Genomic DNA, 47,194 nt, shown 5'->3' on the forward strand with positions numbered 1-47,194 from the left:
CCGCCCCCCGACGCTACGGCCGCCACCCCCCCCCCCCCCCCCCCCCCCCCGCCCCCCCCCCCCCACGGCACCGGCGGCGATGAGGGTGAGGAGCGGAAGGCCGGCGTGGTGGGCGGCGAGCAGCACGGTGGTGGTCTGCAGGGCGCCGGCGGTCGTCGCGAGGTCGCCGTGCCAGGCCGTGCGGTGGAGCGTGTGCTCGACCAGGCGGCGCACACCACTGGCGCAGGCGACCATGGCGGGGCCGCCGAGGACGCTGATGACCAGGGCGGCCGCCCACCGGGAGAAGTCGGTGACGAGGACAGCGAGCGCCGCGCCGCCGGTGAGGAGCAGGAGGGTCATGAGGGCGGCCGTGGTGATCCTCAGCTGGCCGGGGTGCGTTCGCTGGGGCGGGTCGAGCAGGTAGAGGACGGCGAGCAGCAGCCCGGCTAGCGTGCCGAGGCTGGCCATCCAGGGAGTCGGCAGTGTGGTGGTGAGCGAGAGGGCGCCGGTGATGGCGGCCGCGGTCAGGCCGGCCGCGCACACGGTGGTGCCGCGGGCGCCCGGCTCGCGGTGCAGGACGGCGGCGCCGGCGGACGTCGTGGTGGCGACCAGCGTGGGCGGGTGTCGGGGCGCTGTCGCGGTGGGTGCGTCGGCGAAGGCGGCCAGCGCGGTGTACAGCCGGATGAGCCGCGTGCGGGTGTCGGCCGCGGTCGGCCGGCGGTCGGGGTTCTTGTCGAGGAGCTCCAGGACCAGCTGCTCGAGCTCGCGGGGAACACCGGGGCGCAGGGCAGACAACGGGGCCGGCGCCTCGTTGAGGTGCTGGCTGAGGACCTGCCAGCCCGTGCCGGTGAAGGGGACGTGGCCGGTGAGCAGCTCGTGGAGGAGGCAGCCGAGCGAGTAGAGGTCGCTGGGTGCGCTCAGGGTGGTGTCGCCGCGGACCTGCTCGGGCGACATGTAGGCGGGGGTGCCGATGACGACGCCGGTAACGGTCAGGGTGTGGTGAGTGGCCTCGGTCAGGCGCGCGATGCCGAAGTCGCACAGCTTCGCGGCGTTGCCGGCGGCCTGGTCGAGGAGGATGTTGGACGGCTTGAGGTCGCGGTGGACGATGCCGCGGTGGTGGGCGGCCTCCAGGGCCTGGCTGATCTGGATCGCCCAGGTCAGGGCCTGGCTGATGGGGAGCGGGCGGCCGGTGAGCGTATTCAGCGGCCGTCCGTCGACGAGGTCCATGGCCAGGAAGAGGATCCGGCGGCCGTCGAGGTCGGCGGCGCTGTGGTCCCGGACGGCGACGACGTTCGGGTGGGACAGGCGCGCGGCGACCTGTGCCTCGCGGCGGAAGGCCGCTTCCCGTACCGGGTCCCCCTCCCCCACCGGGATGATCTTGAGGGCGACGTCGTGGTTCTCGTGGAGGTCCTCGGTGCGCCAGACGGTGCCCATGCCTCCGCTGCCGATCGGCTCCTTCAGCCGGTACCGGCCGGCGACCGTCGTGCCGCGCATCAGTCCTCCAGCCCTGCTTGTCCGGGCGCTGGGGCCGGCCGGCTCCAGGCGCACCGCGGGCGAGGGCGTGCCCGCGGTGCGGGGGAGCATACGAAAACGCCTTGCCGGAGCTGGGTGGAGCGAGACCGACGCTGCGGCTGCGTCCAACGTTCCAGGGGATGTTTTTGCAGGTCAGCGCCGTGTGATTGTGGTTGTGTGGGCGTATGTGGCGGGTCGCGCCGGTGCTGCCGGACTGCGGTGGCCCCAGGTGCTGTCATCGAGTTCCGGGGGAATCCTTCGGATATGGACGACAGATGCGTGTGGTGTGGCGCCGGGCTGCCTAGTGGGCGGCGTCGCTGTGACTGAGCGTCGTGGTTAGCCACTGCGCACTTCAGTTGGCCGCTCTGGTGCCCAGTGTTCGCGACAGCCACCCGCCAGGGTGCCGCCGATGTCTGGGGCGCCCCGCATGAAACGAGTCGTAGCCGGGAGACACCCACGATGGCCAAGAAACGACCCAGACGAAGGCCGAGTGCAGCGGCCAGCGCTGCAAGGCCTGTCACGGGCGGGCCGCCGCACACGCCGCGACCGAACCGGTGCGCTGCCGTTCAAGAGCCTCGTGAGCGAGTGCGACTGGGTGGCGCTGCGCGACTGGTGCTCTCAGCCGCCGTGGAGCTGACGCTGAAGCGTGGCCTGTCGGAGGGCATCCCATCCGTCACGTCGGCGACGGTGTTGCCGATGGCCTGGCCAGCCCTGCGCCGCGACGACGGCTCGGTGCTGAGTCTGTAGAACGAACGGCGTCCGGCGACATCAGCCGCGACCTCACCGACAACCTGCGCCGCGCGCTGGCCACCGAGCCGGGCACGCCGGTGGAGGGCCTGCGCGCTCCGGCCAGCGGCCCGCGGCTCCGGGATCTACTCGACCCCGAAGGCGGGTTCGAGCCAGTTGTGCACAGCGGCTTCGAGTATTGGAGTACGGATGCGGAGAACGCTACGCCGGGTGACCGCCTCGCTGGAGCGGGCAACGTCGCGGTCACGCGACCGCCAGGCTCACGGGCGTGGACGCCGCGTACTGGTGCGGGACGCCGGGCAAGAACCACCTGCGCTGGTCATGTCACGCCCGGAGGAGCAGCTTTTGGACGCCCTTGCCCGGCGGTCCGCTCAAGCCTCGGTGAAGGCACCAGTCTCGGAATTCCTTCCGCGCTCACCGGCTCGCCGTTCCGGCCCGGGACCTGTTTAGCGGGGGCGGCACGCAGGACGTCGAGAAGCCGGCGGCCGAGTTCGCCGAGTGACTCGCGGCGGCCTCACCAACCGGCAGGCCATACTCAGTTGACAGAACGTGACGAGATCGGGCTCGAACTGACCAGCCAGCCAGATCCAACCTCTCGGAACGGGTGACTCCGTTCACAAGTCCCGCTGAAAGCAGGCAAATCCGTGTCCGAATAGCCGAGATCGAATTTGCGAACCGCGGATCTCTTGTTACGGTCTGTTACGGCCCCTGACTGGGGAAAACCCGTCGGCGCGAGCAGCCTGGACAGCTTCGACTCGCTCCGACGGGCGACGAAGATCACCACAGGAGAGGTGACGCATCGTGATACCTGACAGTACCTCGCGACAGAGGGAACAACACAATTCGAAGCCGCGCTGGGGCGTGGTTCTGGCCGCTGTCTCGGCTGCCGCGAACGTTTTCCGGTTGCTGCGGGAGCTCCTGATCCACCACTGAAAAGGGTGCTTGTTCCGCTGGTCTGTCTGCCGCTCTCCCTCGCCTCAGGGTGGGGGAGAGCTGAGGCCAGATGTGATGCTCAGAGTGGCCAACTAAGGTGCTCAGTCACAGTCGCCGGTACTGCCCTCGTCCGCGTTCCTGCCGGCAGGAGGCGTACCGGGAGCGGCGGCGGGCGGCAGCTGCCCTGCGGGCACGGATCGCTCTGCTGCAGATCTCGCGCGAGATCCGGGCCCGATGCGAGGCCCTGGAACTGCTGGTGGCCGATGCGATCGGCAACGAGCGGGCCGACGCGGGGCTGCACAGCACTGCGGCCGCGGGCTTCCGCCACCTGACCAGCGAGCTGGTGCGGTGCGCGGTGATCGCGGATCGGGAGGTGGGCGCCACCTGGGAGCAGATCGGGCGCGCACGGTCTGAGCGCGGACGCGGCCAGGGCCCGGTACGGCCGGGCCCGGCTCCTGTGGCCTCCGCCGAGGCCGAAGTGACGCCAGCGTGTGGAAAGGGGACCGGTCAGCTGCGCCGGGAGGTGGCGAGGAGGTCGTTGGCGCCCTGGCGCGCGGTGCCCGGATACAACAACGGGCCCGGCTGTATGCCGGGCCCGTCGGTCAGTAGCGGGGACAGGATTTGAACCTGCGACCTCTGGGTTATGAGCCCAGCGAGCTACCGAGCTGCTCCACCCCGCGTCGGTGAGGCCACTCTACACAGTGATCTTCGCGGGCGGGGCGGCGCACGTACGGCCGTCAGCTCCGAACGATGTTCTCGGCCTGGGGGCCCTTCTGTCCCTGGGTCACATCGAAGGTGACCGCGTCGCCCTCCGCCAGCTCGCGGTAGCCGCTGCCGGCGATGTTGGAGTAGTGGGCGAAGACGTCCGGGCCGCCGCCGTCCTGGGCGATGAAGCCGAAGCCCTTCTCCGAGTTGAACCACTTCACGGTGCCGCTGGCCATACTGCGTGTCCTTCGATCTTGCCGAGGAATCCCGGCTGGTCTGGAGTCGGAGCCCTCTGTAAACAGAGGGCACTCGGCGTCCGTTCTACCCCGTCGGCGCCGCAACTATCCGGGCCCCACGCAGTGATCGTCTAACGGAGTGCGACCTGGTGAAGCCAGGTCGCGGTCCTGGAGTGGGTCACGGCACGAGGGGGACGGGGCTACTTGCCCTTCGCGGCTTCCTTGAGCTTGGAGCCCGCCGAGACCTTCACGCTGTATCCAGCTGCGATCTCCAAAGGCTCGCCCGTCTGGGGATTGCGGGCCGTACGGGCGGCACGATGGGTGCGCTCGAAGGTCAGAAAGCCAGGGATGGTGACCTTCTCATCGCCCTTGGCGACGACGTCGCCGACGATCTCGGCGAAGGCGGCCAGAACGGCGTCGGCGTCCTTGCGGGTCACCTCGGCGCGCTCGGCGAGGGCCGCGACCAGCTCACTGCGGTTCATGCGGTACTCCGTGACGTTCGGGTTGCCGCGGCCGCTGCGCGGACGCGACGCTTCTGACGCCATACTGTCACCGGGGTCCGACAATGCTGCACGCTGCACCAGCAGCGGAGCGCTCCGTGTGACTGGTCACGATAGATGACACCTGGTCGGGGTGGATGACAGTGGCGCCTCGTCGACACGGTCTCGGGATGCGCGGGGCTGGCTCTGTACGTGGGAGCTGGCAACGTTTGTCGACGGCTTTGGGCAGCACTTGGCGATCACAGGATCGAAGAATGTCGATGAGAAGCAGCAACGCTGGGAGCACGGCGACGGTTCCGTAGAGCGGCGCGAGGATGAGCAGACCGCCACGTGACGAGTTCGTCCGCCTCACCACGAGGACACGCGGTCCTTCGAAGCCGTTGTCGTATCGAACATGGTCGTTGGGTGGGCATGAAATCCGTCGCGAGTTGCCCTGGTGGGTCGAGCCTCGGTAGCTGCGCCGTACTCCGCACGTCAAGACTCAAGCCAGGGGCTCCGAGTGAGCCGGCAGGGCAGAATGGCGGCATGGAACGCGTGACGGGCATCGGCGGCATCTTCTTCCGTGCTAGCGACCCCGAGGCACTGGCCAGCTGGTATGAGACTCACCTCGGCGTAGGACGCCCACCGGATACCTACGAGGAGCGGTCCTGGGAGACCGAGACTGGGCCAACTGTGTTCGCGCCGCTCCCGAGCGGATCGGAGCATTTCCGCACGCCCGGACAGCAGTGGGCGATCAACTTCCGGGTTCGCGATCTTGATGCCATGGTGGCCCAGCTGCGGAGCGCGGGCATCCAGGCCGATGTCCATGAGCAGGACTACCCCAATGGCCGGTTCGCCGAACTCAGCGACCCGGAGGGCACCCCGATCCAGCTCTGGGAACCCGCCGGTGCGGACGCCGTAGGAGCATCGGACTGAGCAGCCGTTCGTAGCGATCGGCGCGGTCAGCCGGTCGAACGGCGCTCCGGTTCGGGTGACGTTGGGGTGGTCGGGGCATGAGGACAGCACCCCCAGGCTCTCACCGCAAGGCCCCAGGTGTTGCCAGAGCTCGTGTACATCGCCTTCCGGCGAAACCGGGCGTTCCCCGCTCTGAGCGATAAGTGGTGTCAGCTCCCACTTACAAAACCACGGGGCCGTTGACCGGCAGACACCTGGGTTCCGGTGACAGATGGGCCCGACCAACGCGAGCGAGTGCTAACAACGATGCCCAAACGGTGCCATCTATCGCGACCGCCACGGCGCATCGTGCCTGTCCGGCAGGCTCCGCCGGTGCCCACTATGGCGACCAGTCATAGGCGCACGCCGATGGCCCATGCCGCGTTGTTGGTGGTCGTCAGCCGTACAGCCACTGCTCCCAGGCTTTGCGGCCGGTCAAGGCGGTGGCGGGGATGCCCAGTTCGGTCAGCGCGCCGGGGTACACGCGCTCGTAGGCCGTGTTGTAGGCGCTGGCGAGGGCGGCGTCGCCGAGCAGCCATGGCGCGGGGGCGTGGTCGAGGTCGAGCACGGCGAAGGCCCCTTCGTAGCGGATGCGGCCGTGGAGGAGGCCGCGCTCGAGCAGGGTGTGCCAGCCGCGCCCGACGCGCTCGACCTCGGTCATGCCCTTGGCGGTGTCGATGACGGAAGCGACGTCGAACCGGCGTTTTGGGACGCGGGCATAGAGCTTCGCGATCATCCAGGGCAGGCCCAAGATCCGAAAAAGGTGTGTGCGATGGGCGCCGCCCGTGGAGACGTTGTAGAGGGGTCCGGCCGGTCCGTTGATGACGCTGAGGGAGATTGCGGGTTCTTCGGCAAGGTGGTGGCGGAGGAACGCGGCGAGCTGCTCGGGCTTGGTGGTGAGCAGTTCGCGGGTGGCGCGGGGTATCCAGCTGGGGCCGCGAGAGGCTTCGGACCGGTCGAAGTCGCCCCAGACCTTATCGATGGCGTGCACGATGGCGTTGGTACGCACCCAGGCGGCGCTCTCGCTGGCTGCCCATTCGTGCTCTCGCTGGCGGTTGTAGAGGTTGAAGTGCGGCGACTGCGGCGCACTGGTCTGGAGCTGAGTGGTGGCCGCGCGCACCCGGTCGCTGATCTCGTGCTCGGGCCAGGCCCGCTGGAGTTGGGTGATGGCGGCGACGGTGGCGTCGAGCGCGGCGCGGTCGGCGTCGAAGGCGCGCAGGACATCCACCCGATCGATGCCGGGTGCGTCACTGCCCGCGGCGGGGCCTTCTGGCCGTTCGCCGTGCAAGGTCAGGGTGATCTGTGGGCGGTGGCGGCTGGTGGCCTCGAACGACTGCAGGGCTTGCTCGGTGGCGTCGGGGGTGGCGCTCCAGCCGCGCACGCAGAGACCGTCGTCGCGGTGCCCGGTCAGGGTGCCGTCGTTGTGCCACGTCGCTGCCCAGGTGCCGCCCGGCCGGTCGAGGTGCACGGGCCGGCGCGCCAGGTCGGCTTCAAGCCGCTGAAGATCGCCGCGGCGCCGGGCACGGGCGAGCAGGCTCGGCGCGGGGCGCAGCACACCCGCCAGGAACTCTTCGTCGAGCGGATACTCTGCGCGCTCGCCGTGCCATTCGTGCAGGAGCTCTCGTGCCTGGGTGATGCGGTGTGCGGCCTGCTGGGCTGCGTCGCGAAGTTCGTCGCCGTCAAGGTGGCCCTCGACGGCGGCCGCTGCGTGCCGGCCGGCCGCGGCCACCACCTGGTCCCACAGGTACAGCTCGTCCGTTACCTGGTGCCACAGGTAGCCCTCGCGGGCGGACGTGTCCGACTCCTGGACCGTGGTGAGGGACCGTACGATCTGGGCGCGTTCGGCGGGCGGCTGGCCGCGGCCGCGGCGTACGGCGAACTGCAGCAGGATCGAGGTGAAGCGGCGGGCGAAGTGCGTGGGCCGGGGGCGGCCGTCCTTCGTGGTGCACGTCGTCATGCGCGAAGCCGCGCACGTGGGGCATGTCCAGTCCAGTGCATCCCAGTCGGCCGCCACGCATCGGTCCTCTCGTCGGCGATCAGGTCAACCACCCCCGCAATGGGGATGGTTGCAGTGTGGCAGCGGGGACTGACACGGGAGCGCGAAAATGCCGCAGCGTCGGCGCGATCCGCTCGCTCCGGCACGCGCCCTGTCCCGGTTCACCCCGGGCCCGCGCTTCTGCTACGTGGTCGTGGCAGTCTGGCGGCGCTTGGCGCGTTCGACCTGCCGCAGCAACAGGTCGGCGAACTGAATGATCTCGGCTGCCTCGATGGGGTCGTCGAAGTCGACGGTGCGGTGGCTGGCGGGATTCTTGTACGCGCCCATGGCACCGGCGAACAGCGCGGAGGCGGCTTCCTGCTCACCGCCTTCGGCTCCGGCGTCGGCGAGCGGGCCGCCGGCCTTGCCGTTCTGGTGCGGCTGGAACGCCTTGCGCATCAGCGGCACGCCGACCAGGGAGTCGTCGAGACCGGACGCGTCCCGGACGGCGACTTCGACCGCCTTCATCGCGGCGAAGCACGCGGTCTCGTAGTCGCCCAGGTCGAAGTTGGTGCGCACCGTGTCTTCCAGCGCCGGGTGGAGCGGGCCGGTCAGCCGCTGGCGGGCCTCGAACCGCGTGATGCCCTCGGGATCCTTCGGCAGGTTCCTGCCGTCGCGGGACAGCTGGCGGAAGGCTTCCGACTGGCTGGGCACCCGGGACAGCAGCGCGTTTGCCTCCAGCCAGGCCCAGGCATCGGAGAGGCGGTCGACGAGTACCTCGGTGTCCGGCTCGTCCTGGAACGCCTGGCGGGCCGAGCCCATCGTTCCGCCGTACTGCAGGAAGCCGGTTCCGCCGGCGAGGTGCTGCAGGAGAAGGAGCGCAACGTCCCGGGTGGGCAGCTGCCGGATCTGTTCCGCCGGAGCCGGCGGCGTGAACGTGTACCTCATGGGCGCACGCTACGGCGTGGCACCGACAGAGGAGTGCCGTACCTCGGCAGAGGGACACAGATGGGCCGAACCGGTGACGGCGCGCATCGGTGCTCGTCCTGTCGGGTGGAGGGTGAGGCCCGGCAACAGCCAGAGGCCCATCGGCAGGGAGCGGCACGTGGCGTACGAGGTGATCAAGGTGGAGTTCCGTACGGAGCTCCACGCCCGCTGGTCGGTGTTCTTCGACCACCTGCGGGTGCCGTGGGCGTACGAGCCGGTGACCTTCTACGACAGTGAGGGCTCGCCGCGTACGCCGGCGTTCTGGCTGCCGGAGCAGCGGATCTGGTTCATGGCGGAGGTGGAGGCCCCGGTGTGGTGGGGCCGGTTCGCGATGGCGGCCTCGGGCTGCGACGAGTGGTTCGGCGGCCGGGACGAGGAGGCCGACAGCTGCCTGCCGGTGGAGGTTCCGGAGGAGTGGCACGGCAAAGCGTTGCTGGCCGAGGGCCCGTTCTTCCCTGACGACACGGCAGGCGTCGACACGTGGGGCCGCCCCGACCCGTGGAACGGGCCGTGGCGGTTCCACGAGGCGAACGGGATGAGCGTCTACGGCGACGAGCCGTACCAGTGGACGATGTGCCCGCAGTGCGGGGCCTTCGGCGCCGAGTTCTGCGGATACGCCGAGCGGCTGCCCTGCGGCTGCCTCGATGACCGCGAGCACCACAAGGTCGCAGGCGGCAGCGACAAACGCCTGCTGGCCGCCTACCGGGCCGCGCAGCTCGAGCAATGGCATGCCGACGACTTCACCGATCCCCACGCGACCGTGCTGTGGCCTACCGTGCGCGAGGCCCTGGTCCATCAGCCCGGCGCCGCGGCCGCCGACGCGAACTGCGCGGGCGAGTGCAGGTCGCTCGCCGAGCAGCTGCGCCAAGAGCTGTGTCCGCCTGTCGCTGGGGACAGCGAGGGCCTCGAAACGCTGTGCTCGGCATGCCCGGGGTTCGTCTGCGGGCAGTGCGGCGAACGGCCGGCCTCCGCGGCCGGTGTTCCGTGCCGGACGTGCGAGCCGGTCGTCCTTCTCACCGAGAACCAGGCGAGGCAGCGGCTCAACTGGAGGGTGGAGCAGCTCGCCGCCGCGACGGGCATCCACGGACGCAGGGTCAATGGCATCGTCAACGACTCGATCGGGGCGAAGACGAGGTCAGGGATCTCTCTGGCTCAGCTCGGCGTCGCGCTCACCAACGTCGAGCGGTGGCTGGAAGACCCGTCGTCCATGCCGACCGGGCTCCCCGCTCCCTCCTCCGAGGATCTCGACAAGCTGCACGGGGCCGAGCTGCGCAAGCTCCTCGCCACCTACGTGGGGCCGCTGGCGGGAGCGCTGCGCGAGCCGATCCCCTTCGTCCAGACGCAGTTGAACGAATGGATGGGTGCGCCCAGCCGCGCCGAGGCGACCGACGAGCAGCTGCGCGACGCCATCATCCAGGTCCGGGCCTGGATCGAGGACCCCGACTCATACCGCGCATACACCCACCCGGAGCCGCTCGAGCCCGGCGGCCTGACCGCGCCGATGCGCACGAAGACGGCCGTCGCTGACTCCTCCTGCAACCTGTGCGCCGCGCCGGTGATGGCCGGCGAACTCATCGGCCGGATGCCCCACCCGCGCCAGCCGTACGTTCCGATGGCCTGGCTGTGCGCCCACTGCCTGTTCGACCGGCGGGCCAAGCCCCGCCTCACCGACGTGCTTCTGCGGGTCTTCCACCACACCTTCAGCGGCAGCACCGCCACACTGCTGAACACCACCGAGGCCGCGGTGCTCCTCGAAGCGCTGCTGAGGGTTCCCGCACCGGAAGACGACGCGCACCTCCAGGAGGCGATCACCGCGCTCCGGCAGGGAATCGACGCGCCGGAGCCCGTGATGGGGCTGAGCTACCACCCCGCCCATGCCGCTGTGGCCGCTCTGCACGCGGCGAGGCCGCAGGAGGCCGCGGCTGGTGAGGCCGCTGTCCTCGCCGCTGTCGCTCAGCACCTGGCCGAGTGGCAGCACAACCCCCAAGACATCGACCAGGCCCCCTACAGGAACCGCACCCTGTGGCGGCAAGCCGTCCTCGAGAGCACGCTCACCCCCACCGTCCTGTCGCAGCGCGGCGGCCCCTTCTGGGTATGACGCCACCGGCGCCGTGATCCGCCCCGCCTGACCAACCTGGAGGAACACCCGATGCCGTACGACGTCACCCGCGACATCAACGCCGGCCCCCTCGTCCTGCCCGGCGTCCGCGGATCCGTAGGCGCCGTCTACTCCGAGCACCGCACCGACAAGCCGGGCTACGGCGCCGCCGTGGAGCTCCCCGCCGTTCTGGAACTCCTCGCCGCCATCGAGACCGGTCAGATCACCGCGGCCCAGGCCCAGGAGGCGTTCGCCCCCTTCCTCCACCGGCTCGAAGAGTACGACCGCGAGATGGATGACCGGGCCGCTCGCTACGAGTACAGCTGAGGAGCAGCTGTCCTGTCTCATCGAAGTTAGTCGTTCGCGTGCTGCTGACCTGCGTGGACTGGATTGGGTGAGACGCGTGGACTCGGTTCGTTGAGACAGAGCGCAAGTCTCGTGCCTGACGCATCCCGTGCCGAGGTGTCCGGTCTCAGACGACCTGGTCCCGGTCTCAGATGATCTAGTCCGACTCCCTCGTTGTCTCAGGTTGTCCGGTCTGCCGAGGCTTCCTCGTCGCTCAGTGCCGTGTAGATGGTCACGATCGACGCAATGACGTCTACCTCGGTTGGGCCGACGATTCGCAGCCATGCGAGCTCGGGCATCTCGTCGAACCGATGGACGCGCCCGGCAACGTCGTCCGGCCAGGGGTGCGGCATCTTCGGCAGGTGGATCAATGAAATCTCGTCGACGAAGCCCGATAGTTCAGGCGGCTTCCCGATCGAGATGTGGCGGAGGTTGGCGAGCGAGATGACGACGTCGGGCTTGTGCGGTCCCTCGCGGAGGGCGATCTCCAGGGAGTCTTCCTCAGCGAAGGCGTCGAACGCGATGCGGTCGATGAAGTACCCGATGCACGATGCAAGAGTGCGCGCCGCGTTCGCACACCGATTCTTGAAGCGGTCATCCACTTCAGTCGTATCAGTCACACCGAGAGGCTACGAGTCCCTGGCATCTGCGTCGCACCGGTTACCAAAGGAGCGGCCTGGCAGACCGGATCGGTTGAGACGCCGGGCGGCATCCGCACGCACCGGACCGGATCAGCTGAGACTCCGAGACGCCGCTCGTCTCACTCGATCTGGGCGCGGTAGGTCACAGGCATGGTCTCGGACCAGATCATTTGAGACGGGACACGAGGCTAGGACTCGCTCGCTCCTGAGCGGGTCCAGACGGCGAGGTCGCCTCCAGGTAGCGATACGAAGCGCCATCCTGCCGGGCCCGTGACCTGCCACGCTTCGAAGGACGGATCTGACGAGCAGTTCAGGTGGTGTCTGGCCTTGGCTGCGATGCGCCTGCCGCCCGGCGTGATCCTGGACGGCGAGGCGGTGGTGTACGTCGCCGACGACGACGGCACCGCGCGGATCAGCTTCGAGGCGGCGCAGTCCCGTGCGCTCTCCAGGCCGCGCCGGGCCCGGGAGCTCGCCGGCCGGCACCCCGCGACGTACGTGGCGTTCGACGTCCTGGCCCACCCCGCGGCGGGCTTCCCCGACCTTCGCCCGCGTCCGTCCATGGAGCGCCACCAGGTCCTCCTGGACGTGCTCGCCGACGCCGGTCCGCCGATCGTGCCGGTGTGGTCGACCACCGACCTGGACGAGGCCATGCTCTGGTACGAGGCGCTCGAAGGAACGGGTGTCGAGGGGATCGTGGCAAAGCCGCTGCGGGGTGCCTACGAGGCAGGCCGCGTGTGGGCGAAGATCAGGCACGCCGACACCATCGACGCGGCCGTGGTCGGGTTCACCGGCAACGCCCGGCACCCGAAGGCCCTCGCCGTACATCTGCCCGACGGACGCGTAGCGCTGTCCCAGCGGCTGACCACGGCGCTCTCCTCCGTCGTCGCCCCGCGCCTGCTCCCCCAGACCGGGCGGGCGTTCACGAAGGCCGGCGACTCCTACACGCCCGCCGTCGGCGACGTGGTGGTAGAGGTCGTAGCGGGCACGACCCGGCACGCGGTCGTCTTCCCTGTCAAGTTCTTCTGTTCAGTCTCCTGGAGCTCCTGAGTGCGTGCTTTTGATAGACCCAGGTCAGCCCCACCCGCCACTACGAGTTCAACCTGAGTAGTCCTCGAGTTGGCCGTCCGGGACGGGGCTGCCGGTGAGGATGTCCCACTCGTCGCCGCGGCGTACTTGGACGGCGATGTGGATCGGGCCGTCGAGGCGGCTGCGGGTGCCGGGGAGCGGGGATCGGGCTGCGGAGGGTCTCGATGGCGGGCGTGAAGGGCCGGCACCGGGCGGCTCTCCTGCGCTGTCCCTGTGTGTCAGCGGACGAGCCGTCGGGCGTCCCAGACGAGGATGGAGGCGCTGCCCAGGTGCCAGGTGGCCAGGTACCGGCCGTCGGGCGAGGTCCGCACGTGGTGGTCGTCCTTGCCGCGGCGGTCCGGGGTGAACTCGCCGAGCAGTTCGCCGGTGTCGGTCCGGTGGATGCGGACGGTGTCCCCCGGGACGGCGAGCCAGCGGCCGCCATCGCCGAGGGCGAACCGGTGCGAGCCCGGGATGTGCAGGCGCTCCCGGCCGCCGGGCAGACCCAGGATCCGGACCCCGTCCAGGGTGACGGTGGCCAGCCAGCTGCCGTCGGGGGCGAAGGCCAGGCGGTAGACGGACCCCGGTGACGTGGGGAGTTCGGCCCGCAGTTTGCCGGAGACGGGGTCCCACAGCTGGATCCGCCCGCTCTGTTCGCCGACGGCGACGGTCCGGCCGTCCGGGGAGCAGGCCATGGCGGTGACGAGGGTGCGGTCGTCCGACTCCTTCCCGAGCCGTTTGATCGCGTAGGTCGTGCTGTCGATGACCGCGGGGCGGGGCCGGGTGTCGGTGGCGACCCAGGCACCGCCTGGGTCGAGGGCGAGTTGGGTGGTCCAGCCGTCGACCGACCGCAGGCGCCGGCCGGTGGCGGCGTCCCACCAGCGGGCGGCGTCGTAGTCCCCGGTGATGACCCGGCTGCCGTCCGGCGTGATCGCGCACACCTCGTGGATCCCCTCGGTCGGGCCCAGGACGTGCCGCACGCTCCGGTCGGCGACGTCGTGGATCCGGCTGGCCTTGTGGCCCGAGGCCGTCACCAGCCAGCTGCCGTCCGCCGCCAGGGCGACGTCCTTGACATACGACGGGGACGGCAGCACGCCCACCAGGGCTGACGTCAGGTCGGTGGCGACGCGCCCCGGCGTCTCCTCCCGCAGCTCCTGCCGGAAGAGCTCGGCCTCCGTCCGCAGGGCGGCCTCGCCGGCCAGGGCGTCTAGCAGCAGCCCTGCCCGGAGAACCGGGTCCGGGCAGGCGCGGTGCTCCAGGCGGTGGGCGACGCGGTCCACGGCCCGGCGGGCCGCGTCGATCTCGGGAGTGTCGAACATCTCCAGGTCCGCGCGGAGTGCGGCCACGCCGCAGACCCTGACCTTCGCGGCCTGCCAGCGGGGGTTTTGCACCAGTCGTACGGCGGCGGCGCGGTCGTGGGCGGCGATGTGCCAGGGCAGGTGGTGCCAGAGGTAGGTCTCGGCGACCGGCAGCTGCCACCAGTGGCCGCCCTCCGGCGGCAGGGTGACGGCCCGGGCGAGGACGCGGCGGTGCCCGGCGCGGATCTCCTCCGGGGTGCGGTGGGAGGAGATGAGGGCGTGCAGCCGTCCGGGGAACGTGATCCGCCGCAGTCCGTCGCGGCCCCGGGGCAGGGCGACGAGTCCCCGGCTTTCCATCATCGGCAGGACGGTCAGGGCGGGGCGCTCCGGCGTGACGTCCTCCCAGCCGACGGCCAGGTCCGACAGCAGGATTTCGACGTCCGGGGGGAGGGCGGTGAGCGCCAGGACCTCGTCCCGGAAGCTGTGGAGGTCGCCCAGCGCCTCCCCCTCCGGGCCGCCGCCCCACTCCGCCGCCCGGGCGGCCGCTGCGCCAGCTTTGGCCCGTTCGTGCCGTTTCCCGCGCCGGAACCAGTCCATGTGCCGCCCCTCCCTACCCGACTGACGGACAGTCAATCAGAGCCTCTGCCGGCAACCCCGCGGGGGTGAGACCGCGCAAGCCGACGTCCGACCACAGACCCCAGGTCCGCGGCGTCAGCCACGACACCCGCGAGCTGACCGAGTCCGCAGCCCGGTCCCCTCGCCGCGACACATCCACCGGCATCGGACGCACCTGCCCCCACCGGAACAGCTTCGTGAAGGCCGCCGCCTCCCGGTCCCACTTCGCCCCGCTGATCCGCTCCGGGTTCTCCGGCGCCACACATCGCCAGTGCCGATAGTCACGAAGATCCCGTTCGGTGGCCCTTCGCCACGGGACCCCACGCGAGGACAAGAACTCGAGCAGCAACCGCGTATCCGTGGCGTAGTTGCGCTTCGACTCCCGTTCGAGCGTGCTGAATTCCCTCGAGCGGACGTAGTGCAGCAGATCCGCGTCGACCATCCCATCGGGCCTGATGAACACCGGATCGCCTGGCCGCAGCCCGATCCGTGCCACTGCCTCCGGCAGGTCCTGTACCCCCAGGACGCCGTCAGCTGGCAGCGCTCTCCACCGTCCCGAATCCGGTACCCACACCACATGCCACGTGCCCACCAGCCGCCTCCCCCTGACGCTTGAACACAAGCAATCATCAGGGAAGTGGTCAGCGCGTACGGGCGCTCTGCGAGCGGTGCTGCGGGGGCGATGTAGTACGGCCGGTCGTAGCTGATCGGGATCACGCCCTGCGGGTCGATGAACCCCACCACCGTGATCGTGCGCTTGGTCGGCAGCGGCAGGCGGGCGAGGTCGTCCTCGGAGAGCGGCAGCATGCGGCCGTCCGGCAGGGCGACGCCCCGCCCGACCTCGGAATAGCTGATCTCCCGGCCCTCCGCAGCACAGAAGCGGCGGTGCTGGACGCGGCTGCCGTCGGCGGTGTGGATCTCGTGGAGCCGCACGGTGTGCTCTTCGGTAGCCGCGTAGAGCTGGACAGGGATCGCGACCATCCCGAAGGCGATGGTGCCCAACCAGGTAGCGGTGGCCCTCATGCCTCCAGCGTCGGCGGCCGTGGCTCCCCTCGCATCCGGGAGGAGAAGCCACGGCCGCGTGAGGCACCGGGGAGCTCGGTCAGCGGTGGCGGAGTTCCTCAGCCCAGTTCCGGAGCCGGTCTTCGAGGGTGAGGTTGTCGCCGCGGGCCACGGTCTGCAGCAGCTGGGCGCACACGGTCGCTTCGGCGGCGAGGCCGGCCGGACTGCCCAGGACGGGGAATGCGTCGCGGACGCGGGCGGTGACGTCCTCCTGGAGCAGTGAGTAGGCGTAGAGCGTGGCGGCGTCGAACCCCTCCGGAGCCTGACCCCAGCCCTCCCAGTCCAGAAGCCTCAGCGGCGCGGTGACATTAGCCCAGTGCAAGTCGGCGTGGGCAGTGGTCCAGCGGGGCACGGCCGGGGCCGGGATGCCCACGAACTCGAGGATCGCCCGGTCCATGTACTGCTGGCGTACGGCGACACGGTCGGTGTCGACGGCCGCCACCTTCTCCAGCGTCCCGGCGAGGTCGGCCCACCAGGAGTCCGGCAGCTGGAGGCCGCGCTGGAGGACCGGGTCGTCGGACAGGACCGGCTGGTAGACGCGCACCGACAGCTCCGCCCGGTAGGCGGTGCCGTCGTCGACGGCGTCGCGGACGGCCAGGAGCGCGGGCCGGTGCCCGTCGAGGTCGCCGAAGGCGTGCTGGGCATCAAGGGCGCCGTCCCGCAGCTTCCCTGACGCCTTGTTCTCCGGGGCGGACACCAGCCGCAGCCACGCCGGGGCGCCGGCGGCGGTGCGGGCCGGGGCACCCAGGGTGCGCCCGACCCACCCCCAGAACTCGCTGCCCGACTCGGTCCGTGCGTCCAGGGCCAGGGCGGCGCGGGCGTGGTGGTCGCGCATGCGGCGCTCGGTGTCCGGGTCAGGAGGAGTCGCGTACACCAGTGATCTCCCGTAACTGGGCGATGGTCGACGAGGGTTGGGCAACGGCGTCGACAGTGGCACAGAGCGGCAACGAGTGTGAGGACGTGTCAGTGGCGCGGCTTACCGTGCGTGCCCATGACACGTCGCACCCGTTTCCTGGTCACCGAGCACCCGGCCATCGCCGCTCAGTGGCATCCGGACCTGAACGCCGACCTGGATCTGTCGCAGATCGGCCCCGGCTCCCACAGGCGGCGTTCTGGCTGTGTGACGCCGGGCATGTCTGGCAGGCGCAGGTGCACTCCCGGGTTGCAGGCAGCGGCTGCCCGCAGTGTGCCGGTTATGTACCGCGCGGCCGGGCCAAGCTGAGTGACCGCGCCCCGCACCTGGTGACTGAGTGGCACCCCCGCAACGACGTCTCGCCGGACAGCGTCGGGCCTGGCTCCCAGCGCAAGGTCTGGTGGCTCTGCCCGGTCGGCCACGAGTACCAGGCGCGGATATCCAACCGCAGCCGCGGCACCGGTTGTCCCACCTGCGCCCGCGCCGGCCGTGATGTCCCTGCCGGTCTCCTCTCCGACGTGCCGGAGCTGTTCGCGCAGATAGACCCGGATACCGCCCCGGCCGATGTTGTTGAGCTGCTCGTCAATTCGAGCGTCCGGCTGGGGTGGCGCTGTGCCCAGGGCCACCGCTGGGAAGCGAAGGTGAGTCACCGCGCCATCACCGGATCAGGGTGTCCGCGCTGCGCCGGAAAGCGGCGTTCCCCGGCCCTGCGGGAAGCGCGTCCGGATCTGGCGGCGGAGTGGCACCCCGACCGCAACGACGCCCCTGCCGCCGACGCGATCACTGCTGGGTCTCACCGCGTGGTCTGGTGGAAGTGTGCGGTGTGCGCCGGTGAGTTCCGGGCCAAGGTCTTCCACCGAGTCCGCGGCCTGGCCAAGTGCCCCGCCTGTACCGGCCGTGTGCGATACCAGGCGCTGGCGTACGAGAGCCCCGAGATCGCGGCCCTGTGGCACCGGCGGCTGAACGGCGCCCTGACGCCTGCCGAGGTGACTGCCGGCGCCAATGTGCCCGTCTGGTGGCTGTGCCCCGCCGGGCATGAGCCGTGGTCGGCGCAGGTCGCTCAGGTGTTCATGGGCAGGCAGGGCTGCCCGCGCTGCCGGAAGCGGATCAGCATGTCGCGGCAGGAGACGGAGCTGTTCGCGGAACTGCAGCACGTCCTGACGGGCGGGGAGCAGCAGTATCCGCTTCGCACGGCGCAGGCCCGGTTCCGGCTCGACATGGTCTTCCCGTCGCAGGAAGGCGGGGCGGTGGTGGTGGAGTTCGACGGCTCGTACTGGCATCGCGATGCGGAAGAACGTGACCGGCTCAAGGCGGAAGCCATTGAGCGTCACCGGCCTGGCTGGGTGGTGGTGCGGGTACGTGAAGAACCGTTGCAGCTCACCCGGCACAGCGACGTCGTCGTCCCTCTGCTGGCCGACCCGTTCACGGCCGCCAGCATCGTCATCGAACACCTGATGCCGCTCACCTCATGGGCTGACGAGGCACACCAACGTGCTCGCGCCTACGTCAAGGGCGGGCGTCGCATGGGTTCTGCGCTGGCGCAACGGCTGATCGCTGAATACCAGCACGCGACTTCGCCGGGCGAGGAGCAAAGCGTGCCCTTTCCCAGCTCCGGCCGGATAGAGGGCGTGCAGTCTGCCTTGTGGTGAGGCTGGGCGGCCGGAGCGGCAAAAGCGGAGGCCGCCGAGCGCCCGCGTGCCGGATGATGCTCGCCACGCGCAAGGGAAGGGCATCAGGATGAACAGCAGCTTCGGGCCGGATCTGACGAGGATCTTGGCTGCGGCTACCGAGAACATCCGGCGAACCGTCGCAGCAACGGTCATGCCGCCGGTGGAGATCCGCATACCCGCGATGGATCACCTGGCCGAGGCGGTCGCCCCGCTCCAGCCAGCACTGGAACGTCTGGATGCGATGATGCCTGCCAACTGGCAGGGCAGCCACCTCGCCTACTCGGAAATGATCGTTCTGATGCAGGAGGGCGTTCCGCTGGCCTGGGTGCCCCCGGCCGACGTGATCCGCCAGTTGCTCACCGCCGACGACGCAGCCTCCCGTGCGCAGGTCATCGACGACTGCCGCCCGGCCATCCTCACCTCCTGCAAGGCAGCTCTCGCTGCCGTCACGGACACGCGGTTCCATGAGCAGAAGGTACTGATCGAAGAGTGCGTGCACATGGCTGAACACGGCATGTTCAGCGGCGCCCAGGCCTTGGCTGCCAACGTGTGGGACACCCTCATCCGCGGCCTGGCCTTCGCCAACCCCGGCTGGCTCAAGCCCAACGGCCAGTGGCCGGGCTACGCCAAGGTCTTGGAGAACATCCCGGCCGTGGAGGACGACGACCCCACAATCCGCCAGTTCCGCGAGGCTGCGGCCTTCCTGCCGTTCCCGAAGGCGCTGGAGCCGTTCTGGCCGCCGGCCCCGGTCCCTGAGCACTTCAACCGGCACGCCACGGCTCACGCGGCCGCGACCACGCAGTACACCCCGGTCAACGCCGTAACCGGGGTCATGCTCGCCGTCAGCGTGCTCCGAGACATCGACGACATGGGCTACCCCGTCCAACTCCACGCCTGATCTGTCCGCCCTCATGGGCTCCCCCGCTTACCGTGGGGCCGTGACGACGCCTTCCGACGATGCTGCCGACGCTGAGCCGGTACCCGTGGCGGTCCGGGTCGTACTGCCCGCCGACCCGGTGCTGGGGCATCCCGAGCAGGAAGTCGTCGCGCGGCTGTGGAAGCGGCGGCAAACGAAGACGGGCTGGGCCTATCTCGTGGGGCTGCCGTCCTACCGAGATCGCGAGGACGGCGGTGTGGAGGCGGCCGAGTACCGGGTATGGGTGCGCGCCCCCGACCACGTACGGCCGGTCGACGGCGTCGACTACGACCAGGTCGCAACCGAGAGGCTGGAGCGGTCGCCGCAGTCGGTGGTCCGTGAGGTCCTCGGAGAGCGCCGGCCTTCAGGGTGGGTGCTCGCCAAGGTGCGCGACGGGCGCGGCCCCGCCCGGTCCGTCGTGCACGCACCGGACTGCGAGGAAGCACCGGCGAGCGCCCCGCTGCTCGATGCGGACCGCGCCCTGGACGCGGCAGAGCACCCGGACACCCGGCTGTGCACGCTGTGCGGAGCCGCGCAGGAGCTGACGCCTTTGCTCCGTGGCTTCGACCACATCACCGACTCCGCTTCCGACGACTCCTGACCCCTGGCCGCCGCATCGTCGGCGGCCTGGCGCGGCGGCCTCGCCCGGCGCGCAACACCAGGGAGCGCGCCCCGATCCCCGGCTGCGTCCGCGCCGCCCATTCCTGCCCTCCCTCTCCTCTAACTCCAGCCAGGGCATGGGTAAAAGCGGTCGCAACGGGGATGTCAGCGGCCCGACCACGCCCGTACGGTCGGGGTGACCTGCACGGATGCGGGAGCGTCGGCGAGGCTCGCGCAAGAGAAGTCGCAAGAGATGCCTCAGGAGAAGACGCAAGAGTTGCCGCAGGAGATGTCGCCGCGCGGCAGACCGGAGCGCGGTTCGAACAGCAGTACCTTTGCCCCGTGGCAGCTTCGTACGACTTCCCCCAGGACCTGACCGACGCGCAGGACGAACTCCGTCAGGTCCGCGCTGATCTGCAGACGGTCTACCAGCGGGTGCCGTGGTCGGCCGAACCGCTGGACGCGTGGGAGACGCACGAGAGCGCCTGGCGGCCCTCGTCCCGCCCTGCCTCCCCCGTCTGGGATCCCCAGGACGCGGCGGAGATCGCCCGGCTACGGGCGCGGGAAGTCGAACTTGCCACGGCGATCGTCACGCATGCGTACTGGAGCGAGTTCGCCCCGGCCGATGTCCTCGCGGCCCGCGACGCGCTCAAGCACCACCACGAGCAGCAGATGGCTGGCGCCTCCAGCTAGTTAGTGTCCGACGGGTCACGTGACGAAGCCGTGTCTGTGTCGTCGCGGCCCGTGTGAGGCGGGGTGATCTCTCGGACGCATAGTGGGCTCGACTCCGGGCCGGCCGGTGGCGGGCAGCGGCGGCCCTTTCTACGATCATGGCCCGCACACGAAGTAGGCCCTGCTCATCGAACCGGAACTCCCTTTGCTGCAACGCACTACAGCGTTCGGTACACCCGAACGGTAACCGGCGGGTGCTCATAGGACTCTGGGCAGTAGTAGATCTGCAATTCTTCGCCTCCCAGATTGATCTGGGTCGGGTCGCCCGCCGGTGGGTAACCTTTCCGGTCATCGGCGTCGGCGTCCTCCAGCGGGCGCCAACCGCCTTCGTTGTCCTCGTTCCATTCACTGAGGCCAACGGTGAACAGGGGCTCGGTCACCGTGCCGCATCCGCATCGTGGCGGGTCGGCGGCATCGGCAAAGTCCGATGAGACGACACCCCAGCCGCCGGTCTTCCAGCCCGGAGCCACCGCGAACTCGGTGTAGTGATGGCCGGTTTCCTCCTGCCACGCGTCCACGCGTGCGCTCACCGCAGCAGGCAGCTGGGTGGGCGCCGGGTACTCGGTCACCTGTTCCGGATGCAGGACACAGGGCGCGGGCCAGTAGTCGTCCAGTTCGATGACAGGCGGCTCCGGTGGGGGCGAAAGAAGTGCGGTGACCTGGTCGGCACGGCGCCAGCGCACGTGGATGGCCGGGATGTCGTCGTCGTGGTCCATGAACGGGCACCACAGGATCTGCAGCAGGTCGGTGCCGTCCGGGACAGGCAGGCCGGGGACGTCGCGGGCATAGAGCTGAGCCACGGGCAGCAGCGGCACCGGATCTGTATAGGGGCTGTCGGTCTCCTTCGGTGTCCTTCGGTCGAAGATCGACTGTTCCTCGGGCGTGGGCGGTTCATCGTCCGGCCGTGACCACCGGGCGACCGCAATGTGATGCCAGGCGCGCACCGCGTCCAGCTCCACCACCTCGTATACCTCGTGCGACCGTGTGCACGTCGGCCACGGCTCGTCCTGCGGCCACAGCAGCGGGCCACCCACCGAACTGTCCTCAACCGTGGGCAAGCCCGACCGCGGATGGAGCCGAGTGACGTTCCTGGACATCGTGGCCAACTCCGGGAACACCGCGGCCACATCCACAGGCCGCGGCGGGGTCGTACGTGTCACGGGATCTCCATTCCTCTCACATGCACTGGGCAGGCCATCGAAGCACGCGGCACTGACAGGTCCCCTGGCCGCCGAGAGGCGGATCTCCACCGCCAGACCCGTCACGGGACCTGTCGGACACGCCCCTATCCCTCCGACCGCTTCCATGTGCCGCGCCGAAGCGGAGGTACTCGGGCAATGTCCCAGCGGCGGCGGGCCCGACCCAGGCCAGTGCGGCGTGACAGGTGACACGGAACTGCCCAAAGTGCCGACCAAGCCCGAGAAGAGGCGCCCTTCCAGACGGCTTCCTTGAGGAACGCCGGGCGTGGGAGCGGTCGGCGGTGGGGCGCCAACGCGCTGACCTGCCATGGTCGGGCTGGGGGTCGGGTGCGTTCGCGCCACTCGGTGTGCGGACGGACGGGCCGGGTGGAAGGCATGGGGCTGTGACGTGGACGCTGCCGGAACCGATGCTCGCCGCCCCTGTGTCCGATCCTGCTCTGCTGCCGGGGTGGGCGGGTGAGCCGAAGTGGGACGGGTTCAGGGCTCTGCTGTCCGTCGACGCGGGCCAGGTGGTGCTGCGCTCGAGGCGCGGCACCGAGATGGCGGCATCGTTTCCGGAGGTCGTGGCCGGGGTCGTGCAGCTGCCGGACGCGACCGCGCTGGACGGTGAGCTGGTCGTATGGGACGCCGCGGGCCGCCTCGCGTTCGAGCGGTTGCAGAACCGGCTTGCCCTGCGTGGTGCAGGTGCGGCCCGGGCGGCACAGGAGTGGCCGGCCCACTTCGTCGCGTTCGATCTGCTGCGGCTGTCCGGGACGGACACGACCTCCTGGCCGTATCGGCGGCGCAGGTCCGCGCTGGAGTCCGTGTTCGCCGCCCACCAACTGTCGGCGCCGTGGGCGCTGTGCCCGTCGACCACCGAGGCCGACGTCGTGCGCGAGTGGCTGACGTGGGCGTCGGTCGGGATAGAGGGGGTGGTCTTCAAGAGGCTGGACGGCGCCTACAAGCCGTCGGTGAGGGGTTGGCAGAAGTACAAGGTCCGCGAGACGAGCGAGGCGATCGTCGGCGCGGTCACCGGTTCTCTGGCCGCTCCGCGCACGCTGCTGCTCGGCAGGTACGACAACGGAGGACGCTTTCAGTACGTCGGCCGCACCACCACCCTCGTCCAGGCGGCAGGCGCGGCGGTCGCCGGCCTGCTCGCTGCGGGGCGGCGCGGTCATCCGTGGACAGGCTGGTCGTTCTCCGCCGGGTGGGGCAGCCAGGAAAAGCTGAACGTCACGCTGGTGGAACCCGAGCTGGTGGTGGAAGTCGGCGTCGACGTCGCCCGCGACGCCTCCGCCCGGTGGCGGCATCCCGCACGCTGGCACCGCGCCCGCCCCGACCTCTCCGCCGCGGACGTCCCCCGCCTGACGTCACCGCCGCACTGACGCGGCACGGGCGCGGCGGCCCGGCCGACGCGCAACCGGCTGAGCGCGCCCCGATCCCCGGCTGCGCCCGCGCCGCCCATCCCGCCCCTCCCTCATCCTCAACTCCAGCCAGGGCATGGTCGAAGGGGGTCGCAACGGGGATGTCAGCGGCCCGACCACGCTGCACGTCCGTGGTGACCTGGGCGGACTCCGGGACGATGTGACGGCCTGCGCAACCTCTACCGCAACACCCAGCGCAACACTTCGCGCAACCTCTACCGCAACGTCTGGCGCAACCCGGGGCCTTGTGAGGCGGAGTGGTCGGTGGGCGGGCTGGTCACCGCGTCGGCCGGGACCCTACTCGGTCGAGTGAAGACGCCAAGGTCGGAGAACTTCTGCGGGTTGCGGCGCGTAAGGCCAGGCATGAGGGAGATCACTGACGCGCACGTGGCAGAGCGGGCTGGCTGTGGTGGAGGTCGCGGCAGCCGATGATGAAACCGCGCTCGCGGTCCAGGAGCTGCTCGCCGCGCGGTGCGCGATCGCAGCGGCGGACCGTACGACCCGGGAGCCCGGCGAGCCCGGTGTACGGCTGCGCTGCTTCCTGGACCTGCGCCAGGAGCCCGGCTCGTAGCGCTGCGGGCGGGCGGCCACGTCCCGCTGACCAGTCATGGTCGGGGGTGGTGGCAGCGTGGTCGGCGCCGTGGTCGGTCTGGCCATCGGTGGGGGCGGTCGTCCAAGGTGGGGCGATGAGCGAGCTCCGACCCGGTGACATTACTGACGAGATGCGCCAAGCCGTGGACACGGCCCGGCGGCAGGGACTGCAGAAGGACCTGCGCACCCTCGCGGCCAACATCCGCGCCGACGCCGAAGGCCGGTACACCGGCGCGGAGCCCGGGTGGCAGGCCGGAGTCGAGTGGACGCTGCTGTGGATCGAGAACACCGCCAGTCAGCTGACCGAGGGCAGGCCGTCGTAAGCCGGTGGTGCGAGCGGGCAGCGCGCTGACCTGCCGTGGTCGGGCTGGTGGTCGGGGCCGTGCTCAGGGCGTGTCGCCGGAGTAGTAGAAGCGGCAGCTCACACCCGGGCCCGTTGAGCGGGGCTCGCCGGGGCGCGGGTCGTACAGCGACCGCCCGCCGGGGAACTGCCCGAGCTCGGTGGACAGGGCCACTCCGTCGTCGACTTCCACGGTCCGCCATCCGTGGATGTCCACCAGCAGGCCGTCCAGCGGTCCTCCGACCAGTTCGGCGTAGGTCCGGTGCGGGAGCGGGCCGGGGTTGGGGTCGTCGTGGTCGTGGCCGTAGACGCGGCCGTTGCGCAGCTGCTCGTCACCGTTCATCCGACCAGCCTTCCAGCCGCCACCGACAACGCGGGTCCCGCGCCGACCCCAGCGGTGGAAGGGGCCTCTTCCCCACGGCTATCGCGCGGGAAAGAGGTGTCGTTGCAAGAAGGCCCACTCCCCCAGAACACGCAGTTCCGGCAGTACGTGCCGGGTAGCCTCCGGGCAGAGTGCGCTGAACGTGGGGGTGGGCGTTGAGATTCACGACCGACACCGCATCCGATTCGTACGAGGACGCGATGCGTACCGTGCGCGCGGCCTATGGAAAGCCGCAGCCCGAGTTATGGGGGCGGCCGGAGGTGTTGCCAGAGGATGTGGTGTGGAAGCCGCCCAGCCGGTACGACCACCCGGCCTGGACCGAGGAGATGCTGCGGTCCTGGGTGAAGTCGCTACACACCGTGGAGGAACTGGACGTGGTGTGGCGGGTGTGCGCGGAGCCCGGCCCGCCCGGCGTCCGGGGGCAAGTCATCGCGGAGTACCTCTCCCCACATCTGACCGGCAAGCCGGCCCTCACGGCCCTGGGCGTCGTCAGCCGACGGCTGAACACGGCCGCCCGCGAGGTGTGGGCCCGGCAGACGCCCTTCGTGATCGACGAAGTGAAGCGCACCCGCACCGTCGACCGGTCGGTGGCCGCGATCCTGCTCGACGCCCTCGCCGGCCACCCCTTGTGGCTCCGGATGCGCCACCACAGCAACCCTCTCGCACTCCGCTCACCACACTCCTGAGCCCAGCCCTCTCCTGCTGGGCAAGCCGTCCTCAAAGGGCGGCTTGCCCAGACTCCCCGGGACCGCGCGGCGGCGGGCCCGGCCCGAGCCTCCTTCATCCGGGCCGGGCCCGCCGTGCTCACCGCGCCTTCGGCAACCCGTCCAGAGAGCGGCGTTCCTCCCCCACACCGCGGCCGGCCACTCGCCACACCGGCTCATCGGGGCCGTGCTGAGTCAGCTGTCCCAGCGTCGTAGTCGCCACGATGATCCGGTAGTTCACGCCGTGGACGTGCTGAGCACGCTGGTGAAAGGCCGCTTCCCGGGTGGCCGGGGCCGCGCGACGCGGGGCCGGGGCGAAGACGAACAGCACCGGCGGGAAGGGCCGGTCCAGAGACGGCCCGGCGTAGGTCTCCTGCCAGTGACTGCGCGGGGCCCGGGCGGCGTTACCGCGTCCGGACGGCGGCGCGTTGCGGTAGGCGTCGTAGCGCTCCAGCTTGGCGACCAAGCGGGCGTAGGACATGGTGCGGTCGATCTCCACGAACGCGCTGGAGCCGTTGTTCAGGAGCACCACGCCGTCGGGCACCAGGTTCCCGGCCGGGGTGGGGTGGGCGACTTCCACCTGCCAGTCGGCGCAGTCGGCCACCTCCGCCTGGTGGAAGGCGATGACAGCGTCGATCAGGGCGAGGCCGTGCTCACGCAGACCCGTCTTGCTGGAGGCGATGCGCTTCCCGGTGGTTCGGCTGGCAGTCGGCGCGAGCTCACCAAAGGCCGCAGCTTCGGCGAGACCCGCCGGGGTGCAGTACCAGTAGCTCTGCTGGGCGCGGTTGGTCCGGCCGACCAGGGCCGGGGATTCGGCGAGCAGGTCGCGCAGCGCACGACGGACGTGGTCGGTGTCCTGCTGGTGCGGCAGCAGCAGGGCCTTGAGCTGCCGGGGTGTGGCCAGACGCAACTGAGCGAGGGTGAGGAGGACCTCGCCGCGGATCTCCGCTCCGGCTTTCGTCGGGGCGGCTTCGCGGGGCCGGGACGCTTCTCCAGGTACATCAGTACTGGGAGAAGAGGAGTTGCAACCGGCCGGGGCGGGTGAATCGGGGGTCTGATCAGCGACAACCACCAGACGGCGGCTGGGAGCTGCGGGGCTGGGAGCGGGGCTCGCCGTGTGGCTTGCCGCGGGGCCGGCTGTCGCAGCAGTGCCCGCCGGGGTCGGCGGTGTCTGCGGGGTCGGCGGAACGGGGGCGGTGGTCATCGTGGCCTCGGGATTCTCCGGCCGTGCGCGGCCGGATCGGTGACAGGTCCGGCCCGCACGCGCAAGGCGTACGGGCCGGAGCCACCGTGGGAGAGCACCCCTTGTCCGCGACCTGACGGCCACCTCTCCAGGCTGTCCGTTATGACCCTTGACCGCCCCTTGACGAGACGGTTCGTCCGTGGCCGACGTCACGAGCAGTGGCCCGCCCCGGCTCCGGAATCTGTCCACAGGCCAGGGGCTGCACCGTAGGGGTTCGGCCGGGTGCAGCAGGCGCCCGGTGTGCGAACAGTGAGGAAGCGTCATGGAGACGACGACGTCGAAGGTGCCCCAGCTTGCCCGGGAGCAGATCGCGCGGGCCGCCGACTATGTGGAGCTGGTCTGGCGGTACCGGGACAGCGAGCAGGACAAGGCCGCGCTCGCGGAGTTCCACGCCGACGGCCAGGAGCTGGTGGTGCTGGTCGGCGAGTTCGGCGCGCTGCTGCTGGCCGACTACATCAGTGTCGTGCCCGATGAGCACGCCGACTGCGAGTTCGGGTACGTCCTCGGGCAGCTGGTGGCCGTAGCGGGCCGGTACCTCAAGCGCTGGTGCCTGGCCGGTGGCGGCGCGCAGGCCGCCTGGATCGCGGCGGGGTTCCTGATCGAGTGCATGCAGGAGGTCGACCAGGTCTCCCAGTTCCTTGCCGACGTCCGCGGCAACGTCGGCAGCGGATACGGGCTGACCACGGTCTGAGATTCCGGCACAGCGGGCCGGCGACGTCGTCCGCGACGTCGCCGACCGCACCTGAGTGCGCACCGGTGCGGTTCACTCCCGGCCCGGTGCGCACGACGCAGGTCATTCCCGCGCGGCGTGCGCATCGCCGTGCGGAAGTGCGCACCGCACCGCGCACCGGTTCACCCAGCGTGAAGGGCCCAAGAGCGGGTGCGGGAGGGAGAGTTCTCCTCTCGGTGCACAGCATCGCGCACGCAAAAGGGGGCGATGCGGACGGTAGCGAACGTGGTCTAGGGAAAACGTCGGCACCTTCGACGACGACAAGGGTTGATTCTCAACTCGACAAGGGGTGTGCACCCGGTGCGGCCCATTCGGACAAGGGGTGCGCACCGGCCGCACCAGCACCGCGCACCGTCACCCTGCGTGTGCGCATCGCGGTGTGATGGACCGCGCCGGGCGCACCGTGATCCGCACCGGTGCGGCGGCCGGGAGTGCACGACATCGCCGGTGCGCGCACCGGTGCGCAGGATGTCGTTCACCGTGCGCACCTCAGTGCGCACCACCGGAGCGTGCACGCACCGGATGCCTGGATGTCCCGCACTCCCCCACCGGCCAGTGCTCGCCGCAGTGAGCCTCCGTCAACTTGAAGTCGCAGGTCAAAGGGCTGGTGTGACCGGTTCTCGGGGTGCTCACGCTGGTAGTCGGCGGCTGTCTGCGGAGCAGATCGTCTGTCAGCGGTTGACTTCGAGGTTCGTCAGAACGAGCAAGGCGCGCAGGAGGCGGGTCGCATGGGCGGGGTCGGTGCGGAGCTTGGTGAGGGTCCGCCAGTTCTTGAGGTGGGCGAAGCCGTGCTCGACGGGTGCACGTCCGACGGCGAGGACGCGGTTGGCGGTCTTCTGGCCGGGTGTGAGCTTGTGGGTGCGGCTGGCGTGGAAGCCGGTGATGATCACGGGGTCGCGTGCGTCGTTGTCCAGGCCGCGGAAGCCGAGGTCCGCCAGCGCTCCGAGGCCGGCGGCGCGCAGGTGGGCCAGGATGTGGTCGTGGCGGGCGGCGGTGATGTCGTGAGTGCGGCCGGGCCGGGCGGCGGATATCCAGATCAGGCGGCCCTTCTCGTCTGTCAGGGCGAGGAAGTGCAGGCCGTGATGGTGGTTTTTGCCGGAGTAGTTCCGCCTGTTGGCTTTGCCGGTGCGGCGCTGGGTGGGGATGAGGGTGCCGTCGATGAGGACCACCTCTTCGCCTTGCTTGGCGACCTTCCTCAGGGCACGGTCCAGACGCGGTGCCTGGGCGGCGAGCAGCCTGATCAGCTCGTCCCGCCAGCGGCGGACGGTGGACTCGGACACGTCGTTGCCGCCAGCCATGTCGGCCAGGCGCTGGTCGTGTCGCAGTACGGCCAGGACGATCACCGCGATCTTCCCCGGCGGCAGGATCCGCCATCGGGACCGAATCGCCTTCAGATGGCGCCTGAGCAGATCGGCGAGATGGTTGACGGTGCGCGTGGACAGCGGCAGACGGCACTGGTAGACAACCGGGCAGGTGTCCTCGGCGCGCTCTTTGGTATTCGTCACACAATTCCAACGGCCGCCGGGGACGCCGCGGTTACGCTTGCCGCGCTTCCCCAGGGGCACGACAAGCTACTGGATGCTCCAGCGGTGCGGATGCTCGGGCTCGTTGGGACAGGCGAATACGTTGAGCTCACCCCAGCGGCCCACAGTGATCTCCGTGGGCGTGGCGCAGCGGTGAGTGGGCTGGTTCTGGTCCTCCAGCGGTTTCCAGCTGCCGCTGCCGCCGTCCCATTCCGAGCTGTCGATGGTCAGCAGCAGGTGCATCGGTGCCGTGCAGGTCAGACAATCCATGGGATACGGGTCGGTCGAGTGCCAGGAAGCGAAGCCGCCCACGTGCCAGCCGGGTGGGATGGACAGGTCGTACTGGTAGCCGAGCAGGTCTGTCGTGCTTTCGTCCGCCGACTGTTCGGCTTCCTCGTCAAGGGCTTCCTCCCAGGCGTCGATCCGGGCGCACAGTTCTTCCGGCAGAAGGCCGGCAAACGGGTAGGTGACCACCTGCTCCGGGTGCAGCACACAGGGCTCGGGCACGAAGCCGTCGGACCCGACGACCAGCGGCTGCGGCGGCGCGGTCAGCACCTCGCCGACCTCCCACGACCGCCGCCAGCGCAGGTGCAGCTCCAGGTCATACCGGCCCGGGCCGTGCGCGTTGAAGGGACACCAGAACACTTGAAGTAGATCGCAGTCGCCCGGCCCAGCCGGCAGGTCAGGCACATCCCGCCGGTACAGCTGCGCGAGGCCGATCATCGGCAGCGGGTCGATCTCGGATGCCCCGGGGATCCGGTGCTCCTGGTGCAGCTCGCCCAGGAGCTCCCGTTCCTCGTCCGTCGGGCCGGGAGCTTGCTCGCGGGCCCACGCGGAAGCCAGAACCTGCCGATAGCGGCGGATGTCAGCCGGGCGTCGACCACGCCCACGGCCGTGGGCCTCGCCGCACACCGGCCACGGCTCGTCCGCCGGCCACAGCATAGGACCGCCCACGGAACTGGCCGAATGGTCTGGTCTGCCCGGCCGCGGATGGAGCCGAGTTGTCGTCCCCCGGAAGGCCGCCAGTTCCGGGAAGAGCGCCTCGACATCGAGAGGGCGCGGGGGCGTGGTCCTCGTCATGGACGCGACCTTAGACGCCTGGCATCCCCGGTCACCGAACACCCACGGCAGCTACGCCCCCGCACTGGGCTGTCAGAATCCGTTCTCGTGGAGCAGAGCCACCCAGGCGGCTGCGTCACTGCTCATAGGCGGGTGGTGAACCGGCCGTCGGGCAGTTTCCGCAGCCAGCCGCGGTCAGTCAGTCTGACCAGCTTCCCCCGCAGCGGTTCCAGCTTGGACCGCACACTGACGTCCACTCCCGGCATCTCGCCGACCTGCCGAGTCATGACCGGTCCGGCGGCCTGTCGCGCGGCGGCGAGGATGCGCTGGTAGTCCGGCGGAAGCATGGTCTCCTCCACGCCCGGCTCGCGGTGCGGGATCAGCATCACCGCTCGGCCGCCCACCTCCCCAGGAACTGGCGCGGTCGAGGCGCGTTCGTCGGCGATCTGCTCGCTCACCCGCTCAAGGACACGTTCAGCGACGGCGAGTTCGTCCCGCTCCAGCCGTATTTCCGCCAGCTCCTTGGCCAGCTGTTCTTCGAGTTCGTCCAGTTCCGCGCGCCGCGCGGTGATCCGTTCCAGCAGCTCGGGATCCATGCACCGGATCGTAGAAGACTCCCCGGGCACTGCGAGCAGGAATCAGCGGTACGGGGAGTGTCTGGTGCCGCCCCGGCTGAGGTGGATCTTGCGTAAATGCACGTCGGGTTATCGCTCATGAACGGTGATCAGCGGGGCGGGAAGGAAGTCAGAGCGAGGTCCCACTGATCAGCCGCGTGAAGCAGCGCCGCAGCATCCGTCGCGACCTCCACGACGTACTGGTGGATGCCAGCCCGGTCGTCACCCTGCTGCCACGGGGGCGCTGCCTGCAAGGACAGATGAATGCGAATCACCGCGGCTCCACCCTCGCTCCGACCGGCGAGACTGAAGGCCACGAGCGGCTCAATGAACGAAGCGTCCGGTGACAGCTCGCCTTCGGCATCAGGTTCGGTTACGGTCACCGCCCCCGTAGCCACCGCGCGCAGCCACACGGCCACCTCGCGTGCCTCATGGGTGAGCAAACACGGATCGACGAACGACCAGCTGCCCTCCGGAGTCGTCACTGTGCCAGCAATGACCAGCCAGTTGTCGTCGAACGAGTCACCCCGGACCGCGGTGAACTGATAGCGCACGGGGCGGATATCGACACTGCTTGCGGGATCATTCAGGAGCACCGAGTCAGAATGTCATGTGCTGAACAGGGCGAATTCAATTGGTCGTTGCAACACCGGGCTGTTGCAGCGAGCGTAGCTGCTCTTCGAAGACCTCGGCCGGCATCCGCCAACCGAGGGTCTTGCGGGGCCGGTTGTTGATCGCCGTGGCGACGGCTTCGAGGTCTGTGAACGGCCACCGGGAGAGATCGGTGCCCTTCGGGAAGTACTGACGCAGCAGCCCGTTCGTGTTCTCGTTCGTCGGTCGTTGCCAGGGCGAGTGCGGATCGGCGAAGAACACCTTCGTCCCGGTATCGAGGGCGAACTGGGCGTGGCCGGAGAGTTCCTTCCCGCGGTCCCAGGTGAGGGTTTTGCGTAGCTGCTCGGGCAGCTGCGTCATCGAGGCGGTGAGCGCTGTGTTCATCGCGATCGCGCCATAGCCCCCGAGCGAGGTGCCGTTCTTCACGGGCGGAATCTCGCCCCAGCCCTCGAGCCGAGGCAGGTGCACCAGGAGCGTGGAGCGGCTGCTGCGCTCGACGAGCGTGCCGATCGCGGAGCGGCCCGTTCCGATGATCAAATCGCCTTCCCGGTGTCCGGGGACCGCGCGGTCTGCGGCCTCGGCGGGGCGTTCGCTGAGGACGACGTCCGCGGTGACATGCCCCTGCGGCTTGTTCTGTGACCGTGCACGGGGAGTCCGCAGCGCCCGGCCGGTACGCAGACACGTGACCAGCTCCCGCTTGAGCGCGCCACGGCCCTCGATGAACAGCGCCTGGTAGATCGCTTCGTGGCTGATGCGCATGGACTCATCATCGGGGAAGTCGGCATGGAGACGGTGCGAGATCTGCTCCGGGCTCCATGCCGTCGCCCATCGTCTGTCCTGCCGATGCGGCTTGTTCAGCCCCTTCCACGCGGGCGTCCTGGGTCCGGGGACGATCGTGTCGTCGGGGCGGCGGACGCTGCCGGCGAGCCGGTCCTGCACGTACTCACGCAACCTGTCGTTGCCTGGCGAGCTTCGCGGTCTTCGGGCGCTTCGCGGCCTGCTGCGCCTTCCACTGCGCGACCAGAACCCGGTAGACCGGCCTGCCACCGCGGGTCGCCGCGTTGCGGCGCAGCTCGCGTGAGATCGTGCCCGCGTCGCGGCCGATCCTGCGGGCGATCTCGCGCACGCCGAGCTCCTGGGCGCGCAGCAGCGCGATCTCCTCGCGCTCGGCGAACGACAGGTAGCGGCCGGTGGGCTCGTCCAGGCTGATGGGCGGCATGCCGCCAGCGTGACGGAACCACCTGGATCCGACCGGCCATGAAACGCCAACAGCCGCCGCGGCCTCTGCCGTCGTCACTCCCGACGCGATCCGCCGCCAGAAGTCCCGCTGCACCGCACGAGACGGCTCCGGCCGACCCGGTGAACGCATCGGCGGTCGCATCGCCCGATCGGCGGCCCACTGGCGTCGCGCATCCGCAGGCGCCTCCGGCACCTTCTGCTGCTTACCTCGTCCCATCGCGCACCTCCGGAATCTCGAGGTGTTGCGACGACCGGTTGAATCCGCCCTCCGTGCCGCGGTCGCTGTGGAAGATCGTCGCGGCCAAGCTCCACCTCTCGGAGTCCACGGTCCGCAACTACCTCTCCTCCGCGATCGGCAAGACAGGCACCCGCAACCGGATGGAGGCGATGCGGGAGGCGCGGCAGCAGGGGTGGTTGTGACCCTGCTGCCGCGGCGGGGGTTGTGACCCCTGCCGCCGCCCTGCCCGCATCGCTCACCTCACCCCGTGACCTCCGCCTTCTTGTAGTTCACTCCGTCCGGTCCCAGGCACACGAACCAGTCCTTCGGGGAGCCGTCCACCTCGCGGATCAGGTTCTTGAAGTCGCCGGCCCCCGCAGCGGCCCGTTCCACCCGGATCTTCGTGCCGTCGTCCCAGGTGCAGGTGACCTCCTGGACGGTCCGGGCGACCTGGCCGATCACCAGGCGCTGCGGGGCGTCGACCCGGTCGGTGTCCAACGGCCTCGGGTACGCCTCGAGATTCTTGCCCGCGATCACGTCGTCCTTCTTGAATGCTCTCAGGATCACCGTCGACGGCTTGCCCCCCACGGTCAGGTGCACGAAGTGCCAGCTCTCGCCCACCAGGTCCGAGGCCTTCTCCACCTTGACCGGCTCCTCCCCGTACAGGGCCATCTCGGCGAGCTGGGCGCGTGCCTTCGCCGTGGTCTTCGGCGCGGTCCAGACGGCGGCGTCGACCTTCCACTTCCTGCCGTGGTCCGTGCCCCTGGCCAGAGTCGTCACCCGCCGTTCGGGACTCTGCTTCGCCGTCCCCGCCGAGGGCCGCGCGGCCACCTGCCCCGCCCCGTGCCCGCCGCCCGTGCCTCCCGCCAGCGCCAGCGTCGTCCCCGTGGACCCCGCGATCACCGCCGCGGCCGCCGCGGCCACCGCCCAGCGGCGCGTCTTGCGGCGCCTCCCTCCCCGTACCACCGCCTGATAAGGGGCCGCGCCGACCTCCACCTCGTCCGCCGCGTCCGCCAGCAGGAGGGCGATGTCCGTGTGCGCCTCGTCGTACGTCATGTCGTGGTTCGTCTCCCTGTCCCCGCTCATCACTTCCGCCCTCCGTTCGTGAGTGCCTCGGCCAGTCCCGGCAGGGCGCGGAGCTTCGCGATCCCCCTCGCCGTGTTGCTTTTCACCGTGCCGACGCTGCATTCCATGGCCTCCGCCGTCTGCGCCTCGCTCAGGTCCTCCCAGTACCGCAGGACCACCGCCTCCCGCTGGCGCGCGGGCAGTGCGGCGAGCGCCGTCAGCAGCGCGCCGCGGTCGTCCGCCCGCGCCATGCGGTCGTCGGCGTCGGGCAACTCGTGGGTGAGGCCCGAGTCGTCCTTCGGCGCCAGGAACTCCTTGAGGCGTCTGCGGTGCCTGCGGGCGTGCGCGTTGATCATCACGCGCCGTACGTACGCGTCGGGGTCGTCGGCCGCGCCGACCCTGCGCCAGGCCGCATAGGCCCGTTCGAGCGTCGACTGGACCAGGTCCTCCGCGGCATGCTGCTCCCCCGTGAGCAGGAAAGCCGTGCGCAGCAACCGTGGCCAGCGGCCGACGACGAAGCTCTGGAACTCCGCGTCCCGAGCCTCTTTCCGATCCAACATGGGCACCTCCTAGATGGTTGAAGGAGTCCATGAGGATCGGATTTCGTTGCACCGCCGCGCGGAGGATTTTTTCGAGCCTCGGGCCCGGAGATTGTGCGGCAGGCCCGCGCGGCCGTGGCCTCACGCCTGCCGCACCGGCACCTTCCGCAGCAGCCACAGCAGATCTGTCAACCCCCTGGTTCCGTAGAGACTTTGGTTATGCGGTCTGATCTATCTGGCCGTATCGCTCGCACGCTTCGGCGATGATTCTTTCGAACTCCTCGGGCGGTAGGCCGCCGGCCGCGCTGTGCCTTCGTCGCGGGTTGTAGAACCCAGTGATCCATGTGGCGATCTTCAGGCGGGCCTCGGTCCGGGTCGCGAATTGTCGGCGGTGGATGTACTCGACCTTGATCAGCGAGTTGAAACTCTCCGCGGCGGCATTGTCCAGAGCGGACCCCGCCCGTCCCATGGACTGCATCACGCCCAGGCGGTCACAGAGCTTGTTGTACGCCCAATGCCGCGTAGTTAAGCCTCAGTTGGGTTCGTCAATAGTGCCGGCGCTGGTGGTTGGGGCTGGTCGTGGTGGATCCACGAGGTTGTGAGCATGTAGGTGCCGTGATCGGGTTTATGGAGGAGTCCTTCTCGGGCCCATCGGCTCAACTGAGCGCAAAGGCTGTGGAAGTTGGGGTATTGAAGGGCGTGGGCGATCTCGCGCACGCGCCAGGTTCGGTAGGGGTCGGTGCGCAGGAGTTGCAGCGTGCGGTCTTTGGTGCCGGTCCTGGCCAGCGCGGCGCTGGGTGCCCGCGAAGCTGTGTCCGCGCCTCCGGATGCGGTGTGCGTGTCGTGGGGGCGGTGGATGTTGATTGCCAGATGCGTGATGGTCTGGCTGTTCAACGGCCGGTATTCCGTTGGGCTGAGCGGGTAGCGCGACAGCGGGCACTTCACCCTGCGGGCGCTCATGCGTGGGCGGCGTTTGGGGAGCAGGGCGGTCAGGACGGCGTTCACGAGGACGTCGGCCGTGTCAGCAGGTTCGGGGGGCAGGATGCCGCCAGCGGTGATCACCTGATCGCGGGCGGCTTGGAGGGCAACAGTGAAGCTGGCCCGGTCCGGGTCTGTGCCCGGGGCGGATTCCGTGGCGTCCACCATGGCCCTGCGCAATAGCTGGTAGAGCGTGAGGAGTGCCCAGACCTCCTGTTCGAGTCCGGATGGGTCACAAGATCGCAGTACTCGGCCGGTGAGCAGGGTGTGGCGTAGGGCGTAGAAGGCCGATTCGACTTCCCAGCGTTCGTGGTAGAGGCGCGCCAGCGCCTCGGCTGGGTCGGTGCGGTGGTCGAGCAGGGTGGTGGCCAGCCAGTAGTGGTCGCCGATGTGCTGTCCGTCGCTGGTCGTGACGGTGATGTGGGCTTCGATGATGCGGAGCTTGAGTCCGTGGCGGGTGAGGAAGGATCCGTCGGGCAGGGTGGCCAGCACGGCTGGGCGGCGGCGGGGATTGAGGCGGACCAGGAGTTGGGCGCCGGTGTCGGAGACGGAGGCGAGGAATGCGTCGGCATCGAAGCCGCGGTCGGCCAGCAACAGCATCTTGGGCGTGAGCAGGGGCATCAGCCGGGTGGCGTAAGCCATCTCGCCGGTTGCGGCCGGGCCGAAGACCGCGCCGAGCAGGCCACGGGTCCCCGTTTCGCACAGGGCCATCAGGCGCAGGGCCGGGTAACCCGCCGTACCTCGGTGACGGCGGACCTTGTCCAGAAGGCCACGGATCTGGGGCTGGTCGGGGGCCTTGAGGGAGCTGCAGCCGTCGAAGGCGACGGTCCGCCACCGTCGGTAGCACACGCCGGGTGTCGTGGGCTGGGCCAGAGGTCCGGGGCGCAGCCCGGGCCGGAGTCGGTCGTGGCGGTGCACAGCGTGCAGCGGACCGACAGGGCGTGGTCGGTGACGCTGGCTGCGCGGTACGCCGACGGCTCGGTGCGCTACTTCGCGGTACCGGTCCTCGCCGATGCGAGCGGCGCCTCGTTCACCGTCTCCGGTGCCCCTGGTGTGGCGGCCGGACCGGCCCGTACCGAGCAGGCCCGCTCGCCGTACACGGCGGGCGTGCGCAACTCGTCGAGGAACCGGACCACCCGCTCGGGGGTGAGCCGGGTCTGACGGGTGCGGTGGTAGAGGGCGGACGCCTCCCGTACTGCCGTGCAGGCGTGGGCGTATGCCGGGTCGCTTCCCCGCCACGCGCCCACGTGACCGCCGCCCATGATCTACTCTGGCAGGCTCGGGGCGACACCCAGGGCGCGGAGTCGCAGGTACTCGGCGCGGGCGGTTCGCCCCTGCTCTGCGGCCGCGTCCGGGTCACGGCCCGCGAGCGCGATCGCGAGCCGGGTGTCCGTGCGGGCCGTCGCCCACACGGCGGTCAGGTCGAGCCGCGGGTCTGCGGCCGCCTCGTCCAGCGGTCGGCCGTGCCGTAGCGCGGTGATCAGCTGTGCTGACTGTCTGGCGGTGAGTCGCGCGGTTCCGGTCATGCCCGCACCCTACGAGCGGGATGCGGCTTCCAGTCTCTGGCAACGGCCTGGGACGTGGCCGTGCCCCGCCGGGTGTCACGTGAGGGGCCTGGCGGGGCACGGCTGTGTCCGACGAGGAGGGGGTCAGGCGGCGAACGCCACGTAAGAGCCGACTGTGAGGCCGGAGAAGGTGATGAGCTGGCGGGGCTTCAGGCAGGTGAAGGCGGCGTGCATCGCGATGCCGGCGGCGATGGCGTACGGCATCGTCTGCGGGATGAGCAGTGTGGGGGGGCAGGGCGATTTCCGCAGTGATGACGGTGGCGGCCACCGGTCGCCAGAGTCGAACGTCGCGGTCGGTGAGGTTGCCCATGCGGCGGCGGACGACTCCGGGGATGGCGTGCTGGCCCCGGTAGGGCAACTGGTCTTTGGCCTGGGTGTAGGTGTGGACCCATTGGGCCAGGTAGAGGCCGGTGCGGAACTGCCGGGACGTCAGTTTTTGCCAGGCGCTGTTCCAGTAGACATCCGTGGTGATCAGCACGAGCAGACACAAAGCCCAGGTGTTGGCCGTGCTGGAGCCGTGCGCGATGCCGACGCCGTGCCCGAGGTCGCCGGCGACCAGCAGACAGCCGCCCGTGAGCAGCGCGTAACGCACGGCGTTCGGGCTCTTGAGGTAGAGAAGCTCCATCGCGGTGCCGCCCAGGACCACCATGAGCGACGCCCGGGGTGCCAGACCGGCCACCAGGGCGACAGCGGCTGCGGTACGGGCGATCAGCATGAGCCGGTAGGCGCCGGTCAGGAGGCAGGCCCGTTTGGGGCCGAGGCGCTGTTCGGCGGTGTGGGTGCTGAGCGAGCCGGGGGCGAACCCCCGACGACAAACCCGCCTGACCTGCGAAAACGCATCCACCTGCACGTTCACCTCCCCGCATCCCCCCGAATCACCCCGCATCCCCCCAGATGAAAACGCCCTGGTGCGACCGTGGGCGCACGCTTGGGCGCACGTCCACGACGTTGGCCGAATGGCGCCCATAGCCCCACTGCGAACACCACAAAAGGGGGCCCCGGTCATCTGCCACGGGGGTAACAGACGACCGGGGCCCGGTCAGGTGGTGCTGGGTCAGATCACGGTCACCGACCACGCGCCGCGCGAGAGGGCGAGGGTGCCGCCCGGGTCGATGCGGACCCGAGCCCCGTACACCGGCAGCGTGCCCTCACGGTTGAGCCGGTGACGGATCTTCTCCAGGACATCCCACAGTCGGCGCGGGCCGCCCTGATGGACCGTCGGGGAGTCGAGGAACCCGGTAGCGGTGGCGCGGGCCCATGAGCCGTCCGGGTGGAGCATCCACACCGTGCGCTCCTCGCCCTCACCCCCGGTGCGGTACTCGATGCCGGGCGCGAGGAGTTCGAGCATCGACATGACGTCCCACGCGTCCGACGGGTAAAGCAGCGGGTACCGGCTGGTACTCACGTCCTCGCCGTCGGCGTCCCTCACCTTCTCCCACAGCTCGTCCGTGGGCCGCTCATAGTCCTCGCCGTGGCGGGTGCGCATGAACCCGGCAGCGTCCGGCTCGATGCGCCCCACGGCGCCGCCGTCCTCGGTCTTGTCCGCCGTGACGATCAGCCCGGTTCCGGCGAGGGTGGTCACGAGCCGGCCGCCGGGCCGCAGGGCCGCCAGCCAGGAAGCCGGTACGGACCGTACGGACACCGTGGACACGATCCGGTCGTACGTCCCCGGCAGGTCCCCGGTGATGTCGCAGACGGCCGTATGGGGGCGCAGCCCTACGGAGTCGAGCCGTTCCCCTGCGACTTGGACGAGGTGCGGGTCGACGTCCACGCTCGTCACCCGCTCCGCGCCGAGGCGCTGGCAGAGCAGTGCCGTGCCGTAGCCGGTGCCGGTCGTCACCAGGACGCGGGAGTCGTCGGCGATCATCGCGTGCCGGTACATGGTCACGACCAGGCCCGGCAGCGTTGACGAGGACGTGGGCATGGCACCGGGGTTGGTGGCGCCGGGCTCGGCGTGATCCGCGTGCGCCGGCCCGAGCCGGGTGACGAGCGTCCGGTTCGCGTAGACGTCGTGCATCCACGCCTCCGGGTCGGCCGGACCGTCCCGCAGCTCCCACTCCTGCTCGCCGCGCCCCCACCAGCGGGGCACGAACACGTGCCGGGGGGTGGTGGCGAGCGGTTCGTACCAGCGCGACTCAGGCCGGACCACATCGGCCGCCAGGCGCCGCGCGTGCGTCTCCCAATCCATGGGGGTCTCCTAGTCGTACGCCGGGCCGCACGCCTCGGTCTCGGCCGGCGAGCAGTCCTCACTGTCGTTGTCAGGGTTGCAGCCCCGGGTCACGCCCAGGGTCACGCCCGGGGACGGCTGGCACGAGTCCTCCTTCGGGGTGCAGGTGTCCGGGACGCAGTTGCCGCGGTGGCGGGGGATCGAGGCGGCGAGCTGCGCCCACTGCTGCCCGGCGAACACGTCCGTCAACGATCCGCTCTTGACGTCGCCGGCGGTCAGGAACCGGCCGAGGACGCACGGGGCGACCTTCCCGTCGGGGAGGATCGCCGCCTTGCCGTCCGCGCACCGCCCGCACAGCTCCGACGTGGACGGGATCAGGGTCTTCACGGCGTTGCCGACGCCACGCACCCGGTCGACGTGCACCCGGCCCACCCCGAGCGCGGCCATCTCGGCACGGGCCTCCTCGGAGCGCTGCCCGTCGCGCATGTGGATGATGCCGACCTTGACATGAATGCCGCGCCGTACGGCCTCCACGATGTTGGCGTGGGTGGACTCGTGGGAGCCCTTCCGCCCGGTGACCGCGTCGTGCTCCTCCGGGTCGTCGGAGTAGTACGAGGTGCCCAGGGTCACGCGCGGGTGGCCGTACAGCTCCCAGTGCTCCGCGCGCACACGGTAGAGGTTGCTGAACACCTGCACCCCGAGACCGGCGTTCAGGGCGTACCAGACGAGTTCCGTGAACTCCGGGTGCAGGGTGGGCTCGCCGCCGATGAACTGCACGGTCTCCACGCCGAGGTCAGCGGCCTGGTCGATGACGCGCCGCCAGTCCTCGCGGGTCATGGTGCCGTGCCCCTTCGTCGGCCCGGCCTCCGCGTAGCAGTGCGAGGCGCACGTGAGCTGACAGCGGCTGGTGATCTCCAGCTCAAGGAACGCCATCGGTGCGGGTATTGCCGGTGCCACGGTGGGGATCGACATGTGTCCTCTCCTTGGTCAGTTCTGGTCGGCTTGTACGAGGTCGGACGGGTCGGTGTTGGCTCCGCAGAGAACCACGACGACCTTTTCGCCGTTGCCGGGCCGGTAGCTGCGGCTCGGTTGCTCGGGGGGAGTCGGCGTGTCCCCGTTGGCGGTGTGCTGATCCGGGCCGAGCAGGGCGGCCAGCGCGGTGGCGGCCCCGTGCTCGACAGCGATCCGGCGGTGGTCCCACAGAGCTTGGCGGGTGCTGACGATCTGGGCGTCTGTCACCAGCACGGAGTGCGTACGGTCGTGCTGCGCGGCCTGGAGTGCCAGGGCGGAGGTGCGGCGGGCGCCGAGCGAGTCGGCGGCAATCGAGTCCACAGTGACGTCGACCGGCTCGCCGGCCTCGATCGCGGCGTTCAGGGCGCGGCAGTTCTCCGGCTCGACGGCGACGGTGCGGATGCCGTGATGCTGGGCGGCGGTGGCCACCCCGGCGAAGAGTCCGCCGCCGCCGACCGCGACCACGACGGTGTCCACGTCGGGGATCTGGGTGCGGATCTCCTCCATCAGGGTTCCGGCCCCGGCCGCGATCAGATGGTGGTCGTAGGCGTGCGAGGCGAGTGCTCCAGTGGTGGACGCGAACGCCTGGCAGGCGGCGAGTGCCTCGGCGTACTCGGAGCCGACCAGGCGTACATCCGCGCCGTAGCTGCGGAGCTTCGCCACCTTCACCGCCGGGGCGGTCTCGGGCAGGAACACGGTGGCGGGCACGTTCTGCTGCCGGGCGGCCCACGCGCACGCGAGACCGGCGTTACCGCCGGACGCGATGGTCACTCCAGCCCTGGGGAGCATCCCGGCGTCCTGGTGCGTCTGGAGGAAGTTCAGCGCGCCCCGGGCCTTGAACGACCCGGTGTGCTGCATGTACTCCAGCGCCAGCCAGACCTGACACGGCCGCTCGGGGCCCTCGTCCAGGGCGTCACGGTGTGCGGTGCGAATCGCGCCGGTATCCACCCGGGCGAGGGTGACCGGGCGGGTGCGCCCGTCGATCCGGTCGAGGGCGGCTTTCACTTCGCCGTACATGAGGCGCACGGTGCTGCTCCTGTGGTTGTGGGTCATGACCAGGCGATGAGCTGGCCGGTGGTGGTCAGGGCGAGGAAGTACGCGAACGCGATACGCCGTCCGCCCGGGTTCGGCTCGACGGCGTGGAAGTTGGCCGGGTTGAAAAGCAGGGCGTCGCCGAGCTGCGGGGTCACGCTGACCTGCTGGCAGTGCTCGACGGCCTCGGGCCGGTAGCCGTATGCGTGGCGGTGCTGTTCGTCGGCCGGCTCCCACCGGTGGCGCCATACCGTCGTGCGCCCGCCGGTCTCGGGGACGGCGACCCAGACGTTGAACGCGAGCTGGCAGACGGTGTCCTGGTCGAACAGCCGGCGCGGGAACTCGCGGTTGATGTCGTCGTAGTGGATGAGCGCCCCGGCGTTGATCTCGCGCAGGGTGCCGCCGAAGACGGCCCGGCCGCCGATCGTGGCGGGGGCGACGGCCGCGCCCCACGCGGTGCCGATACGGGCGAGCGAGACCGTGATGGGGTCGGGCCGCATCCCGGCCCGCTGCCAGGCCGTCCGAGCGGCCTCCGCGTCGTGCCAGTACCGCCCGGCGTCCAGGTCGCCGGACGGGTCCCGGTAGTCGTTCAGGGCCGGGCCGAACCGCAGGATCGGGGTCGGCACGCGCGCGGGGTCGTAGTCGGCGGTGGGCAGCCGAGCGACGGCTCCCATCGCGGCCTCGCAGGCGGCGGGGTCGAGGAAGTCCGGGACGCGGACCGCCGCGAGGGTGCCGGCCGCCAGGGTGGCTAAGTGCCGGTCGGTGAAGGCCGTGGTGGTCACGTCGGTGAAAAGGGGGTCAAGCCCCGTGGTGGTGCCGGTCATGTCGCCTCCGTGAGGAGATGGGAACCTACCGTGACGATACGCTGTACCGTACGCTGACTCGTATGCCTAGGCAATCCGCTTCCCTGGACCTCGCAACCCCCCAACACATCGCCGAGCAAGCCCTGTTGATCGTGGAAAGAGACGGTCCCGAAGGGCTCAGCTTCCGCACCCTCGCCGCCGCGCTGGACATCTCGGTGGCCTCGCTCCAACGGCGCTGTACGGACCTGGCTGGCTTGCTCGACCTGGTGACCGATCACCTCGCCGCCGAGCTGCCCGAGATCGACCCCGGCACGCCGTGGGCCACGGCCACCGAGACGCGGTTCGCCTCCCTTTACGGGCTGCTGACCGCCCACCCGGGCCTCGTCGTCCTGCGGGGCAGCCGTCCGTGGCTCGGCCCGCAGCTGCTCAAACGCCTGGTGGAACCGCAGCTCGCCGACTCCCTCGCGGCCGGCATGACCGCCGAGGAGGCGATCACCGCCTACCGGCGGATGTACCTGCTCACCCTGGGCAGCGCGAGTTTCGTCGACCACCGCGACCCCAGAGCCGCGCAGACCGCCACCCGGCAGGCACTGGCCGCGCTCGACCCCGAGGAATTCCCGGCCCTGACCGGGAACCTCCCCGAGGTCCTCTCCGCCGTCGTCGACCACGACGTCTACTTCGGCGCGCTCCGACAGCTCATCGCCGCCGCAGACCCCGCCCGGGACGACCTCTGATCCTCTGTGACTGAGCAGGCTAGTTGGCCACTGTGCACTTCAGTTGGCCACTTTGGTGCGCAGCGAGTACCTGCTGGAAGCTGCCCGCACTCGCTAGGCTCGGTGGCTCGTTCTGTGTAGCATCAGCAGGGTGGGGGAAGCATGGCGGCGGCCGATCATGGAGACGCTCCGGTAGTCGCTAACCTGCCGCGATGGCAGGTCTATGGGCTGGTCGCGTTGCTCTTGCTGCTGTCGAACGTGCCGCTGGTGTGCCTCATCATTTTGTGGCCAGAGCAAGCAGACCTGGCCGGCCCAACCCGACTTCACCTGCTGGGCTGGTCCTGGACCATCTCCCCAGAGCGACGGATTCTTCTGTGCGTGGCGTTCTGTGGACTGCTGGGTGGCTCCATCCGGATGCTGCTTCGCATCCGCGGGGACTTCACCTCGCCGGAGATCAGGAAGTGGTACGTACCTTGGTACCTCCTGACGCCACCGATCGGAGCGATCCTCGCACTGGGCTTTTACCTGGTGGTCCGCGGCGGCTTCTTTGCCGCACCCACCTCTGCCGAGAGCGTCAACGTTTTCGCGTTTGGCGGCACGGGCGTGCTCGTAGGACTGTTCGCTGAGGTCGCCACCGACCGGATGGAGAGTGCGTTCGGCAGCACGTTCTCTGCGGGAGACCGCCCGCGAGATTCTTCCGACCGAGACGAGTCCCCCGAGATCAGGTAGTGGCCACCGGGGATGCGCAGAGTGGCTCTGGTTACTCAGTGTTGTTGCGTCCTTGTCTTGGCTGTACAGGCTGTCCGGGGTGTGCGTACGGATGTGCCGGTCCGCGAGGGCCCCCTGAGTGCTTGTAGCGGGCGGGGCGGGGTTCTTCTTGGTGTCCTTGGCGATCGCGACCTTCGCAGCCTTGACCGTGTTCTTCTTGTTGCTCACGCGGTGGATACTCCTTCTGCTCGGTTCTCATCGAGTGCCGCTCCGGCCGCCGACCGTCCCAATGGGACGGCCGGAGCGGGGTTTTGGTAGCCGCCTCCGTGCGCAGCCGCCAGGCGGCCGTCTAAGCGACGGCCGGCCGCTGCTGCATGAAGTGGGCGTGCGCCTGCACCTTGAGGCGGTTGAGGCACGGCTCGCATGACATAAGCGGGGCGTGCTGGCCGTCCCACTGCACCGGTCCCAGCCAGATCACCGGCAGGTCGGTGCGCTCGCACCCGAGCCAGCAGTCACCGGTGACCCATTGCCGCTCCACGGGACGCATCTCCTGCCTACGCGACGGCGTCCGTACGGACGGGGCAGGTGCGTACGGCGGTCTCGACGCCAAGCTCGGCGAGGTCGACCACCGTGCAGCCGGTGAGGGTGGCGGCCAGCTGCGCGCCGACCATCCACTTCCTGCGCCAGTCGTCGGTGAACACCACCTTCTTCTTCTCGGCCAGCACGGGAAAGGGGCCGTTGCTTCGTCGATAGACATCGCCGTACACGCCATCGATGGAGACCTGACGGGCCCGGACAGCGACGACCTTGCCCCGCAGGTGCGGGCACAGGCGCGCGGCCAGAGGCGCACACGGGCGGCATAGTGGCGGATGGGCCGTGATCTCCCGCTCGGGCCATCCCTCTACGCCCCGGTAGTCCTCCAGCAAGAACAGTCGGCCCTCCTCGTTCTCGTCCGAAGGGCCGCCGCACCTGGCACAGGAGCTTGCGCATCGCGCGCTTCTGCCGGGGCGCGTGCACCACATCGAACTCCGCCTCCCCGTCTCCCCGACGCAGCGCCCACCGCTCCCACAGCACCCCGTCCCAGTCACGGCCCTGAGCGTGCCCGTTGGCGCCGAGCGCGTCCGCGAAAGCGATGCCCTCTTTGGTGGTGATCACGGCTGGTCGCGGTAGACGCTCGTTGCTCCATGCGGCGATGTAGGGGACGGGCAGGCCCTTGTAGGTGAGGGGTAGGGGTCGGGACATGTCTCTCTCACGGTGACGGGGGAGGTGGAAGGCGCCGGCCATGCGCTACGGGGGAGCACGCGCGGCCGGCGCCGGTCTATGGGGTGCTCGGCGCGGTCACCGGCGGCGGGCTGGTCAACGGCCCGCCGGGGGCGCCATCCTGCTTCGCTGCCTCCGCCACCCGCGCGCGCAGAACCTGCTCCAGGTGCTGCGGGGCGGCGTGCCAGCCGGTGTCGTGCGGGAGCGTCAGCCAGTACAGGCCGGGCGGTGCGAGCCGGTCCAGGCGCGGCACCCCCACGTGATGGATGTAGGGCCGGGTACCGCCCAGGCATTCCACCCCTGCCGCGATGTCGCGGGGCCACCGCTGGTCAGTGCCCGGCGGTACGAGGAAGTACAGGAAGGGCCGGTACGGGTCGCAGAAGACCGAGCCGGACAGCCCCAGCTCGGCCAGGCGGCGGCGCAGGGTGTCCGGGTCGGCGTCGCACCCGAGGTCCGGGGCAAGGACGTTGTGCGGCACACGGATGGCGTCCCACACGATGCCGGCGGTCAGCAGGGCCACGCCCTGATGCGTCCACTCATCGACGGCCGCCTGCCGGGATCCGGCGGCCTGGTACATCCACGCCTCCATGGCCGCCGTGCGGCGGCGCGCTTCCCCGTGGAGGGGAGCCGGGGACAGCGGGGTCCCGGCGGGGGTCACCGCGCAGTCTCCGGTGTCGGGCGCAGCACGTTCGCAACAGCCGCGGCGGAATCAGGAGCGATCGGGGCGGCGGTTCTCTCCTGCGGCATTCCTGCTTGGGTCATGGTGGGGCCTCTTCGTCGTCTCGGTGCCCGCTGGTCCCCATGTAGGGATGGGGAGTTGAGCGGGGCCGTACACAACAGCTAACCCATCGTCACCGTGCGTCGTGTATGACGAAGTTGGCCCAGCTACTCACACCGCGACTGACGAATTGACTCGCTCTTTACCCGCCGAGGTGGTCCGAACCTTCTACCGTGAAGCCATGGCGGAGACCCGAAACGAACCCTTAGCCGCCTGGCTCAAAGCACGCGAGATGTCCGTCGCAAAGCTGACCGACGCCGTCAATGACGCCATTCTCAAGATCACCGGCAAGCCCGGCGTCACGTCGGAACGGACCGTGTGGCGGTGGCTGTCCGGCGAGAACCAATGGCCGCAGACACTCCAGCGCACCGCCCTGGAGATCGTCACCGGTCTCACCATCACGGCCCTAGGGTTCGTGCCTCGGGGGAAAGACACGACCGTCTCACCGCCCCCAACAGCACAACCGGAGGACCCTTCAGTGCACCGCCGCCGTTTCGTCGGGGCGGCCACCGGCACCGCCGCCGCCGCCATACCCCTCGTCAGTGCAGGCTCCCGCCCGTCCCACGTCGGTACCTCCGACGTGATCCGGCTCCGTGACAGTGTCGAGAACCTCGTCGAGTTGGACGCAGCACGCGGCGGACACACCGCCCTCGAACGGGCCGCCCTCGCGGGAGCCTCCGAAGCCCTCGGCCTCCAGAAGCAATCCACCACGCAGCGCGTCCGGCAACGCCTGTTCGCCGTCGCCTCGGACTTCACCGCAACCGCCGCATGGTCCATGATCGACGCCGGGCTGCTCGACAACGCCGGCCGACACCTCGACCGCGCGCTCACCCTCGCCGGCATGGCCCAGGACGCCGACATGACCATGCAGGTGTGGAACCTGCGGGCCATGCTCGCCCGGCAGCGCGGGGAGTACGCCGAAGCGGTCGCCGCAGCCCAGGCCGCGCGGGCGACAACCATCGTCCGCCGCAGCCCCATGCACGCCTCCCTCGCCCACGCCCGGACCGCAATCGGTCTGGCTCACGCCAGGGAGCACCGGGCGGCCCTGCGATCCCTCGGCCGCGCCGAGGACGCCATGGCCAAGGCCGACCTGTCGGCCCCGCTGCCCACCTGGATGTCCTTCTACGGACCCGCTGAGCTGCACTCGATCACCGCCATCGTGCGGAACGTCGTCGGGCATCCGGCCGAAGCCGAGGCCGCCTCCCACCGCGCCCTCTCCGCCCTGCATGAGACGTACCGCCGCAACCGCGCGAACGCCACCATCCACCTCGCCCTGGCCCAGCTCCACCAAGGCGACATCGAGCAAGCAGTCACCACCGGCGGTCAGGTGTTTGACATCATGATCGGTGCCCCGATCCCCGGCCGAATGCGTCAAGCCCTCGGGGACTTCCAACGCGACCTCATCACCCTCGCCCCCTCCGCGCAGATCGCGCACGAGTGGACCGACCGCTACCGGACCGAATGGAGCACCCCTTGACCACGGCAACCGTCGAACTCCGCCACTACGGGCACGACGACCTACCGCAGATCCGGCAGACCCTGCTCGATGTGCACGCGGACGCGTACGCGGACGAGATGGAAGACGAGTTCAACCAGCGGTTCCCCTGGTTCGTCGACCACTGGGGCGGACACCCCGGCTTCGCGTGCGTCGTCGGCTACGACGACGGCGAACCGGTCGGCTTCGCCTACGGCGCCCCGGCCACCCCTGGCCGGGAGTGGTGGCGCGAGCACCTGGTCACGGCGCCGGCGGACGACTCGACGTTCTCCGTGTCCGAGCTGATGGTGCGCCCGAAGTGGCGCAAGACCGGCACCGCCGAGCAGCTGCACACGGCCCTCCTGGAAAGCCGGCCGGAGGCCCTGGCCGTCCTCCTCGTCGACCCCGACCACCCCAAGGTGCAAGCCCTCTACGAGACGTGGGACTACCGGAAGATCGGCAACCGCCAGCCCTTCCCGGACTCCCCGAACTTCGCCGTCATGCTCCGCGAACTCCGCCCTGCCTGAGCCCCTCGAACACCAGGGCGGCCCGCTCCCTATCGGGGGCGGGCCGTCGGCATACCCGGCGGAGGGTCAGGCGGCGGAGGGGCGCTGTCACGTTGTTGGGTGGGTAGGTGTCTGATGGTGCGTCGTGGCGTGGTGAAGCCCGGTTCCGGGTTGTGCTCAGGCTGCGGTGGCGAGGTCTGCGACTCCGGTGATCTGCTCCCAGATTGCGAAGCGGACGGTCATCTCGGCGCGGTAGGCGTGTGCGGGCATCAGGTGG

General features: G+C 70.1%; 48 protein-coding genes, 1 tRNA gene and 6 pseudogenes. 22 read left to right on the forward strand and 33 right to left on the reverse strand.

The annotated features are described in order from the left end of the window. A partial coding sequence (locus ABT147_RS35345; protein ID WP_351413942.1) for a serine/threonine-protein kinase occupies window positions 1-1,473 on the reverse strand: 1,473 nt, incomplete at its 3' end. A 512-nt stretch (window positions 1,474-1,985) separates the two neighbouring features. On the opposite strand from ABT147_RS35345, the pseudogene ABT147_RS35350 reads away from it, so the two are divergent. Then, window positions 1,986-2,737, forward strand: a pseudogene (locus ABT147_RS35350) (DUF5926 family protein); the annotation flags it as partial. A 531-nt stretch (window positions 2,738-3,268) separates the two neighbouring features. After that, entirely contained in the window at window positions 3,269-3,796 is a 528-nt protein-coding gene (locus ABT147_RS35355) for a hypothetical protein (RefSeq protein WP_351413944.1), read from the forward strand. On the opposite strand, the gene ABT147_RS35360 is transcribed toward ABT147_RS35355, so the two are convergent. From ABT147_RS35360 to ABT147_RS35370, 3 genes are all read right to left on the reverse strand, one after another. Then, a tRNA-Met gene (locus tag ABT147_RS35360) sits at window positions 3,778-3,851 on the reverse strand. The genes ABT147_RS35355 and ABT147_RS35360 overlap by 19 nt on opposite strands. Window positions 3,852-3,908: 57 nt before the next feature. Next, window positions 3,909-4,112 (reverse strand): cold-shock protein, encoded by a 204-nt coding sequence (locus ABT147_RS35365; RefSeq protein ID WP_053679654.1) that lies wholly within the window; start codon window positions 4,110-4,112, stop codon window positions 3,909-3,911. A 200-nt stretch (window positions 4,113-4,312) separates the two neighbouring features. Then, window positions 4,313-4,594 carry an HU family DNA-binding protein gene (locus ABT147_RS35370; RefSeq protein WP_053679652.1) on the reverse strand — a complete coding sequence of 94 codons (282 nt, stop codon included), beginning with the start codon at window positions 4,592-4,594 and terminating at the stop codon, window positions 4,313-4,315. A gap of 543 nt (window positions 4,595-5,137) precedes the next feature. On the opposite strand from ABT147_RS35370, the gene ABT147_RS35375 reads away from it, so the two are divergent. Then, window positions 5,138-5,527, forward strand: a complete 390-nt coding sequence (locus tag ABT147_RS35375; RefSeq protein ID WP_351413946.1) for a VOC family protein — start codon at window positions 5,138-5,140, stop codon at window positions 5,525-5,527. Window positions 5,528-5,942: 415 nt separating this feature from the next. Here the strand turns inward: ABT147_RS35375 and ABT147_RS35380 are convergent, their stop codons facing one another. Both ABT147_RS35380 and ABT147_RS35385 read right to left on the reverse strand, forming a co-directional pair. Beyond that, the gene (locus ABT147_RS35380) at window positions 5,943-7,559 is read right to left on the reverse strand and encodes a hypothetical protein (RefSeq protein WP_351413948.1); all 1,617 of its coding nucleotides are present in this window, start codon (window positions 7,557-7,559) and stop codon (window positions 5,943-5,945) included. Between the two features lie 165 nt (window positions 7,560-7,724). Continuing rightward, a complete protein-coding gene (locus tag ABT147_RS35385) occupies window positions 7,725-8,468 on the reverse strand; it encodes a TIGR02391 family protein (protein ID WP_351413950.1) in 744 nt (247 codons plus the stop codon). 157 nt (window positions 8,469-8,625) lie between these two features. Between ABT147_RS35385 and ABT147_RS35390 the strand changes: the two genes are divergently transcribed. Beyond that, entirely contained in the window at window positions 8,626-10,605 is a 1,980-nt protein-coding gene (locus tag ABT147_RS35390; protein WP_351413953.1) for a hypothetical protein, read from the forward strand. A 51-nt stretch (window positions 10,606-10,656) separates the two neighbouring features. Beyond that, window positions 10,657-10,932, forward strand: a complete 276-nt coding sequence (locus ABT147_RS35395; protein WP_053679643.1) for a hypothetical protein — start codon at window positions 10,657-10,659, stop codon at window positions 10,930-10,932. A 197-nt stretch (window positions 10,933-11,129) separates the two neighbouring features. Here the strand turns inward: ABT147_RS35395 and ABT147_RS35400 are convergent, their stop codons facing one another. Beyond that, a complete protein-coding gene (locus ABT147_RS35400; RefSeq protein WP_351413955.1) occupies window positions 11,130-11,570 on the reverse strand; it encodes a hypothetical protein in 441 nt (146 codons plus the stop codon). Between the two features lie 209 nt (window positions 11,571-11,779). Beyond that, window positions 11,780-11,995, reverse strand: coding sequence for a DUF6188 family protein (locus ABT147_RS35405; RefSeq protein WP_351413957.1), 216 nt, complete (start codon window positions 11,993-11,995; stop codon window positions 11,780-11,782). Between ABT147_RS35405 and ABT147_RS35410 the strand changes: the two genes are divergently transcribed. Next, window positions 11,928-12,638 (forward strand): ATP-dependent DNA ligase, encoded by a 711-nt coding sequence (locus ABT147_RS35410; protein WP_351413960.1) that lies wholly within the window; start codon window positions 11,928-11,930, stop codon window positions 12,636-12,638. The genes ABT147_RS35405 and ABT147_RS35410 overlap by 68 nt on opposite strands. Before the next feature lie 257 nt (window positions 12,639-12,895). On the opposite strand, the gene ABT147_RS35415 is transcribed toward ABT147_RS35410, so the two are convergent. The 4 genes and pseudogenes from ABT147_RS35415 to ABT147_RS35430 form a co-directional block, all read right to left on the reverse strand. Next, entirely contained in the window at window positions 12,896-14,551 is a 1,656-nt protein-coding gene (locus ABT147_RS35415) for a WD40 repeat domain-containing protein (protein ID WP_351413962.1), read from the reverse strand. Between the two features lie 13 nt (window positions 14,552-14,564). Beyond that, window positions 14,565-15,065 carry a hypothetical protein gene (locus tag ABT147_RS35420; RefSeq protein ID WP_351414052.1) on the reverse strand — a complete coding sequence of 167 codons (501 nt, stop codon included), beginning with the start codon at window positions 15,063-15,065 and terminating at the stop codon, window positions 14,565-14,567. Window positions 15,066-15,226: 161 nt separating this feature from the next. Next, a pseudogene (locus tag ABT147_RS35425) lies at window positions 15,227-15,592 on the reverse strand (Ku protein); the annotation flags it as partial. 79 nt (window positions 15,593-15,671) lie between these two features. Beyond that, a complete protein-coding gene (locus tag ABT147_RS35430) occupies window positions 15,672-16,505 on the reverse strand; it encodes a hypothetical protein (protein WP_351413964.1) in 834 nt (277 codons plus the stop codon). A 23-nt stretch (window positions 16,506-16,528) separates the two neighbouring features. Here ABT147_RS35430 and ABT147_RS35435 point away from each other — a divergent pair. The 5 genes and pseudogenes from ABT147_RS35435 to ABT147_RS35455 all read left to right on the forward strand — a co-directional run. Further along, window positions 16,529-16,966: pseudogene (locus tag ABT147_RS35435) on the forward strand (zinc-ribbon domain-containing protein); the annotation flags it as partial. Between the two features lie 96 nt (window positions 16,967-17,062). Continuing rightward, window positions 17,063-18,193 (forward strand): zinc-ribbon domain-containing protein, encoded by a 1,131-nt coding sequence (locus ABT147_RS35440; RefSeq protein ID WP_351414042.1) that lies wholly within the window; start codon window positions 17,063-17,065, stop codon window positions 18,191-18,193. An 88-nt stretch (window positions 18,194-18,281) separates the two neighbouring features. Next, window positions 18,282-19,112, forward strand: coding sequence for a hypothetical protein (locus ABT147_RS35445; RefSeq protein WP_351413966.1), 831 nt, complete (start codon window positions 18,282-18,284; stop codon window positions 19,110-19,112). Between the two features lie 85 nt (window positions 19,113-19,197). Beyond that, the gene (locus tag ABT147_RS35450; RefSeq protein WP_351414044.1) at window positions 19,198-19,731 is read left to right on the forward strand and encodes a DUF6233 domain-containing protein; all 534 of its coding nucleotides are present in this window, start codon (window positions 19,198-19,200) and stop codon (window positions 19,729-19,731) included. Between the two features lie 341 nt (window positions 19,732-20,072). Next, complete coding sequence (locus tag ABT147_RS35455) at window positions 20,073-20,423, forward strand: DUF8825 domain-containing protein (RefSeq protein ID WP_351413969.1); 351 nt, start codon at window positions 20,073-20,075, stop codon at window positions 20,421-20,423. A 197-nt stretch (window positions 20,424-20,620) separates the two neighbouring features. On the opposite strand, the gene ABT147_RS35460 is transcribed toward ABT147_RS35455, so the two are convergent. Continuing rightward, the gene (locus ABT147_RS35460; protein ID WP_351413971.1) at window positions 20,621-21,424 is read right to left on the reverse strand and encodes a hypothetical protein; all 804 of its coding nucleotides are present in this window, start codon (window positions 21,422-21,424) and stop codon (window positions 20,621-20,623) included. A 644-nt stretch (window positions 21,425-22,068) separates the two neighbouring features. Between ABT147_RS35460 and ABT147_RS35465 the strand changes: the two genes are divergently transcribed. The 3 genes from ABT147_RS35465 (at window position 22,069) to ABT147_RS35475 (ending at window position 23,978) form a co-directional block, all read left to right on the forward strand. Beyond that, window positions 22,069-23,025 (forward strand): ATP-dependent DNA ligase, encoded by a 957-nt coding sequence (locus ABT147_RS35465; RefSeq protein ID WP_351414047.1) that lies wholly within the window; start codon window positions 22,069-22,071, stop codon window positions 23,023-23,025. A 448-nt stretch (window positions 23,026-23,473) separates the two neighbouring features. Next, window positions 23,474-23,635 carry a DUF6207 family protein gene (locus ABT147_RS35470; protein ID WP_351413973.1) on the forward strand — a complete coding sequence of 54 codons (162 nt, stop codon included), beginning with the start codon at window positions 23,474-23,476 and terminating at the stop codon, window positions 23,633-23,635. Window positions 23,636-23,750: 115 nt separating this feature from the next. Then, on the forward strand, window positions 23,751-23,978 hold the full coding sequence (locus tag ABT147_RS35475; protein ID WP_351413975.1) for a hypothetical protein: 228 nt from the start codon (window positions 23,751-23,753) through the stop codon (window positions 23,976-23,978). Window positions 23,979-24,041: 63 nt separating this feature from the next. Here the strand turns inward: ABT147_RS35475 and ABT147_RS35480 are convergent, their stop codons facing one another. Then, window positions 24,042-24,338: a hypothetical protein gene (locus ABT147_RS35480; RefSeq protein ID WP_351413977.1), complete on the reverse strand. Its 297-nt coding sequence runs from the start codon at window positions 24,336-24,338 to the stop codon at window positions 24,042-24,044. 239 nt (window positions 24,339-24,577) lie between these two features. On the opposite strand from ABT147_RS35480, the gene ABT147_RS35485 reads away from it, so the two are divergent. Next, on the forward strand, window positions 24,578-25,063 hold the full coding sequence (locus ABT147_RS35485) for a hypothetical protein (RefSeq protein ID WP_351413980.1): 486 nt from the start codon (window positions 24,578-24,580) through the stop codon (window positions 25,061-25,063). Between the two features lie 118 nt (window positions 25,064-25,181). Here the strand turns inward: ABT147_RS35485 and ABT147_RS35490 are convergent, their stop codons facing one another. Further along, a complete protein-coding gene (locus tag ABT147_RS35490) occupies window positions 25,182-25,991 on the reverse strand; it encodes a replication-relaxation family protein (protein WP_351413982.1) in 810 nt (269 codons plus the stop codon). 595 nt (window positions 25,992-26,586) lie between these two features. On the opposite strand from ABT147_RS35490, the gene ABT147_RS35495 reads away from it, so the two are divergent. After that, complete coding sequence (locus ABT147_RS35495) at window positions 26,587-27,015, forward strand: hypothetical protein (protein ID WP_351413984.1); 429 nt, start codon at window positions 26,587-26,589, stop codon at window positions 27,013-27,015. Window positions 27,016-27,725: 710 nt separating this feature from the next. On the opposite strand, the gene ABT147_RS35500 is transcribed toward ABT147_RS35495, so the two are convergent. The 5 genes and pseudogenes from ABT147_RS35500 to ABT147_RS35520 all read right to left on the reverse strand — a co-directional run bounded on the left by ABT147_RS35500 (window position 27,726) and on the right by ABT147_RS35520 (window position 32,243). After that, window positions 27,726-28,559: a transposase family protein gene (locus ABT147_RS35500; RefSeq protein WP_351413986.1), complete on the reverse strand. Its 834-nt coding sequence runs from the start codon at window positions 28,557-28,559 to the stop codon at window positions 27,726-27,728. Window positions 28,560-28,625: 66 nt separating this feature from the next. Continuing rightward, complete coding sequence (locus ABT147_RS35505; RefSeq protein WP_351413989.1) at window positions 28,626-29,657, reverse strand: hypothetical protein; 1,032 nt, start codon at window positions 29,655-29,657, stop codon at window positions 28,626-28,628. Window positions 29,658-29,779: 122 nt separating this feature from the next. Continuing rightward, window positions 29,780-30,232, reverse strand: a complete 453-nt coding sequence (locus tag ABT147_RS35510) for a hypothetical protein (RefSeq protein WP_351413991.1) — start codon at window positions 30,230-30,232, stop codon at window positions 29,780-29,782. A 128-nt stretch (window positions 30,233-30,360) separates the two neighbouring features. Further along, a complete protein-coding gene (locus ABT147_RS35515) occupies window positions 30,361-30,846 on the reverse strand; it encodes a WapI family immunity protein (protein ID WP_351413993.1) in 486 nt (161 codons plus the stop codon). A 34-nt stretch (window positions 30,847-30,880) separates the two neighbouring features. Next, a pseudogene (locus tag ABT147_RS35520) lies at window positions 30,881-32,243 on the reverse strand (IS30 family transposase). A gap of 152 nt (window positions 32,244-32,395) precedes the next feature. Here ABT147_RS35520 and ABT147_RS35525 point away from each other — a divergent pair. Next, window positions 32,396-32,521: pseudogene (locus ABT147_RS35525) on the forward strand (response regulator transcription factor); the annotation flags it as partial. 58 nt (window positions 32,522-32,579) lie between these two features. On the opposite strand, the gene ABT147_RS35530 reads toward ABT147_RS35525, so the two are convergent. From ABT147_RS35530 to ABT147_RS35545, 4 genes are all read right to left on the reverse strand, one after another. Further along, the gene (locus ABT147_RS35530; RefSeq protein ID WP_351413996.1) at window positions 32,580-33,404 is read right to left on the reverse strand and encodes a hypothetical protein; all 825 of its coding nucleotides are present in this window, start codon (window positions 33,402-33,404) and stop codon (window positions 32,580-32,582) included. Continuing rightward, a complete protein-coding gene (locus ABT147_RS35535) occupies window positions 33,404-33,943 on the reverse strand; it encodes a SigE family RNA polymerase sigma factor (protein ID WP_351413998.1) in 540 nt (179 codons plus the stop codon). The genes ABT147_RS35530 and ABT147_RS35535 overlap by 1 nt, the downstream gene beginning before the upstream one ends. Before the next feature lie 196 nt (window positions 33,944-34,139). Next, window positions 34,140-34,400, reverse strand: coding sequence for an integrase core domain-containing protein (locus ABT147_RS35540; protein WP_351414049.1), 261 nt, complete (start codon window positions 34,398-34,400; stop codon window positions 34,140-34,142). A gap of 47 nt (window positions 34,401-34,447) precedes the next feature. Then, window positions 34,448-35,818 carry a transposase gene (locus ABT147_RS35545; protein WP_351414001.1) on the reverse strand — a complete coding sequence of 457 codons (1,371 nt, stop codon included), beginning with the start codon at window positions 35,816-35,818 and terminating at the stop codon, window positions 34,448-34,450. Here ABT147_RS35545 and ABT147_RS35550 point away from each other — a divergent pair. Continuing rightward, window positions 35,807-36,061 (forward strand): hypothetical protein, encoded by a 255-nt coding sequence (locus ABT147_RS35550; protein WP_351414003.1) that lies wholly within the window; start codon window positions 35,807-35,809, stop codon window positions 36,059-36,061. The genes ABT147_RS35545 and ABT147_RS35550 overlap by 12 nt on opposite strands. Before the next feature lie 104 nt (window positions 36,062-36,165). On the opposite strand, the gene ABT147_RS35555 is transcribed toward ABT147_RS35550, so the two are convergent. The 5 genes from ABT147_RS35555 to ABT147_RS35575 all read right to left on the reverse strand — a co-directional run bounded on the left by ABT147_RS35555 (window position 36,166) and on the right by ABT147_RS35575 (window position 41,499). Then, window positions 36,166-36,426, reverse strand: coding sequence for a hypothetical protein (locus ABT147_RS35555; protein ID WP_351414005.1), 261 nt, complete (start codon window positions 36,424-36,426; stop codon window positions 36,166-36,168). A 1,093-nt stretch (window positions 36,427-37,519) separates the two neighbouring features. Continuing rightward, window positions 37,520-38,653 (reverse strand): methyltransferase domain-containing protein, encoded by a 1,134-nt coding sequence (locus ABT147_RS35560; protein ID WP_351414007.1) that lies wholly within the window; start codon window positions 38,651-38,653, stop codon window positions 37,520-37,522. A 9-nt stretch (window positions 38,654-38,662) separates the two neighbouring features. Further along, entirely contained in the window at window positions 38,663-39,604 is a 942-nt protein-coding gene (locus tag ABT147_RS35565) for a radical SAM/SPASM domain-containing protein (protein WP_351414009.1), read from the reverse strand. 15 nt (window positions 39,605-39,619) lie between these two features. Beyond that, window positions 39,620-40,660: a threonine/serine dehydratase gene (locus tag ABT147_RS35570; RefSeq protein WP_351414011.1), complete on the reverse strand. Its 1,041-nt coding sequence runs from the start codon at window positions 40,658-40,660 to the stop codon at window positions 39,620-39,622. A 32-nt stretch (window positions 40,661-40,692) separates the two neighbouring features. Then, window positions 40,693-41,499, reverse strand: a complete 807-nt coding sequence (locus ABT147_RS35575) for a 2OG-Fe(II)-dependent halogenase WelO5 family protein (RefSeq protein ID WP_351414013.1) — start codon at window positions 41,497-41,499, stop codon at window positions 40,693-40,695. A gap of 62 nt (window positions 41,500-41,561) precedes the next feature. Between ABT147_RS35575 and ABT147_RS35580 the strand changes: the two genes are divergently transcribed. Next, window positions 41,562-42,212: a TetR/AcrR family transcriptional regulator C-terminal domain-containing protein gene (locus tag ABT147_RS35580; RefSeq protein ID WP_351414016.1), complete on the forward strand. Its 651-nt coding sequence runs from the start codon at window positions 41,562-41,564 to the stop codon at window positions 42,210-42,212. A gap of 141 nt (window positions 42,213-42,353) precedes the next feature. Continuing rightward, window positions 42,354-42,920, forward strand: a complete 567-nt coding sequence (locus ABT147_RS35585) for a hypothetical protein (protein WP_351414018.1) — start codon at window positions 42,354-42,356, stop codon at window positions 42,918-42,920. A gap of 328 nt (window positions 42,921-43,248) precedes the next feature. On the opposite strand, the gene ABT147_RS35590 is transcribed toward ABT147_RS35585, so the two are convergent. From ABT147_RS35590 to ABT147_RS35600, 3 genes are all read right to left on the reverse strand, one after another. Continuing rightward, window positions 43,249-43,446, reverse strand: coding sequence for a hypothetical protein (locus tag ABT147_RS35590; RefSeq protein ID WP_502983214.1), 198 nt, complete (start codon window positions 43,444-43,446; stop codon window positions 43,249-43,251). Window positions 43,447-43,453: 7 nt separating this feature from the next. Next, window positions 43,454-43,825 (reverse strand): hypothetical protein, encoded by a 372-nt coding sequence (locus tag ABT147_RS35595; RefSeq protein ID WP_351414023.1) that lies wholly within the window; start codon window positions 43,823-43,825, stop codon window positions 43,454-43,456. 392 nt (window positions 43,826-44,217) lie between these two features. Next, complete coding sequence (locus ABT147_RS35600; RefSeq protein ID WP_351414025.1) at window positions 44,218-44,817, reverse strand: hypothetical protein; 600 nt, start codon at window positions 44,815-44,817, stop codon at window positions 44,218-44,220. 301 nt (window positions 44,818-45,118) lie between these two features. On the opposite strand from ABT147_RS35600, the gene ABT147_RS35605 reads away from it, so the two are divergent. Then, entirely contained in the window at window positions 45,119-46,414 is a 1,296-nt protein-coding gene (locus ABT147_RS35605; protein WP_351414027.1) for an NsdA family TPR-like regulatory protein, read from the forward strand. Next, complete coding sequence (locus ABT147_RS35610) at window positions 46,399-46,938, forward strand: GNAT family N-acetyltransferase (protein ID WP_351414030.1); 540 nt, start codon at window positions 46,399-46,401, stop codon at window positions 46,936-46,938. The genes ABT147_RS35605 and ABT147_RS35610 overlap by 16 nt, the downstream gene beginning before the upstream one ends. Before the next feature lie 156 nt (window positions 46,939-47,094). On the opposite strand, the pseudogene ABT147_RS35615 reads toward ABT147_RS35610, so the two are convergent. Next, window positions 47,095-47,194: pseudogene (locus ABT147_RS35615) on the reverse strand (IS6 family transposase); the annotation flags it as partial.

This window comes from Streptomyces sp. NPDC001868 (assembly GCF_040297125.1).
Lineage (GTDB): Bacteria > Actinomycetota > Actinomycetes > Streptomycetales > Streptomycetaceae > Streptomyces.

Coding starts and splice junctions, on each gene's coding strand:
- ABT147_RS35505 (WP_351413989.1), bottom strand. CDS start 29,657: ATGACGAGGACCACGCCCCCGCGCCCTCTCGATGTCGAGGCGCTCTTC.
- ABT147_RS35565 (WP_351414009.1), bottom strand. CDS start 39,604: ATGTCGATCCCCACCGTGGCACCGGCAATACCCGCACCGATGGCGTTC.
- ABT147_RS35585 (WP_351414018.1), top strand. CDS start 42,354: ATGGCGGCGGCCGATCATGGAGACGCTCCGGTAGTCGCTAACCTGCCG.
- ABT147_RS35535 (WP_351413998.1), bottom strand. CDS start 33,943: ATGTTGGATCGGAAAGAGGCTCGGGACGCGGAGTTCCAGAGCTTCGTC.
- ABT147_RS35480 (WP_351413977.1), bottom strand. CDS start 24,338: ATGAACGGTGACGAGCAGCTGCGCAACGGCCGCGTCTACGGCCACGAC.
- ABT147_RS35475 (WP_351413975.1), top strand. CDS start 23,751: ATGAGCGAGCTCCGACCCGGTGACATTACTGACGAGATGCGCCAAGCC.
- ABT147_RS35580 (WP_351414016.1), top strand. CDS start 41,562: ATGCCTAGGCAATCCGCTTCCCTGGACCTCGCAACCCCCCAACACATC.
- ABT147_RS35560 (WP_351414007.1), bottom strand. CDS start 38,653: ATGGATTGGGAGACGCACGCGCGGCGCCTGGCGGCCGATGTGGTCCGG.
- ABT147_RS35555 (WP_351414005.1), bottom strand. CDS start 36,426: ATGACCGGAACCGCGCGACTCACCGCCAGACAGTCAGCACAGCTGATC.
- ABT147_RS35530 (WP_351413996.1), bottom strand. CDS start 33,404: ATGAGCGGGGACAGGGAGACGAACCACGACATGACGTACGACGAGGCG.
- ABT147_RS35610 (WP_351414030.1), top strand. CDS start 46,399: ATGGAGCACCCCTTGACCACGGCAACCGTCGAACTCCGCCACTACGGG.
- ABT147_RS35605 (WP_351414027.1), top strand. CDS start 45,119: ATGGCGGAGACCCGAAACGAACCCTTAGCCGCCTGGCTCAAAGCACGC.
- ABT147_RS35570 (WP_351414011.1), bottom strand. CDS start 40,660: ATGTACGGCGAAGTGAAAGCCGCCCTCGACCGGATCGACGGGCGCACC.
- ABT147_RS35575 (WP_351414013.1), bottom strand. CDS start 41,499: ATGACCGGCACCACCACGGGGCTTGACCCCCTTTTCACCGACGTGACC.
- ABT147_RS35590 (WP_502983214.1), bottom strand. CDS start 43,446: ATGCGTCCCGTGGAGCGGCAATGGGTCACCGGTGACTGCTGGCTCGGG.
- ABT147_RS35415 (WP_351413962.1), bottom strand. CDS start 14,551: ATGGACTGGTTCCGGCGCGGGAAACGGCACGAACGGGCCAAAGCTGGC.
- ABT147_RS35410 (WP_351413960.1), top strand. CDS start 11,928: ATGCGCCTGCCGCCCGGCGTGATCCTGGACGGCGAGGCGGTGGTGTAC.
- ABT147_RS35465 (WP_351414047.1), top strand. CDS start 22,069: ATGCTCGCCGCCCCTGTGTCCGATCCTGCTCTGCTGCCGGGGTGGGCG.
- ABT147_RS35510 (WP_351413991.1), bottom strand. CDS start 30,232: ATGGATCCCGAGCTGCTGGAACGGATCACCGCGCGGCGCGCGGAACTG.
- ABT147_RS35375 (WP_351413946.1), top strand. CDS start 5,138: ATGGAACGCGTGACGGGCATCGGCGGCATCTTCTTCCGTGCTAGCGAC.
- ABT147_RS35540 (WP_351414049.1), bottom strand. CDS start 34,400: ATGCAGTCCATGGGACGGGCGGGGTCCGCTCTGGACAATGCCGCCGCG.
- ABT147_RS35395 (WP_053679643.1), top strand. CDS start 10,657: ATGCCGTACGACGTCACCCGCGACATCAACGCCGGCCCCCTCGTCCTG.
- ABT147_RS35485 (WP_351413980.1), top strand. CDS start 24,578: ATGCGTACCGTGCGCGCGGCCTATGGAAAGCCGCAGCCCGAGTTATGG.
- ABT147_RS35385 (WP_351413950.1), bottom strand. CDS start 8,468: ATGAGGTACACGTTCACGCCGCCGGCTCCGGCGGAACAGATCCGGCAG.
- ABT147_RS35495 (WP_351413984.1), top strand. CDS start 26,587: ATGGAGACGACGACGTCGAAGGTGCCCCAGCTTGCCCGGGAGCAGATC.
- ABT147_RS35365 (WP_053679654.1), bottom strand. CDS start 4,112: ATGGCCAGCGGCACCGTGAAGTGGTTCAACTCGGAGAAGGGCTTCGGC.
- ABT147_RS35370 (WP_053679652.1), bottom strand. CDS start 4,594: ATGAACCGCAGTGAGCTGGTCGCGGCCCTCGCCGAGCGCGCCGAGGTG.
- ABT147_RS35445 (WP_351413966.1), top strand. CDS start 18,282: ATGAACAGCAGCTTCGGGCCGGATCTGACGAGGATCTTGGCTGCGGCT.